Source organism: Streptomyces sp. NPDC086023, from assembly GCF_044540325.1.
In the GTDB taxonomy this organism is placed as follows: domain Bacteria; phylum Actinomycetota; class Actinomycetes; order Streptomycetales; family Streptomycetaceae; genus Streptomyces.
In genome coordinates, this window is sequence record NZ_JBITRX010000012.1 from 228,021 (window position 1) to 281,935 (window position 53,915).

Consider the following 53,915-nt stretch of genomic DNA (forward strand, 5'->3'; position numbering starts at 1 on the left):
CCGCCGCGGCCGCCGCCCTGCTCGTACGTACCACCAGGTCCCGGCGCGCGGAGGCGCCGCGGGACGGGGTGCGGGCCGGACGGCCCGTACCGGAAGCCGAGTTGACGGGAGCGGTCAGGTGAGCGGCAACCTCGGGTACGGGTCTGCGGCCCGGCGTGCGCTGGCGGGAGCGGCCGCGCTGGTCGCCGTACTGGCACTGCTCTGCGCCACGGCACCGGCGGCCGGCGCGGTGCCCGCGGAGGGGAAGCCGGCCGTCGAGCTCTCCCTCCCCGAGGTGGCGAAGGGCACGGAGATCACGGTCGCCGGCACCGGCTGGCGGCCCCGGACCCTGCTGATGCTGCTGGTCTGCGGCCAGAACATGATCGGCGGCACCAACACCTGCGCCAACGCCGACGGCCGGGCCGTCACCACGGACGACGCCGGGCGCTTCGGCAAGCAGCTTCCCGTGGTCGCACCGCCCAAGCCCTGCCCCTGCGTGGTGCACGTGGCCACGGTGACCGGGGACCAGGCCGCCGTCGACGCCGCAGTGAAGATCACCGACCACCCGGTGGCCGCGCTGCCGTCCGCGAGCGGCAGTGCCCGGCTCGCGGTGCTGGCGGCGGCCCGGCTGGAGGGCGACGACGGGATCCTCACCTGGTTCGGCGCCCCGCCGAGCCGCAGGCTGGTCGTCACGGTCGGCAACCTCGGCTCCGCCCCGGTGAAGGACCCGCTCTTCCAGATCGGCACCTCCCACGGGGTGTTCGCCCCGGTGTGGGAGGAGCGCCAGTGGAAGGGCACGGTCGGGCCCGGTCAGAAGGCGCGGGTCGCGCTGGAGGTGACGCTCGGCGCGGGCGCGTACGGCGACCACACCGTCCACCTCAAGTACGGGGAGAAGACGCTGGTCACCCAGCCCTGGGGGGTGGACCGCCCGTACGGCGTGACGCTCTTCTGGATCCTGCTCTGCCTGGTCGTCCCCGCCGGGGTCTTCCGCATCGGCATGGCGGTCGTCGACCGGGTCCGGCCCGGTGGCCCGGCCGCCGGCGGCCGGCACCGGGGGAGCGCCCGGCTGCCCGAGGCGGCGGCCGCGGTCACCGCGAAGCTGCCGCGGATCCCGGCGGGCGGGCAGAAGCCCGGCCACGGTGGCGGTGCGCCGCCGGGCGCGGCGGCCGCTCCGGGCGGCGCGGCCCCCGACCCCACGACCACCACGGCGGTCCTGCCGTGGTTCGCCCCGGACACCGCGCCGGGCGCACCGGCCCCGGAGCCGGCAGCACCCGGGCCGGCGGCACCCGGGCCGGCGGCACCCGGGCCGGCGGCACCTGCCCAAGCCGTACCGGAGCCGGCCCCACCCCACGGATCCGCCCCCCACGGGTCCGTCCCACAGACATCCGCACCGTCTGAGAACCGTCCGACAACGAAGGGACAGTCGTGAAGACCCAACGGAGGGTAGGCGCGGCCGTGGCCGCGCTCGTGCTCGGCGGCGCGGGCATCGTCATGGTGGCCTCGCCCGCCCAGGCCGCCGAGGTCACGTTCAAGGTCAGGTGTGTGCCGCCCGCGGGCGGCGGTGACCCGGTCGAGGGCGAGACCACCGCGAAGATCACGGCACCCGCCTCGGCCAAGGTGGGCGACGAGGTGGACGTGAGCTGGGAGACCGTCAAGCCCGCGTCCAACAACACCGACCTGATGGACATCCCCGAGGACTCGGTCAAGCCCACGGGCTGGATCGCCCTGGGCGGCGGGGGCGAGCTGAAGGTGGAGGGGGAGAAGAAGAACCCCCCGATCCCCAAGAAGGCCCCGATGCAGATGTCCGTGATGAAGGGCAAGCTGAAGCTCACGAAGGCCGGCAAGGTCACGCTGACGCCGGGCAAGTACGACGTGGCCGTCACGTTCTCCTTCGGCACCTTCGTGACGAAGTGCGCGCCCACGGGCTCGGTGGGCGTGGGTGCCACCATCAACGTGTCCGAAGGCTCCAGCGGCGGCACGACCTCGGGAACCACCTCGGGATCCACCTCGGGCACGACGTCCGGTACGACCTCGGGGACGACGTCCGGCACGACGTCCGGAACGACCTCGGGCACCACGTCCGGCACCACATCAGGGACCACCTCCGGCACCACGTCCGGGACCACGTCCGGGACCACCTCCGGCACCACCGCGGGCACCACCTCCGGCGGCGGTGACGGCGGCAGGACCGACTTCCCGGGCAAGCCCGTCCAGGTCGCGTACGACTGCGGCGCGGTCGTGCCCGGCGGCATCAAGACCCCGGTGACCGTCAACGCCAAGAAGAACGGCGGCAGCTACGACCTCACGGTCAAGACCGCCAAGGGCGCCATGGCCAGCCCGATGGACCTCCCCGCGGGCGCGCTCAAGCCGCTGATGGACATCAAGCTGGGCGGCGCCGACACCGGCTCGGTCCGGGTCTCCGGCCCCGCCAACTCCGCGCCCATCCCCAAGGGCAGCCCCGTCTCCCTCTCCGACATGACCGGCACCTACAAGCCCGGCAAGAGCGGCAAGGTGACGCTCAGCCCGGACACGCTCACCATCGAGGTCCGCATGGCGGCGGGTGCGACGCCCATCACCGTGCCCTGCAAGGCGGCCAGCTCCGGCATCTCCCTGGAACTGGACACCGCGGCCCAGCCGGGCGGCTCCGCCGGCACCACCGGCGACAAGTCCGGCGGCACCACCGCCGGCCCGCCGCTGGCCGAGACCGGCGCCGAGGACGACGCGGCGCTCAGGGCGCTCGGCCTGGTGGCCGGCACCGTGATCCTGCTCGGCGGTGCGGTCTTCGCCTTCACCCCGTGGCGCCGCCTGCGCGGCACCCGCTAGCCGCACCCGCGGCAGGACGCGCGAAGGCCCCCGGCACACCAGGTGTGCCGGGGGCCTTCGCGTACGCGTGCCGCCCTCGGGGGTCAGGGCGTGACGTCAGGTCAGTGCACGTCGCCCATCAGGGCCTGGACCTTCTTGCGGTACATGAAGACCGCCAGACCCGCGACCACCGCGAGCGAGGCCTGGAGGGCGATGATGCCGATGCCGTTCAGGTCCACGCCGGCCGTGGAGAGCAGACCGGTGGTGCAGTCACCGGCGGTGACGGCCAGGAACCAGACGCCCATCATCTGGGAGGCGTACTTCTGCGGCGCCATCTTGGTGGTCACGGACAGACCCACCGGGGACAGGCACAGCTCACCGATGGTCTGGATCATGTAGATCGAGACGAGCCACATCGGGGAGACGGTGGTGCCGTCGCCCGCCATGTTCATCGGGACGATGAAGACGAAGAAGGAGGCGCCGACCAGGACCAGACCCATCGCGAACTTCACGATGGTGTTCGGCTCCTGGTTCTTGCGGGCCAGCCACAGCCACAGCCAGGCGAAGACCGGGGCCAGCGCCATCACGAACAGCGGGTTAAGCGACTGGTACCAGGTGGCGGAGAAGCCGAGGCCGAAGACGGTGTCGGCGGTCTTGGAGTCCGCGAACAGCGACAGCGTGGAGCCACCCTGGTCGTAGATCATCCAGAAGACGGCGGCGGCGACGAAGAACCAGATGTAGCCGGTCATCTTCGACTGCTCGGTGGTGCTCAGGTCCTTGTCGCGCTTGATCTTCGTCAGGACCGCGATCGGGATGAGCAGGCCGGCCAGCATCAGCGGGACCATGGCCCAGTTCAGGGTGTACATGCCCAGGGCGACGACACCGGCGTAGAACACGGCGATGACCAGGGCGCCCAGGCCCACGCGGGTCAGGACGGTCCGGCGCTCCTCGTCGGAGAGCGGGTTCGGGACCACGGAGCTCTTCGGGCTCAGGTGGCGGGTGCCGAACAGGAACTGGGCCAGACCCAGCGCCATGCCGAGCGCGGCGAGCGCGAAGCCCAGGTGCCAGTTGTACTCCTTGCCGACCGTGCCGATGACGAACGGAGCGACGAAGGCACCCAGGTTGATGCCGATGTAGAAGAGGGTGAAGCCACCGTCACGGCGCGGGTCCTCGGGGCCGTCGTACAGGTGGCCGACCATCGTGGAGATGTTGGCCTTCAGCAGACCGGAGCCGATCGCGACCAGGATCAGGCCGGCGAAGAACGCCGCCTGGCCCGGCAGGGCCAGCGCCAGGTGACCACCCATGATCACGAAGCCGGCGATGGTGACGGTCTTGCGGGCGCCCCAGACGCGGTCGCCGAACCAGCCGCCCGGCAGGGCCATCAGGTAGACCATCGACACGTACACGGAGTAGATCGCCGTGGCCGTGGCCGCGGTCATCGCCAGGCCGCCGCCCTGGCTGCCCTTCGCCATGTCCGCACCGCCGGAGACGATGTAGTACACGAGGAGGGCGCGCATGCCGTAGTAGGAGAAGCGCTCCCACATCTCGGTCATGAACAGAGTGGCCAGGCCGCGGGGGTGGCCGAAGAAGGTCTTCTCGCCGGGGGTGCCGGCGCGGTCCTTCGTCAGGCTTGACGCCATGGTCGTTCCTTGCTTGCTCGGGACGCGTCTCGCTTTGTGGGCGGTGTCGCGCCTCGTGAGGTACGGCCGACAGGGAGCGTCGTCGCTCCCGATGGTCCGGTCCGCAGTTCTTTGCGCTGCACAGAAATAGAGACCTTCAGCGAGCAATTACGCATAAAGGTCCATCGTTAGTGCATCAGATGTCTCGCCACCATACGACACGACAGTGCCGGATATGGAAGGACTTGAGATATGGATCACAGGATTCCAGGGAACCGTTCGGCCACATTCGAAGGAGTTCAAGGGCCATAAGGCCAGATACCCAGGCCTGCGCGATCACACTCCAGGGGGTGCCGCCGTCGGACTACCATCACCCACATGACGCGTGTACTGCTCGCCGAGGACGACGCATCCATCTCGGAACCCCTGGCCCGCGCCCTGCGCAGGGAGGGCTACGAGGTCGAGGTCCGCGAGGACGGCCCCACCGCCCTCGACGCCGGACTGCAGGGCTCCGTCGATCTGGTCGTGCTCGACCTCGGCCTGCCGGGGATGGACGGGCTGGAAGTGGCCCGCCGCCTGCGTGCTGAAGGTCACGGCTTCCCGATCCTCGTGCTGACCGCGCGCGCGGACGAGGTGGACACGGTGGTCGGCCTGGACGCGGGCGCCGACGACTACGTCACCAAGCCGTTCCGCCTCGCCGAGCTGCTCGCCCGGGTACGGGCCCTCCTCCGGCGCGGCGCCACGGAGCCCGCGCAGCCCCCGGCCACGCACGGCGTGCGCATCGACGTCGAGTCGCACCGGGCCTGGATGGGCGAGGAGGAGCTCCAGCTCACCGCCAAGGAGTTCGACCTGCTGCGCGTCCTGGTCCGCGACGCCGGCCGCGTCGTCACCCGGGACCAGCTGATGCGCGAGGTCTGGGACACCACCTGGTGGTCCTCCACCAAGACGCTCGACATGCACATCTCGTGGCTGCGCAAGAAGCTGGGCGACGACGCGGCCAACCCGCGGTACATCGCCACCGTCCGTGGCGTCGGCTTCCGCTTCGAGAAGAGCTGAACCGGCCCGCCGCACCCCTTGAACCCCGCTGAACCACCCACGATGAGGTCATGCGCCGCCGTCTGATCAATTCCACGCTCGCCGTGGTCCTCGTGGTGATCGCGGTCTTCGGGGTCTCCCTGGTGATCGTCGAGACCCGGACGATCACCAACAGCGCCCACGACAGCGTCGAGTCCGAGGCGCAGAGCCTGCTCGGCACCGTCGAGACCAAGGTGCTGGAGAAGGAGGCCCTGGACCCGGCGGCCCTCGCCGACCAGCTCGACGCGGGCCGGCACGCCCTCGTCGTCGTCCCCGGCAGCCCCGACCTGGAGATCGGCCCGCCGCCCGAGGGCGGCGCCATCAGGGCCACCGCCCGGGGCGACCGGGGCGTGGCCGTCACCGTCGCGGAATCCCGCTCGATCGTCACCCGCGAGGTCGGGCGCACCCTCCTCGTGGTGGGGGCCGTGGCGCTGCTGGCCGTCGTGGCCGCCGTACTCCTCGCCGTACGCCAGGCCAACAAGCTGGCCTCGCCCCTGACCGACCTGGCCGAGACCGCCGAGCGGCTCGGCTCGGGCGACCCGCGGCCGCGCCACAAGCGGTACGGCGTGCCCGAACTCGACCGGGTCGCGGACGTGCTGGACGCCAGCGCCGAGCGGATCGGCCGGATGCTGACCGCCGAGCGGAGACTGGCCGCCGACGCCTCCCACCAGCTGCGCACGCCGCTGACCGCGCTCTCGATGCGGCTGGAGGAGATCACCGTCACCCACGACCTGGAGACGGTGCGCGAGGAGGCCTCGATCGCGCTGAACCAGGTCGAGCGCCTCACCGACGTGGTCCAGCGGCTGCTGACGAACTCGCGCGACCCCAGGACCGGCTCCGCCGTCCCCTTCGACGTGGACGAGGTCGTCAAGCAGCAGGTGGAGGAGTGGCGCCCGGCCTACCGCAGCGCGGGCCGCGCCATCGTCCGCTCGGGCAAGCAGGGCATGCGGGCCGTCGGCACCCCCGGCGCGGTGGCCCAGGTGCTCGCGGCGCTGATCGAGAACTCGCTCATGCACGGCGGCGGCACCGTCGCCCTGCGCACCCGGGTCACCGGCAACCAGGCCGTCATCGAGGTCACCGACGAGGGCCCCGGCGTCCCCGCCGACCTGGGCAACCGGATCTTCGAGCGGGCCATCAGCGGCCGGAACTCCACGGGCATCGGCCTCGCCGTCGCCCGGGACCTCGCCGAGGCCGACGGCGGCCGGCTGGAGCTGATCCAGGCGCAGCCGCCGGTCTTCGCGCTGTTCCTCAGCCGCACGGCGCCCGACCGCCCCGCCGACCGGGAGCCGACGGTCCGCTAGGGGGTGTCCGTCCGCCGGTCCGGTCCCTCGGCCGGTCCGCCGGTCCGGTCCCTCGGCCGGTCCGCCGGTCCGGTCCGCCGGCCCAGTGGGCTCGGGCCGGTGCGCTCGGCCTAGCGCCCCGCCCGGACCTTCGGCCGGTGCCCCGAGCGCGCCGAGGTGCGGGCCGCGGGGCCCGGCGTACCGGCGGCCGGGGACCCGGCGTCCGGCGCGGGAGCGGTGGCCGGCTGCGGCACCGGGATGGCCCGGAACACCCAGGTCCGGTAGGACCAGAAGCGGAAGGCCGTGGCCACGGCGATGCCCAGGAACTTGAAGATGTTGCTCTGCAGCGGGCTGTCCCAGCCCAGGCCGTAGGTCGCCGCGTACAGCAGACCGTTCTCGATCACCAGACCGACCGCGCTGAACAGCAGGAACAGCGTCATCTCGCGGGTCCGGCCGCTCTTGTCGCGGTCCCGGTACGTGAAGTAGCGGAAGCCCACGTAGTTGAACGCGATGGCGACGACCGTCGCGATCACGCTCGTGCGCACGACCTGGAGGTCGGTGGTGTGCCGGAGGAGGTTGAACACGCCCAGGTTGACCAGCACACCCAGGCCGCCGACCGCTCCGAACTTGGCGATCTCCCGCGCGAGCCCGCGTGCCCGCCCGATGAGGTCCGCCCGCTTGGAGGCGCTCATGGTGATCGTTCAGCCCCTGTCGGTCGATGGCGTCGACTCGAATGCGTCAACCCCGTCATGTTAAGCGTCGACCCGCGGGTACGCCCGTGGCTCACGGAACCCGTGGGGCGAGCTGCGTGACCGCCTGTTCACACTGCGCTGACCTGGGTGGCCGGGTCTCGGGGCCGTCCCGAACGGCGGATACCCTGGAGGAGTGACGTTCCCGGTAGTCGGCATGGTCGGCGGCGGTCAGCTCGCCCGCATGACCCACGAGGCGGGTATCCCCCTCGGCATCAGATTCAAGATCCTCAGTGACACCCCGCAGGACTCGGCGGCCCAGGTGGTGAGCGACGTCGTCATCGGCGACTATCGCGACCTGGACACCCTCCGTGCCTTCGCGCGCGGCTGTGACGTGGTCACCTTCGACCACGAGCACGTACCCACGGAGCACCTGCGGGCCCTGGAAGCGGACGGAATCCCCGTCCGCCCGGGGCCCGACGCATTGGTGCACGCCCAGGACAAGGGGGTGATGCGCGCCAGGCTCGACGAGATCGGCGCGCCCAGCCCCCGCCACCGGATCGTGGCCGATCCGGCGGACGTGGCGGCCTTCGCGGACGAGGTCGGCGGCTTCCCCGTCATCCTCAAGACCGTGCGCGGCGGCTACGACGGCAAGGGCGTGTGGTTCGTGCGCACCGCCGAGGACGCGGAGGCCCCCTTCAAGGCGGGTGTCCCGGTCCTCGCGGAGGAGAAGGTGGACTACGTCCGCGAGCTCGCGGCCAACATCGTCCGCTCCCCGCACGGGCAGGCCGTGGCCTATCCCGTCGTCGAGTCCGTCCAGGTGGACGGCGTCTGCGACACGGTGATCGCCCCGGCGCCCGACCTCCCCGAGGCCCTCGCGGGCGAGGCCCAGTCGCTGGCCCTGCGCATCGCCTCCGAACTCGGCGTCGTCGGCCACCTCGCGGTCGAGCTCTTCGAGACCACCGACGGCCGGATCCTCGTCAACGAGCTGGCCATGCGCCCCCACAACTCGGGCCACTGGACCATGGACGGCGCGGTCACCTCGCAGTTCGCCAACCACGTGCGGGCGGTCCTCGACCTGCCGCTGGGCGACCCGCGCCCGCGGGCCCCCTGGACCGTGATGGCCAACGTGCTCGGCGGGGACTACCCGGACATGTACCAGGCGTACCTGCACTGCATGGCCCGCGACCCGCAGCTCAAGATCCACATGTACGGCAAGGACGTGAAGCCCGGCCGCAAGGTCGGGCACGTGAACACCTACGGCGACGACCTGGACGACGTGCTGGAGCGCGCCCGTCACGCTGCCGGCTACCTCAGGGGAACAATCACCGAATGAGCACCTCTCCTCTTATCGGCATCGTGATGGGCTCCGACTCGGACTGGCCCGTCATGGAGGCCGCCGCACAGGCGCTGGACGAGTTCGAGATCCCCTACGAGGTCGACGTCGTGTCGGCCCACCGCATGCCGCGCGAGATGATCGCGTACGGCGAGCAGGCCGCCGGCCGCGGCCTCAAGGCGGTCATCGCGGGCGCCGGCGGCGCCGCCCACCTCCCGGGCATGCTCGCCTCGGTGACCCCGCTGCCCGTCATCGGCGTCCCCGTACCGCTCAAGTACCTCGACGGCATGGACTCGCTGCTGTCGATCGTGCAGATGCCGGCGGGCGTGCCCGTCGCCACCGTCTCGGTCGGCGGCGCGCGCAACGCCGGCCTGCTGGCCGCCCGCATCCTCGCCACCCAGGACGCGGACCTGCTGGCCCGGATGAAGGAGTTCCAGCAGGAGCTCAACGACCAGGCCACGGAGAAGGGCAAGCGGCTGCGCAACAAGGTGGCCGGCCAGGAGTCGTTCGGATTCGGCAAGTGAGCGCGGCCGCGCGGCTCGCGGAGGCCCGCGAGCTGCTCGCCGAGCACCCGGTCGTCGACGGCCACAACGACCTGCCCTGGGCCCTGCGCGAGCAGGTCCGCTACGACCTCGGGCAGCGGGACATCGCCGGCGACCAGTCCGGACACCTGCACACCGACATCCCCCGCCTGCGGGCGGGCGGCGTCGGCGCGCAGTTCTGGTCGGTCTACGTGCGCTCGGACTTCGCGGGCGACACGGCGGTCAGCGCCACCCTGGAGCAGATCGACGCCGTGAACCAGCTGATCGACCGTTACCCGGGCGATCTGACACGGGCGCTGACGGCCGACGACATGGAGAAGGCCCGCAAGGAGGGCCGGATCGCCTCCCTGATGGGCGCCGAGGGCGGCCACTCCATCAACAACTCGCTGGCCACGCTGCGCGCGCTGCACCGGCTCGGGGTCCGCTACATGACCCTGACGCACAACGACACCATCGACTGGGCGGACTCGGCCACCGACGAGCCCCGGCACGGCGGCCTCACCGACTTCGGCCGCGAGGTCGTCCGGGAGATGAACCGCGTCGGCATGCTCGTGGACCTCTCCCACGTGGCCGCCACCACGATGCGGGACGCCATCGCGACCTCCACGGCGCCGGTGATCTTCTCGCACTCCTCGTCCCGGGCGGTCTGCGACCACCCGCGCAACATCCCCGACGACGTGCTGGCGCTGCTGCCGGCCAACGGCGGCGTGGCGATGGCGACCTTCGTGCCGAAGTTCATCCTCCCCGAGGCGGTGGCCTGGACGGCCGCGGCCGACGAGAACATGCGCGCCCACGGCATGCACCACCTGGACACCACCGCCCCGGCGATGGAGGTCCACCGGGCCTTCGAGGCGGCCAACCCCCGCCCCGTGGCCACGGCCGCCACGGTCGCGGACCACCTCGACCACATGCGCGAGGTGGCCGGCATCGACCACATCGGCATCGGCGGCGACTACGACGGCACCGCCTTCACCCCGTCCGGCCTCGACGACGTGGCGGGCTACCCGAACCTGGTCGCGGAGCTGCTGCACCGCGGCTGGTCGCGCGCCGACCTCGCGAAGCTGACCTGGTCGAACGCGGTACGCGTGCTGCGGGACGCCGAGTCGGTGGCCGCCGCGCAGGCCCACGTACCGCCGTCGAACGCGGTGCTGCCGGCCACCGCTCCGTAGCAGCGGCGAGGTGTGCGGGGAGGCGCTCGGGACCACCCGCACACCGCGCCCGCGGCGGGTGTGGCGTTCGGACGTTGACCCGAACGCCACACCCGCCGCGAACGCGCGCGTCCCTCGTGTCACGGTGGCAACAACGCCCTGCTGCCGCCGAGACCGGAGCGAACGCCATGGCCGACCTGCAGGATGAAACCCACGAGGGCCCCGGGGCCGCCGGGGCGGTCGCGCCCCCGCCCGGCACCCCCGAGCCGGCGGCCCAGCCCGCCCCCGAGCCGGAAGCCGGCCCCGCCCCGTCGCGGCCCGTGCCGGAGCGCGTGGCGGCGCTGCTCGCCGCGCACCCCGTCGTGGACGGGTGCAACGACCTCCTGTGGACGCTGCGGCAGAGCCCCCTCCACGACCTCGCGACGGTCGAGAGCACCGTCGACACCGACCTTCCCCGGCTGCGGGCCGGGGGCGTCGGCGGCCTGTTCTGGTCCCTGCTCGTGCCCGGGGAGACCGCGGACGGGACCGGGCCCGGGGTCCCGGACGACCGCGTGGTGGCCGGAACCCTGGAGCAGATCGACTTCGCCCGCCAGATGTTCCGGCGCTACCCCGACAGCCTGTGCACGGCCTACGGCCCCGACGAACTGGTCGACGCCCGCAACCGCGGCCGCATCGCCTCCTTCATGGGCCCCGTCTCGGGCCGCGCCATCGACGCCTCCCTCGGCCCGCTCCGCGCCTTCCACGCCCTCGGCGTGCGCAGCCTGGCCCCCGCGGGGGCGGCCTGGGCGGAGCGCGGGCTCAGCGCGTTCGGCCACGAGGTGGTACGGGAGATGAACCGGCTCGCGATGGTGCTGGACCTCGCGGGCTGCGGGCCCGAGACCGCACGCACCCTCATCGCGGCCTCGAAGGCAGCGGTGCTCTTCTCGCACGCCGGGGCCGCGGCCCTGCACCCGCACCCCGGCAACGTCCCGGACGACGTGCTGGAGGCGCTGGGCGCGGCGAACGGCCTGTGCATGGTGACCTGCGCCGCGGACCGGCTGGCCCCGGCCGGAGCGCCGGTCACCCCGGCGACGGTGGCGGACCACCTGGACCACGTACGGAAGGTGGCCGGCCCCCACGCCGTGGGCCTGGGCGGCGCCTTCGGCACGGGACCGGCGGCCCCCCGCCCCGAGGGGCTCACGGACCCCTCCGGCTACCCCCGGCTGATCGCCGAACTCCTCGACCGCGGCTGGCCGGAGCCGGACATCGCCCTGCTGACCTGGGGCAACGCCCAGCGCGTGCTCCGGGAAGCCGAGTTCACCTCCCGGGCTGCCCAGTACCGCCGCTCGGCCTGAGGGCCCCCGTCCGCAGTGGGGGTCCCGCCGTCAGCAGGCGCAGAGGCAGAAGGGGTGCCCGGCCGGGTCGGCGTACACCCGCCAGGTCCGGCCCTCGGGGCCCGGGTCCAGCAGCTTGGCGCCCAGCGCGAGGGCCTGGCCCTCCGCGGCGTCCAGGTCCTCCACCGTCAGGTCCAGGTGGAACTGCTGCGACGCCTCGGGGGAGGGCCAGGCCGGCGCGACGTGCCCCGGTGCCTTCTGGAAGGCGAGGGCCGAGCCCCCGTGGCCCTCCAGGTCCGCCCAGGTGCCGTCCTCGTCGAGCGCCGGCGTGCCGCCGAGGAGGGCGGCGTAGAACTCCGCGAGCGCGAGCGGGTCGGGACAGTCCAGGACGACGGTCCCGAGCTTGGCGATGGCCATCTTTCCTCCAGAGAACGTACCGGGGTTACCGGAACAAGCCGTTAACCGGTAACCCCCAGGGTAGGCGTTACCGCTTGCCTTCGCCAGGAGGTAACGTCGACGACATGACGGAGAGAGCGCCCGCCCCCGGAGGCCTCGCGCTCGTCGAGGCGCTGGTCAACACACTGAGCGTGGACACGGGAGACGACCGCCTGGCGGCGGAGTTCGGCCTGTCCGGCGACGCCCTCGACCGGGCCGTGGCACTCCGCGAGGCCCTGCGCGCCGCGTGCCTCGCGCACGCCGGCCACGACATCCCGCCCGGCCGCCTGTCGGAACTGAACGCACTCCTGGCCGAGGCCCCGCTGACGGTCACCCTGGACCACGAGGGCGCGGCCGCACTGGCCCCCGCCGGAGAACCCGGCCTCACCGCCCGCGTCGCCGCCGCCATCGCCGAGGCGGTCGCCGCCGGCACCTGGAGCCGCCTCAAGGCCTGCGCCGCCGACGACTGCCGCTGGGCCTACTACGACCGCAGCCCGGCCGGCCGCAGCCGCTGGTGCACCATGTCGGTCTGCGGCAGCCGGGCGAAGATGCGCACCTACCGCGCGAAGCGCGGCTGAACGGGGCGGGGACCACGCCGGCCCTCTGAAGCCTCAGGCCCGCGGGCGGCCCATCGCGCGGTACGTCCAGCCCGCCGCGCGCCACAGGGTGGCGTCCAGTGCGTTGCGGCCGTCCAGGATCAGCGGGGTCGCCACCTGCGCCGCCAGGGCCACCGGGTCCAGCTCGCGGAACTCGCGCCACTCCGTCAGGTGCAGCACCACGTCCGCACCCGCCACCGCCGCCGCCGCGGTCTCCGCGTACGCCAGGGTCGGGAAGACCCCCCGCGCGTTCGCCATGCCCTTCGGGTCGTACACCGTGACCTGGCCGCCCTGCAGGTGGATCTGGCCCGCCACGTTCAGCGCCGGCGAGTCCCGCACGTCGTCCGAGTCCGGCTTGAACGTCGCGCCCAGCACCGCCACCCGCTTGCCCAGGAACGAGCCGCCCACGGCCTCCCGCGCCAGCTCCACCATGTGACCGCGCCGCCGCATGTTGATCGAGTCGACCTCGCGCAGGAAGGTCAGCGCCTGATCCGCGCCCAGCTCGCCCGCCCGCGCCATGAAGGCCCGGATGTCCTTCGGCAGGCAGCCGCCGCCGAAGCCGATGCCGGCCCGCAGGAACTTCGCGCCGATCCGCTCGTCGTGCCCGATGGCCTCGGCCAGCTTCACCACGTCGCCCCCGGCCGCCTCGCAGACCTCCGCCATCGCGTTGATGAACGAGATCTTCGTCGCCAGGAAGGAGTTCGCGGCCGTCTTCACCAGCTCCGCCGTCGGGAAGTCCGTCACCACCATCGGCGACCCCTCCGCGACCGGCGTCGCGTACACCTCCCGCAGCAGCTTCTCCGCGTGCGCGCTCCGCACGCCCACCACGATCCGGTCCGGGTGCAGCGTGTCCTGCACGGCGAAGCCCTCGCGCAGGAACTCCGGGTTCCACGCCAGCTCCACCCGGTCGCCCGCCGGCGCCAGCTCCGCCAGCCGCCCCGCGATCCGGTCCGCCGAACCCACCGGCACCGTCGACTTGCCGACCACCAGGGCCGGCCGGGTCAGGTGCGGGGCCAGCGACTCGACCGCGGCGTCGACGTACGACATGTCGCACGCGTACTCGCCGTGCTTCTGCGGGGTGTTCACGCAGACGAAGTGGACGTCGCCGAAGGCGGCCGCCTCCTCGTACGAGGTGGTGAAGCGCAGCCGGCCCGAGGACCCCTCGATCCCCGCGACGTGCGCGCCCAGCAGCTCCTCCAGCCCCGGCTCGTACATCGGGACCCGCCCCTGGGACAGCATCTCGATCTTCTCCGGGACCACGTCCAGACCCAGCACCTCGAAGCCCAGCTCGGCCATCGCGGCAGCGTGCGTGGCGCCGAGGTAGCCGGTGCCGATCACGGTGATCTTGAGGGCCATGCGGGAACTCCTGAGGGAGGGGGAGAACGACGGCAACCGAGCATAGTCGGGCCCGATCGGGGGACGTTTCCCCCAGGTACGACCCGTTGTCACGCAGCTCACGCCCCGCACTCGTATCCCTACGGGTGAGTAGCGGACTAGGCTTGGGTTACTTAACGGTAGTTAGCGTCACCTTGGGGAGTGAGACACCTTGGCGGGTTCCGACTTCGACCTGTACCGCCCGGCCGAAGAGCACGACATGCTCCGCGAGTCCGTCCGCGCGCTCTGCGAGGCCAAGATCGCGCCGTTCGCCGCGGCCGTCGACGAGGAGGCCCGCTTCCCGCAGGAGGCCCACGACGCCCTCGTCGCCAACGACCTGCACGCGGTCCACGTCCCCGAGAACTACGGCGGCGCCGGCGCCGACGCCCTCGCCACGGTCATCGTGATCGAGGAGGTGGCCCGCGTCTGCGCGTCCTCCTCCCTCATCCCCGCCGTGAACAAGCTCGGCTCCCTCCCGGTCATCCTCTCCGGCTCCGAGGAACTGAAGAAGAAGTACATGACCCCGCTCGCCAAGGGCGACGGCATGTTCTCCTACTGCCTCTCCGAGCCCGACGCCGGCTCCGACGCGGCCGGCATGAAGACCCGCGCGGTCCGCGACGGCGACTTCTGGGTCCTCAACGGCGTCAAGCGCTGGATCACCAACGCGGGCGTCTCCGAGTACTACACGGTCATGGCCGTCACCGACCCGGAGAAGCGCTCCAAGGGCATCTCGGCCTTCGTCGTCGAGAAGGGCGACGAGGGCGTCTCCTTCGGCGCCCCGGAGAAGAAGCTCGGCATCAAGGGCTCCCCGACCCGCGAGGTCTACCTCGACAACGTCCGCATCCCCGCCGACCGCATGATCGGCGAAGAGGGCACCGGCTTCGCGACCGCCATGAAGACCCTGGACCACACCCGCATCACCATCGCGGCCCAGGCCCTCGGCATCGCGCAGGGCGCCCTCGACTACGCCAAGGGCTACGTCCAGGAGCGCAAGCAGTTCGGCAAGCCGATCGCCGACTTCCAGGGCGTCCAGTTCATGCTCGCGGACATGGCGATGAAGATCTCCGCCGCCCGCGCCCTGACCTACCAGGCCGCCGCCGCCTCCGAGCGCGGCGACGCCGACCTGACGTACCTCGGCGCCGCGGCCAAGTGCTTCGCCTCCGACATCGCCATGGAGGTCACCACGGACGCCGTCCAGCTCCTCGGCGGCTACGGCTACACCCGTGACTACCCGGTCGAGCGCATGATGCGCGACGCGAAGATCACCCAGATTTATGAAGGCACGAACCAGGTCCAGCGGATCGTCATGGCCCGCAACCTGCCGTAAGGCCCGCAGCCTGCCGTGGCCCCCGGGTCGCGGCGCGTGGACCAGGCGCCTCCCCCGTCCGGGAGGCGCCTTTCGCGTGTCAGTACGCGACCACCAGCTCGTAGCCGCCGCTGTGCATGTCGTCGCAGAGCGCCCGGCACGCGCCGAAGGCCTCGGCGAACTCGGGTCTGCCCTGCCACTCCTTCATGGCCGCCGGGTCGCGCCAGGCGGAGAAGGAGACGAAGTGGTTCGGCTCGTTCAGGTCGCGGACGAGCCGGGCCCCCAGGAAGCCGTCGTTGGCCTCCTTGGTCCAGCTGAGGAAGGCCTTCCAGCGCTCGATGAACTCGTCGGCGCTGCCGTCGGAGACCTGCCAGTTCCCCGAAGCCCAGTACCTGCTGTCCTCGGTCATGGCGCACCGCCTGGATGGAGGATCCCCCTCCATCCAGGCTAGGTCCCTACCCGCGGGTCAGTTGCCGCGGACCGTGACCTTCTCGTCGTTCTGGATCTGCTGGACCAGCTGCTTGACCTTGGCCTTGTCCCAGACGAGGTTGCCGCCGCGGGAGCCGTTGATCGGCATGTTCATCGACACGCCGTCGCCGCCCGTGATGCCCTTCATCGCGAAGAACATCTCGCCCAGGTCGAACAGCGACATGTCCTCGTCCACGATCAGCGTGTCCAGGCCCGCGCCCATCACCGGGTAGAGCTGGAACGGGTTCAGGATCGTGCCCGGCGTCGCCGCCTGGCTCGCCAGCGCCGACAGGAACTTCTGCTGGTTCTTCGTACGCGCCAGGTCCGACTCCGCGAAGGCGTACCGGGTACGGACGAAGGCCAGCGCCTGCTCGCCGTTGAGGGTCTGCTTCCCGGCCTTGAAGTCGGCGCCCGACTTCTTGTCCTTGAAGCCCTTCTCGATGTTCATCTCGACGCCGCCGAGCGCGTCGACGATGTTGGCGAAGCCCGCGAAGCCGATCTCCGCGTAGTGGTCGATGCGCAGGCCGGTGTTGTACTCGACCGTGCGCACCAGGAGTTCGGGGCCGTCCATCGCGTAGGCGGCGTTGAGCTTGGTGCGGACGCCCCGGCCCGCGTACTTCTTGCCGGATTCGGAGCCGACGAAGGACGGGATCTCCACGTCCGAGTCGCGCGGCAGCGAGATCATCGTGTTCCCGCTGGAGCAGGCCGCCAGCACCATCATCGAGTCGGTGCGCTTGCCCTCGGCGGAGCCGGTGTGGAGCTTCTTCTTCTCCTCGGCCGACATGCCCTCGCGGCTGTCGGAGCCGACGATCAGGTACGTGGTGCAGTCGCCCTCGTCCGGCCGCTCGATGACCTTGGACAGGTCCACCTCGCGCCGCATCTTGGAGTCGGCCCAGAAGTACGTGCCGACGGAGACCACGGCGAGCGTGGAGACCAGCACGATGGAACCGATCTTCAGCCGGCGGCCCCAGTCCACCGGCCCCTGCGGCCGGCCGCCGCCCTGGGGGGCACCGGTGCGGCCCTGGCCGCCGCCCGGACCGCCGCCCGAGGGACTGCCGTAGACCTGGCCGGTGTTGTAGCCGCTGTCGTAGCCGCCGTACGTGTCGTGCTGCGGCCCCTGCTGCGACGGCACGCCGTAGCCCTGCGGGGCCGGCGGCTGCTGGTACCCCTGGCGCGGCGGCCGGGGCGGCTGCGCGGGCGGGTACGGGGGCTGCTGACGGGGCTGCTGCGGCCCCTGGGAACCCCGCTGGACGTGGCGCATGACCCGGGCGCCCTCCGGCTGTGCGCTGGAGCTGCCGCGGCCTTGGCGCTCGTCGCGGTTGTCGGTCCACCCCTCGGGCCACTCATTCATGCGGACAAGGATGCCTGGCCCGGCGTGTCGTCCGACAGGCCGGGGCGCACTTCGTGCCGGGTCTGTTGCACAGCCGGTGCATCCGTCACGCATTTAAGGTGGGTGCATGACAGATGTTTCGGGCGATCTTCCCGGTAAGCCCACCTCGGCGTCCCGCACCACCCTCAGCCACATCATGACGGCGAACGACACGAACCTGCTGGGCACGGTGCACGGTGGCGTGATCATGAAGCTGGTGGACGACGCGGCGGGCGCGGTCGCCGGCCGGCACTCGGGGGGCCCGGCCGTGACGGCCTCCATGGACGAGATGGTCTTCCTCGCGCCGGTGCGGGTGGGTGACCTGGTCCACGTACGCGCGCAGTGCAACTGGACCGGCCGCAGTTCGATGGAGATCGGCGTGCGCGTGCTCGCCGAGCGGTGGAACGAGTCCACCCCGCCCACCCAGGTCGGCAGCGCGTACCTCGTCTTCGCGGCCGTGGACGCGGACGGCAAGCCGCGCACGGTGCCGCCCGTCCTGCCCGAGACCGAGCAGGACAAGCGGCGCTACCAGGAGGCGCAGATCCGCCGCACCCACCGGCTCGCCCGGCGCCGCGCGATCATGGAGCTGCGCGAGCGCCGCGCGGCCGAGGGCCTGGACGACGACTGACACGCGGGGCCGGGTGGAGCCGGGCTCCCGGCGGCCCCGGCCCCCTCACGTGGTCCGGCAGGCCACCTGGTCGCCGGTGACCACCCCGAACTCGCCCTGGTGCGGGTCCTCGGCGCGCACCGGCGTCACCCGGCGGTAGTCGGTCCCCGCGGTCACCCGCAGCACGGGGCCGAGCCCCGGCACCGCCCGGGTCACCGCGCCGGACAGGGCGGTGGCCAGGGTCTTGGCGGAGCGGTCCCAGCGGGGGTCGTACGAGACCACCGTGCGCGTGACGTTCCGCGCGGACCCTCCCGTGGGCGCCTGGTCGGTGGCGAAGCCGGTGGCGCGCAGGGCCCGGTCCACCCGTCCCCCGAGCCCGTCGATCCGCGTGCCGTTCTCGACGTGCACCCGGATCTGCTGCGGGGCCACGTCGACCGGCACCGCGGTGTCCTTGCGCCGGGGCTTCGCCGGGGCCAGCGGCTTGTCGTCGCGCAGGGCCTGGAAGAGCCGGGCGGCCTTGGGCTCGTCCCAGCGCACCACCGAGCCCAGCAGCCGCACCGGCGGCGACTGGGCGAGGATCGGCACCGAGGCGAACTCCGAGGAGGCGGGGGTGAAGTCCCGCATGGCCTGCCCGAGGTCCAGCATCTCCTGCGAGCCGAAGCCCGGGTCGGCCCGCACGGAGCCCAGCAGTTCCGAGCTGACCTGCTTGAACTTCACCGGGTTCAGCAGCATCCCGCTCCGGGTGGCCTGGGAGATCAGCGCGGCGACGAACCGCTGCTGGCGCTGCATGCGCGCGAGGTCCGCGGCGCCGTCGAGGTGGCGGGCGCGTACGTACTGCAGGGCCTGGCCGCCGGTCAGCCGGTGCGTGCCCGGGGGCAGGTCGAGGCCCGAGTAGCGGTCCTTCAGCGGCTTGGCGGTGCAGATCTCCACGCCGCCCATCGCGTCCACCGTCCGCATGAAGCCGGTGAAGTCGACCTCCAGGTAGTGGTCGATCTTCACGCGGGTCATGTTCTCGACGGTGCGTACGGTGAGGTTCGGCCCGCCCTCGGAGTACGCCGCGTTCAGCTTCACCGGGTGCGGGGAGTGCGGCTTGCCGGTCAGCGCGTCGGTGTGGGCGGGCAGTTCGGCGTACGTGTCCCGCGGGAGGCTGATCACGCTGGCCCGCTCCCGGTCGGCGGAGACGTGCACCAGCATGATCGTGTCGGTGCAGTTGCAGGAGGTGCCGCCCAGGCGGTACTCGCGCCGGTCCTCCTTGGCGATCCTCTCGCGGCCGTCGGTGCCGACGATGAGGAAGTTCACGCCGTGTCCCGCCTGCGGGCGGTTCTTCATGTCCTTGAAGGGGTCGACGCGGCTGATGCCGGTGTCGAGCCCCGTCATCACCGCGTGCCCGATGGCGCCGGAGCCGAGGACGGCCACGGAGAGTGCCGTGGCCAGCCGTACGCCCCACCGGGGCCGCCGCACCGGGCGCCGCCGCGCACCCCCGCGCCGGGGAGCCTGCGGCGGCCGGGGACGGGGGTAGCGCTGCGGCTGGGGCACGGGGGACACCTCCGTGGAGGAACTGGTCACAGGCGGCCTCAGAACAGTAGGCCCATACGATCAGTCGCTGTCCGTGCCGGTCGTCCGGCACGCCCCGATTCCCCCGTACGCGGTAACGCGAGCGCCTGTCGCGCCGCCTCCCGTGCCTCCGGCCGCCCGCGCACTCAGAAGGTGAAGCCCTTCTGGATCTCCATGCAGGCGCCCTCGTCGTCGCCGTTGAGCGGGCGGGCCGAGTCGGGGGCCTTGGCGGGCGCGGCCGGGGGCGCGGTGGGCTTGTCGCCCTCGCGCCAGTCCTGGCCGACGAACAGGGTCACGCCGGTGACCTGCGTGGACCGCTGCACGGCGGTGGGCGGCAGGCCGAGCGCGGTGGCGACCGCGGCGGCGTCGCCGGCCTGGTCGAGCCCGGCGTACCGGACGACCGTGGTGTCCTCGGCGGCGGTCTGGCGGTCGGCCATGGCCTTGGCGAAGCCCTTGGCGGCCAGCAGCGCGACCACGTCGGCGGCCCGTCCGCGGACCCGGGTCGCGGTGTGCTCCTTGCCGCCGGTGGCGTTGCGGACCATGACCGGGATCTCGGCGGCGGGTGCGGCCGGGTCGGTGACCGGGGTGGCGGTGGCCGCGGGCTTCGGCTTGTCCGGGGCCTTGCCGTCCAGCGGGATGTCCTCGCGGACCATCCGGAAGAGCTTCTCGGCGTCGGCCGCGGGCTCGACCTTGCCCCTCCAGCGCGTGCTCTCGACCCAGGGCATGGTCGTCATGGTGATCCGGCTCGTGGGGACCCGCTTGAGCTCCATGCTCAGGTCGAAGAGCCGGTCGATCCGGTTGAGGCCCTCGTCGACGATCATGGCATCGATGGCCGCCTGGGCCAGGCTGTTGAGCTTGAGCGGGTTGCTCAGCTTGGCGTTCTTGCGGAACTCGCGGGCCATCGAGTTCATGTACATGTGCTGGCCGTGGGCGCGCGCGAGGTCGCTGCCGTCCTCGAAGCCGTAGCGGGTGCGCAGCCACTGGAGGGCCTGGACGCCCTTGATGGGGTGCGTGCCCTTCGTCAGGCGCAGACCGGAGCCCTCGCCCTTGTAGTTGCGGGAGTGGACGTTCTGCTTGACGCAGACGGGCACGCCGCCGATCGCGTCGGCCATCGACACGACGCCCTTGAAGTCGATCATCATGAAGTGGTCGACCGGTATGCCCGTCCGCTCCTGCCAGGTGGCGACGGTGCAGCCGGGGCCGCCCCGGCCGAGCGACTCGTTGATCGGCCGGACGCCCTGGGTGGCCTGGTAGACCTTGCCGTCCGTGTCGGTGCACTTGGGCAGCTTGAGCAGCGTGTCGCGCGGCATGCTGATCACCGACATGTTGCTGCGGTCCGCGGACAGGTGCAGCAGCATCTGGACGTCGGCGAGCGGGGTGCCGTTGAAGGTCTCCTTGGCGCCGCCGAGTTCCTGGTTCTCCTCGCCGTCGCGCGCGTCGGAGCCGATGAGCAGGATGTTCAGCGGCGTCTGGCCGAAGGCGTTGGGCTTGTGCCGCGGGACCTTGTTGTCGCCGAGGTTCAACGCGTCCGTCTGGATGGAGTCGTTGAGGTGCCGGTAGTACAGGTAGCCGGCGCCGGCGGTGCCCAGGATCAGCAGCGAGAGCGCGATGGCGATGTACCGCAGGACGCGCCGCCTGCCCTGGCGGCGGGGGCGTACGCCCTTCCGGCCGCCGGCGCCGCGCCGGCCGGCCGCACGGGGCCCGCCGTCGCCGTCGTGTGACCCTCCGTCACGGGGGCCGGGCGGGGTGCCGGGCGCGTCTGGTCCCGCGCCCGGTATGCCACCGGGCTCCGCGTCCGGTATGCCACCGGGCGCGTGGGCCGGCGCCCCCTCCCCTCGCACGCTGCTGTGCCTCACCCGTATCCCCCCATTGGTCCTGCTGTGTCAGGTGTGTATTACTCGGCGCAGGTGGCCTTGTCGGCCTCGACGCGCTGAATGCCCTCGGGCGCCTTCTTGGGCGCCGTGATCGGGATGCCCGCTCCCTTGAAGTCCGCGCCCAGGGTGAGCTTCATCGGGGTGCGGTCGGGTGCGTCGGTGGTGCCGGGCTTCAGGGCCGCGGCGGGCAGGCCCATCATGTCCGCGAGCGCGCGGGCCTGATCGGCCTGGTTGGGCGCGTACTCCAGGGTCGTCTTCGCCAGCTTCTCGGGCGCGTTGCCGTTGTTGCTGGACTTGGAGACGTCCTGGTCGTTCTGCAGCCAGTTCAGGGTGGTCTGGGCGGAGCCGGTGGGGCCGCCGCCGTTGTAGACCTCGACCCGGATGTCCGAGGCAGGTGCGCGGGTGCCCTGGAGCAGGGCGTTCTGCGCGTTCTGGGCCGCTTCCTTCTGCTTCTTGACCTCGGTGAGGGAGGTGTCCTCGCGGATCATCGCGAGCAGCGGCTCGGCCTGGGACTCCTTGACGACCACGGTCGCCTTCACCCGCTCCGCCGGGTTGTCGTCCACGGGGAGGGTGGTGAAGGTGATGTTCTTCGGATTGACGTCCTTCAGCTCCTTGGCCAGGCGCGTCAGTTCGGGGATGCCCCCTATGCCCGTGTCGACGGTGAGGGCCTTCGTGGCCGCCTCCGCCAGGGAGAAGAGCTTGGTCGGGCTGGTGAGCGTCTCACTGGACTTCATCTGCCGGATCATCGAACTCAGGAAGGCCTGCTGGGTCTTGATGCGGTCCAGGTCGCTCTCGTTGCCGAAGGCGTGCCGGGTGCGGACGAAGGCCAGGGCCTGCTCGCCCTGGAGAAGGTGCTCGCCCTTGGTCAGCCTGAGCTTGGAGTCCTTGTCGTTGACGTCCTTGTTCACGCAGACGGGGACGCCGCCGACGGCGGTGCTCAGCGTCTTGACCGCGTTGAAGTCGGCCATCATGAAGTGGTCCACGGGGATGCCGGTCAGCTTCTTGACCGTGCGCATCGTGCAGCCGGGGTCCCGGCCACCCTGGCCCAGGCTGGTGTTGAAGCGGACCCCGCTCTGGCCCGGCACCGTCTTGATCGAGCCGTCGGGCTGCTTGGTCGGGCAGTCCGGGATGTCCGTGATCAGGTCGCGGGGGATGGAGAGCGCCGTCGCGTTCGTCCGGTCCTTGGAGACGTGGAAGAGGATCGTGGTGTCCGCGTGGCCGGGGCTGTTCTTGTCGCCGTAGCCCGTGTTGCCGGAACCGGTCCGCTTGTCCGTGCCGATCACCAGGATGTTGATGGCCTGGTCGGTCTTGAAGCCGCCGCTGCCCGCGTCGCCGATGTCGGTGGTGCTGATGTTGTTGTTCAGGTGGCGGTAGTAGAGGTAGCCGCCCACCGAGCCGGCGACGAGGACGAACGCCATCGAGCCGCCGGTGATGAGCAGGACCTTCTTCTTGCGGTCGCCGCCGCCCGGGCGTTTGCGGCCGCCGCGCCGGCCGCCGCCCGGCGGGGTGCCGCCGCCGCGCCGGGGCGCGGGGACGCCGGGAGCCGTGCGTACGGGGGGACCCGACGGGCTCGCGACGGGGGAGGGGGCGGCGGGAGCCGCGTGTGCGGATCTACGGGGACGGGAGACCGGCCGCTGCCCTGCGGAGCTGTCCAGTCGCAGTTCGTAGTTGCCAGTGCTGGGGTTGAGTACCCACTGGTCTGCGGGGTCGATTTCGTTCGCCCGCCCACGGCCTTGCGCATCCACGGTTGTCTGAATCCTCCGTCGGTGCCACACGAAGCGCCTCCCCCCAGGCGCCTGGTCGTCGATCCGGCAGTGCACGGCCTGGTCGTTGGTCTGGCCTGGGCACCGGATCGCTCACACTATCCGCCCAGTTCGGCTGCAAACCATGCTGGTGACAAATTCCACTCCCCTTATAACCGGGCAATCCGCACATCCCGCACGGTCGGTCGCCCGGCTTTTTGGATTGCTTTACCGGCAGGTTGCCGTGTCGGCCGTCGTGCCGGTGAAAGTGGGGGCCGGGGTGGCGCTCCCCGTCACCTGCGAGGACGCGTTCCCGGTGGCCTCTCCGGGCTGCTTCGGGTCGGCCGCGGCCTGGGCCGGCTGGGCGGGGGAGACGGTCACCGGACGGTCCAGCCGCAGCTGCTGGAACAGGCGTGAGGCGTCCGGTTCGAGGAGTTCATCCCGGTTCGGGTTCGCCGCGTAGGGCTTGCGGGGAACCGTCAGGAACTGGGTGCGGTCGATCGGGATGTCCCGCATGCCGCGCACGAGTTCGTACAGCCCGCGCAGCGAGGCGAGCCCGGGGTCCGTGGTGACCGAGGAGGTGGCCGCGTCGAGCAGCGGGTAGAGCTTGGCCGGATTCAGCAGGACGCCGTTGCTCTGCACCTTCTTCACGAGGGCCCCGAGGAACTGCTGCTGGCGGGACATGCGTTCGGTGTCGCTGCCGTTGCCCAGGCTGTAGCGGGCGCGCACGAAGCCCAGCGCCTGCTCGCCGCGCAGGGTCTGGCGCCCGGCGGGCAGCTTCAGCTTCGCCTCGGTGTCGTCGATGGGCCGCTTCAGGCAGATCTCGACGCCGCCGACGGCGTCGATCATCTTCTTGAAGCCGCCGAAGTCGACGACCATGTGGTGGTCGATGCGGATCCCGCTCAGCCTCTCGACCGTGCGGATGGTGCAGGCCGCACCGCCGAACTGGAAGGCCCAGTTGAACTGGGCGAACTGCTCGGTGGTCCGGGTGCCGTCGGCCTTGCGGCAGCTCGGGACCTCCGTCATGAGGTCGCGGGGTATCGACACCGCGGTGGCACTCTTCCGGTCCGCCGCCACGTGCAGCAGGATCGTGGTGTCCGACCGCTGGGTGCCGCCGTCCTGGCCGTAGCGGCCGTTCTCCTTGCCGGCCCGCGAGTCCGAGCCGATGAGCAGGATGTTCTGGGCGCCCCGGACCGCCTGGGTGGGGCGCTCCTTCTCGTACCGCTCCAGCTCGGCGGCGGCCGAGGTGTCCGGCGTGATGTTCGCGTCGAGCTTGCGGTACAGCCACCACGTGGCGCCCGCCCCGACCAGCACCATCAGGGCGATGGCCAGCCCGACCCAGCGGAGCGCGCGTCGCCTGCGCCCGGACGGGGGCTTGCTGCCGCCTCCGTCCGGACCGTTCACGCCCGGCATGCCCGCTGCATCGGTCACGTCTGCGTCCATCCTCACGGCGGTCGGCGGCGGCCGCTGGGTCCGGGCGCTTTTGGGGTGGAGCGTCCGGTATGCGGCCTTCCGTCGATCATCCCACCGACGCGGCGGAAAGAGCCCTGGTGCGGGGCCCTGTGTTCCGCCATGTGGGTGACAAATCCGGTGGCCCCGCCCTTGGGCGGTATGGGTGAACGGGGCCCCGGCAGAGAGGGTGACCTGCGATTACGCGATCCGGGTGACCCCCGGGTCCGGGAGGGGAGGTCTCCCTCTACACGGTATGGGTGACCCGCTCGCTCTCGATCCGCTGCGCCAGGGCCTCGGCCCCAAGCCGGTCCAGGTTCCGGCAGAGCACCACGGAGCCCCCGGCCGCCAGGGGCGCGTACAGCCCCGCGGACAGCCCCTCCCAGGTGTCGTAGCCCAGCCCCGAAAGCACCCGCGACCCGGGCCCGAACCCGAGCTTCCCGGCGTCCTGCCGCGCCTGGTCGACCAGCTCCGCGTACGAGAACTCCGCCCCCTGCACCGCCAGCCCCTCCCCGTCGGCGTCCACCGGTACGAAGGGGGCGAACCGGTCGCCCTGGCCCGGCACCTCCACCGCGTAGTCCGCGAAGCCCGCCGGCGGCTGCGGGAAGCGCCCGCCCAGCGGCCGCAGCGCGAGGGCCACCCGCTCGCCGGAGCAGGCCCGCGCCTCCTCCAGGGTGTCGGGGCCGCTCACCACCAGGTCCGCGTCGGCCGGGTCCCCGCCCACCTCGGCCACCACGCCCACCGAGGCGCAGGCCAGCAGCCAGACGGCGGTCTGCCAGTGCGCGGGCAGCAGCAGCGCGAGCCGGTCGCCCGGCTCCGCGCCGAGGTCGCCCTGGAGGAGGTTGGCGGTCTTGGCCACCCAATTGGCGAAGGTGGCCACGGACAATTCCACGCGCTCGCCCGTGGCGTCGTCGTAGAAGGTGACCAGGGGGCGGCCGGGATCGGCGGCGAGCGCGGATCGCAGCAGGTCGGCAGGGGTGCGGTCGTTGGCGTTCACGCGGCAAGCGTACGTGGGGGCGGCGGGCCGCCCTCGCCCGTACGGGGGCGGGCCCGTCGCCCGTACGGGGGCCGCCCGCTCGCCCGTACGGGGGAACGGCGCCGGTCCGGGATCCGATGGTCCGTCAGGTCTCGGCTGGCGGGCCGTCAGCGGTGTGCTCAGCATCGGCTGCATGCGTGGATTCCTGTGTTCCTCGATCGGCGTCGCGACGGCGGCCGCACTGGCCCTCCCGCTCGCGCTGACCTCTCCGTCCCTGGCGGCGGGACCGGGCGCACCGCCCGCCCCGGCCGGTGCCCCGGCCGCCCGGCCGGGCGCAGTACCGGCCGGCGGGCCGGGTGCAGTACCGGCCGCCGGGCCCGCCGCCGGGGCCGAACCGGCCGTGCCCGGCTCGACCCAGTCGCTCCCCCTGACCCCCCTCACCCCCGCTTCCAGGAGGGCCTTCCCCGGCATGTCCGCCCGGCTGCCGGACACCGCCGCCGCAGGGCTCGCCGCCCGCGAGACCGGCACCTTCTCGATGGTCGGCGTCGTCTGGGACGACGCGCGTACGGAACTCCACGGCCGCGTCCAGGTCCGTACCCGGTCCGCCCACACGGGCACCTGGACCGCATGGCAGGACGTGGAGATCCACAACCGTGAGCACGCGGCCGACCCCGGTACCGCCGAGGGCGCCTCCCGCCGGGTGAAGGGCAGCACCGCGCCCCTGTGGGTCGGCGAGTCGGACGGCATCGAGGTGCGGGTGCAGGCGGAACCGGGCGAGGCCCCCGGTGCACCCGTGGCGCCGGAGGCCGGGGAGGCCTCCGACGCCGCGGGCCACCGGACGGCGGAGCCGGAGGCCCTCGCCCTGCCCACCGGGATGCGGATCGAACTGGTCGACCCGGGCAGGACGCCGGCGCCGGGGGAGGAGGCAGCGCCCCTCCCCGCCCCCGAGGGGAACCGCTCGGGCCGCCACGGCGCCTCCCCGGCCGTCCTGGCAGGCCTCGCCGGCTCCACCGCCCTCGCCGGCTCCGACGGACCCGGCCCCGACGAGAAGGCCGAGGCGGCCGGAGCCGCGGAGACGTCCGACGCCGCGCAGGCGACGGTCCTCCCGGCCATGAGCCAGGCCACCATCGAGACCTCCGCCGCCAACCTCGGCCTCGCCCCGCTCGGCGCGGACGCCATCGAGGCACGGGACAAGGCGGGCTCCGCGGCCGACGTGCTCATCGCCTCCGACGGCAAGATCGGCGTCGCGGCCCGCCCGTACATCGGCCCCCGCCCGCGCATCGTCACCCGCAAGGGCTGGGGCGCCAACGAGTCCCTGCGCGAGAAGGGCTTCGTCTACACCGGCAGCGTCAAGGCGGCCTTCGTCCACCACAGCGCCTCCGGCAACAACTACAAGTGCTCCGAGGCACCGGCCGTCCTGCGCAGCCTGTACCGCTACCACGTCGTCAGCAGCGGCTGGCGCGACTTCGGCTACAACTTCGCCGTCGACAAGTGCGGCACCGTCTACGAGGGCCGCGCGGGCGGTGTGGCCAAGGCCGTCCTGGGCGCCCACACCATGGGGTTCAACACCAACAGCATGGGCGTGGCCGTCATCGGCACCTTCACCTCCAGCGCGCCGCCGGCCGCCGCGGTCAAGGCCATCGCGCAGCTCACGGCGTGGAAGCTCGGCCTGTACGGGGCCAACCCGCTCGGCAAGGCCACGCTCAAGTCCGGTGGCGGGAACCTGTATCCGAAGGGAAAGCAGGTCAAACTGAACGTGATCTCCGGGCACCGCGACGGATTCGCCACCGAGTGCCCCGGCAAGAAGCTCTACGGCAAGCTCGGTACGGCCCGGTCGACATCGGCGCGATTGCAGGGCAGGTGAGGAAAACCTCTGCATAAACTGGCCGCCCGCCCCGGCCCTGCCGCGGCTCCGTCCCAGGCCAGACCCAGCAGGAAGCAGAGCGAAGTTGACTGAAGCGATCCTCCTGGTGGGCGGCAAGGGAACGCGGCTGCGCCCGCTGACGGTGCACACGCCGAAGCCGATGGTCCCGGCGGCGGGCGTCCCGTTCCTCACCCACCAGCTGGCACGGGCGCGGGCGGCCGGCGTCGAGCACGTCGTGCTCGCCACCTCCTACCTCGCGGAGGTCTTCGAGCCGTACTTCGGCGACGGGTCCTCCCTCGGACTGCACCTGGAGTACGTCACCGAGGTCGAGCCGCTCGGCACCGGGGGCGCCATCCGGAACGTCGCCTCCCGCCTGCACTCGGGCCCCGACGACCCGGTCCTCATCTTCAACGGCGACATCCTCACGGGCCTCGACATACCCGCCCTCCTGGACACCCACCGGACCTCGGGGGCGGACGTCTCCCTCCACCTCACCCGGGTCGAGGACCCGCGCGCCTTCGGCCTGGTCCCGACGGACGGGACCGGCCGGGTCACGGCCTTCCTGGAGAAGCCGCAGACCCCCGAGGAGATCGTCACCGACCAGATCAACGCGGGCGCGTACGTCTTCCGGCGCTCCGTCATCGACACCGTCCCGGCCGGCCGCCCGGTCTCCGTGGAGCGCGAGACCTTCCCGGACCTGCTCGCCTCCGGCGCACACCTCCAGGGCATGGTCGACTCGACGTACTGGCTGGACCTGGGCACCCCCCAGGCCTTCGTACGCGGCTCCGCCGACCTCGTCCTGGGCCGCGCCCCCTCCCCCGCGGTCCCCGGCCGCACGGGCGAGTCGCTGGTGCTGCCCGGCGCGGTGGTGGCCCCGGACGCCAAGCTCTCGGGCGGCACGGTGATCGCCGAGGGCGCGGAGGTCGGCGCCGGCACCACGGTCCACGGCAGCGCGGTGCTGGCGGGCGCGGTGGTCGAGCCCGGCGCGGTGATCACGGACTCCCTGATCGGCGCGGGCGCCCGCGTCGGAGCCCGCACCCACCTGACGGGCGCGGTGGTCGGCGACGCGGCCGTGGTGGGCGCGGACAACGAACTCCGCGAGGGCACGAGAATCTGGTGCGAAGCCACCCTCCCGCCCGCCACGATCCGCTTCTCGTCAGACCGGTAAGGCCCTCCGATCCGGCCCCGAACACCCCCGGGCCGAAGCGTGGCCGGTGTCGGGCGGAGTGCTCGTCTCCCAGCCCAAGCCCGGCCCGCGGTCGAAGCCGCACCCCTGTCCGACCTTGGCCCTCTGCCCGACGGTGGCCCCTGCACCGGGTACTGCCCCAGGCCGGGCCCTGGTACTACCTGGGGCAGCAGCCCTGGCCGGGCGTTCGTCAGGGCCGCGGCGCCGGCTCGCCCTCGGCTACCGCTGGGAAGTGCCCCACCCCACCCTTCTCCCGTTCACCGGAGCTTCGCCCCGGCCCGCACCCCGGGCCCCGTACGGACCCGCGGGTCCGCACCCGGTGGCCCGTACCCGACGGCATCGTCGGCCGGGCCGCACCCACAGGAGCCCCGCGGCCCCGAGGTACGGCGGGGCGTGCCGAACGCCACCCTTCGGACCGCCCAGGGCACCGCCCCGCCGGGACTACGCTCAGAAGGTGGCCGGCAGATTCGATCCCCTCACCCGCACCACCGTGCGCGGCGGTGCGACCCGCGTACCTGCACCGCTGCCCGCCACCGGCACCAGCGGCACCGAGACGGCTCCCGCCACCGGCAGCGCCGACGCAAGGAGCGGCACCGGAGCCGGCACCGGCACCAAAACCGGCACCGGCACCGCCCCCGCCACCACCGACGGGAAGGCCGCCACCGGCACGGGCCCCCGCACCCGCCACTACGCACCCCCCGGCCCCCTCACCCTCGGCCTGGTCCTCGGCCCGCTCCGCAGGGGCCCGCACGACCCCACCTTCCGCGTCACCCCCGACGGCGCGGTCTGGCGGGCCAGCCAGACCCCGGCCGGCGCCGGCACGCTCCGGGTGACCGCCCGCGCAGCGGACGGCACCGTCACCGGCGAGGCCTGGGGCCCCGGCGCGGACTGGCTCCTCGACCGCCTCCCCGCACTCCTCGGAGCCGAGGACGACCCCGCCGCCTTCGTCCCCCGGCACCGCCTCGTGCACGCCAGCCACCGCAGCCGCCCGGGGCTCCGCCTGACCCGTACCGGCCTGGTCCTGGAGTCGCTGATCCCCTCGGTCCTGGAGCAGAAGGTCACGTCCGACGAGGCCTACCGCGCCTGGCGCATCCTGGTCCGCCAGTACGGCACCCCGGCTCCCGGTCCCGCCCCGGACCGGATGTACGCGATGCCGGACGCCCGTACCTGGTGCCGCATCCCCTCCTGGGACTGGCACAAGGCGGGCGTGGACAGCAAGCGCTCCGGCACCATCCTCCGCGCGGCCCGCGTCGCCCCCCGCCTCGAAGAGGCCGCCGGCATGGACCTCCCGGAGGCCACCGCCCGCCTGGAACTCGTGCCCGGCATCGGCCCCTGGACCTCCGCCGAAACCCTCCAGCGCAGCAACGGCCACCCGGACGCGGTCACCGTGGGCGACCTCCACCTCCCCGGCATCATCGGCTTCGCCCTGGCCGGCGACCGCACTACCGACGACGCGGCCATGCTGGAACTCCTCGCCCCGTACGAGGGCCAGCGCCACCGAGCGGCCCGCCTGATCCTCCTGGCGGGCCACACCCCGCCCCGCCGCAAACCCCGCATGCCCCGCACGGACATCGGCCGCCTCTGACCGGGCCCGCCCGTACGTGGGCAGCACCCGGCGAGGCTTCGTGCGCCCGAAGGGAAGGCATGGATGGAGGAGTTGGAGGACCGCTGGGTCCTTGCCCTGCGGGACGTCCCCGTCGTCGACGTCGCCTTCCGAGGCGCCACGGTCGTCAACGCCGCCCCGCCGGTCGTCAACGCCGCCCCGCCGGGCGTGCCCGCCCGGCCGCGCGTCCCGGACGCCGACGTGCCCGTCGTCGGTGCCACCCCGCACCAGGAGCCTCCCGCCCTGGCCGTGGCACTGGCCGACGGCACCCGGATCGAGGTCCGCGGGCCCTGGCTGCTCACCCGCGGATCGGCGGCCGCGCCCGGCGCCGTAGCCCTCCCTCCGGAGGACCTGCGGCGGCGGTGGGTTCCACCGTCGCGTCGGCGGTCCTGTTCACCTGGGGCGGCATGCGGTTCGTGTTCCGCCCGGGCCTGCACCTGACCGTCCGCGGCCGGGGCGCGGGAACCGAGGCGCGCGTGTGGAAATCAGGCGCCTACGAGTGGCGCCCCCGCTCCGGGCGGTGCGCGATGACGGTCAACGGGTAGCCGGCCCGAGACGACGGCCGGCCCGAGACGCTGGCCGGCCCGAGACGCCGCCCGGCCCGAGGCCGGGCGGGGCGGCGCAATTCCCGCCCTGCCCGGCACCGGCACCGGCCCACCCCGGAACCCGCTACCGCACCTCGACGAACGCCTCCGCGTCCCGGTCCGGGCGGGGGCCCGGGAGAGTGGTCGGGTGGCCGATCGCCACCGCGCCCATGGGCTCCCAGTCGTCCGGGAGGCCCAGTACCTTGCGGACCACGTCGCGGCAGAACATCGTCGACGAGACCCACGCCGAGCCCAGGCGTTCCGCGGCCAGGGCGACCAGGAAGTTCTGGACGCCCGCGCCCGTGGCGACCACGAACATCTCGCGCTCCGCCGCGTCCCGGCGGGCGTGCCCGTAGTGGTGGGCGCCGTCCATGACCATGCACGGGACGGCGAGGTACGGGGCGTTGCGCAGGACGTCGCCCCGCCGCACCCGCTTCGCGATGGATTCCGGGGACTTCCCGTCCCGTTCCAGGTCCGCGATCCACGCGTCCCGCATCGCGTCCAGCAGTTCCACCCGCGCGGTCGCGGACTCCAGGAGGACGAACCGCCACGGCGTCGTGTGGTGCGGGGCGGGGGCGGTGACGGCGGCGGCCACGGCCCGCCGTACCGCGCCCGGGTCCACCGGCTCGTCGGTGAAGGAGCGGACCGTGCGCCGCTGCGTCACGGCCTCCCGGATCGCCTCCGAGGTGCCCAGCCGGAACATGTCGTCGGCGGCGGACCGGATCAGCTCGGCCGCCGTGCCCTCGCCGAGCACGTCACGGCCGAGGCCCCGCACCACCGCCACCGGCAGCCCGCCGGCCTTGCCCTTGACCAGGTCGCCGGCGGCGGCCAGTTCGTCGGCGGTGGCGACCACGGTGGCGCTCAGCGGGTTGCCGTACGCGTCGGTGCCGCCGCGCAGGTCGTCGAGGACCCGTACGCCGGCCGCGCCGATGGCCACGTCGGTCAGCCCGGCGCGCCAGGGGCGGCCGAAGGTGTCCGTCACGATCACGCCGACCGTGACGCCGAGCCGCTCCCGCAGCCCCTCGCGGATGGCCCGCGCCGAGGCGTCGGGGTCCTCGGGGAGCAGCAGGACGGTGCCCGGCCCGGTGTTGGACGCGTCGACCCCGGCGGCGGCCATCACCAGCCCCTGGCGGTTCTCCACTATGCGCAGGGCGCCGCGGCGCGCGACCACCCGTACCGTCTCGGCGTCGATCGCCGCCTCGCGCGAGTCGGCGGTGACGATCCGGCCCTCGGCCTTGGAGACGATCTTCGAGGTGACGAGCAGGACGTCCCCGTCGAGCAGGTCGGGGGCGGCGGCCGCGATCAGCGCGGCGAGGTCGTCGCCGGGCCGTACCTCGCCGATGCCGGGTACGGCCCAGACGCGGATGGCCGGTGCGGTCACCGGGTCTCCTCGGCCAGCTCCAGGGCCTCGCGGGCCATCACGGCGGTGGCCTCCAGGTCGGTCATCATCAGCGGCACCGCGCGGCAGCGGATGCCGGCCGCCTCGACCTCGGCCACGGCGTCCGCGTCGCTGCTGTCGACCAGCCAGCCGTCCAGCAGGCCGGTGCCGTAGTGCTTCGCCACCGCCGCGGCCGTGGACTCGACGCCCACCGCGGCCAGCACCTTGTCGGCCATGCCGCGCACGGGTGCGCCGCCGACGATGGGGGAGAGGCCGACCACGGGCGCGGCCGCGGCGGCCACGGCCTCGCGGATGCCCGGCACGGCGAGGATGGTGCCCACCGACACCACCGGGTTCGACGGCGGGAAGAGGATCACGTCGGCCGCCTCGATCGCCTCCAGCACGCCGGGTGCCGGCTTGGCATGGTCGGCGCCGACGGGTACGACGGCCTGGGCGTCCACCGAGGCCCGCAGCCGCACCCAGTACTCCTGGAAGTGGATGACGCGCCGCTCGCCGCCGTCCTCGACCGCGACATGGGTCTCGACCCGGTCGTCGGACATGGGCAGCAGCCGGACGCCCGGCCGCCAGCGGTCGCACAGGGCCTCGGTGACGGCGCTGAGCGGGTAGCCGGCGGACAGCATCTGGGTCCGCACGATGTGGGTGGCGAAGTCGCGGTCGCCGAGGCCGAACCAGGTGGGGCCGACGCCGTACGCGGCGAGCTCCTCCTTGACGGTGAAGGACTCGTCGGTGCGGCCCCAGCCCTGCTCCTCGTTGATGCCGCCGCCGAGGGTGTACATCACCGTGTCGAGGTCGGGGCAGACCTTCAGACCGAACAGGTGAATGTCGTCACCGGTGTTGCCGATGACCGTGATGTCCGCGTCGGGCGCGGCCGACTTCAGTCCGCGGAGGAAACGTGCCCCGCCGATACCGCCTGCCAGAACAACAATGCGCATGCCCCGCAGTCTGTCAGGCGCGGACGGTGTCCAGTGTGGCCGGGGAGCACTGAGAGGCACCCGTGCCGCCCTCGTGCATCGGCATCTCGGTCAGGCCCGGGAAGTAGACGTGCAGGCTGACGGCGGGTTCGAGGGAGTCGTTGACGACCTCGTGGACGTACCCGGGGGCGAACACGCGCTGGGCGCCGGCCGCGAGCGTGCGGCGGCCGCGCTCGGTGCGCTCGGTCAGCCCGCCCTGAAGGACGGTCAGCACGCCGGACGAGCCGCCGTGGTCGTGCAGTCCGCTGCCCTGTCCCGGCACCCAGCTGAGCAGCCACACCTCGTAGCCCGGGCCTGTGGTCAGGCGGTGGTACCAGCGGCTGGTGGCGTCGTACTCGACCAGGTGCTCCCACTGCGCGCGGTCGCCGGCGATCGAGCGGGCCAGGCCGACGAAGTCGGCGACGGTGGCCGGGTGCTCCCTGGCGGGCTGGAGGAGGTGCTGGACGGCGAGGATGTCGCCCGCGATCTGGAGGTCGCTGTCCATCCGGAGGTCCAGCTGGGGGGCTGTCTGGAGGGTGTTGCTGCTGCTGTTCATGTGCGGGGGTTCCTCGGCAGGAGTACGGGCTGTCGGGGTGTCGCAAGGACGGCTCTTCAACGAGCCAGTGCGGCTCGTACGCGAGCCAGGGGGAGAAAGCCGGACGCTCTACGGCATCAACAGCTGCAACAGCAACAGCGGACCAGGGCAGCGCTCAGGAGCCCACGAAGGGGGGTCCGGGAGTGCGCTGCGGTCGCTGACATGAAAACAAGGAGAGCGGGTTTGGGGAGCGACTGTCAACCCAATGTCCGGTTTGAGGGAAAAGTTTCACCTCATCCGGTTACTGTGTGCGGAGAAAGGTTTGTGCAGACACGCCCAGGGCAAGTGCGGCTGCAACCCGGGCGCGTCGTGACGCGTCCGTTATGGGTGACGCTGCGGACGCCGGTGACGCATGTGGCATGTGTCACGATTTTTGGCGATATGAACACTTTCTGTATACGCTTGGTTCCGCAGAGTGAATAAGGGGCCCAATAGCAGATCTCGGCTTGACTGCCCCGGATACGCACACTTGTAATTTCACTCGTGTCGTTCGGCCGGAAATCGGCGGCGGCAACATCACGGGGACGCGAAGACAGACGAGGGGCGCACATGACCGAGCTGTTTCAGGAACTGCTGGTCGAGGAGGCGGACGAGGAGCTCGGATGGCAAGAGCGCGCCCTGTGCGCCCAGACCGATCCCGAATCCTTTTTCCCCGAGAAGGGCGGCTCGACCCGCGAGGCCAAGAAGGTCTGCCTCGCCTGTGAGGTCCGCTCCGAGTGCCTCGAATACGCCCTCGCGAACGACGAGCGCTTCGGCATCTGGGGCGGTCTGTCCGAGCGTGAGCGCCGTCGCCTGAAGAAGGCCGCCGTCTGACCGGAAACCGAAGCTTCCGCCACGCGCCCTGTCCCGCGTGACGGCGCATCGTACGAACCGAGATCCGTACAAGCCTCACAAACGCCACGAGCCGCCAGCGGCACCGGCCATACAGACCAGCGGTCCGCCTCCTGCCCCTTCCCCGCAGGAGGCGGACCGCTTTGTGCGCAGCCGTTAGTGTGGGGCGCTGTCCAGCAGCCTCCCGGGGCCCAGCCCCCCGGACCCTCCCCGGCCCCGCCCGGGGACCCCCCAGCCCGGAGGGCCCGTACCGCGATGTCCGTGCACAGCCACTCGACGGCCCCCCATACGGCGGCCGCCGCCCCCGAGTTCCCGAGGCATGTCGTCACCGCGGTCCTGGTCGCGCACGACGGCGCCCGCTGGCTGCCCCAGGCGCTCGCCGGCCTCCAGGGCCAGGAGCGGCCCGTCCAGAACCACGTCGCCGCCGACACCGGCAGTGCCGACGACTCCGCCCGCCTCCTCGCCGACGCCTTCGGCGACGACCGGGTGCTCCACCTGGCCCGCCGCACCGGCTTCGGTGCCGCCGTCGACGAGGCCGTGCGCACCGCCGGCGTCCTCACCCCCGAGGACCTCCCGTACCTGAAGCGCCCCAGCGGCTGGGACCCCGTCAGCCGCACCTGGCGCGACGATGCGTACGACCTCCCCGAACTGCCCCACGGCGAGCCCGTCCAGTGGCTCTGGCTGCTGCACGACGACTGCGCGCCCGAGCCGGACGCGCTCACCGAACTGCTCCGCGTGGCCGAGGAGAACCCCGAGGCCGCCGTCATCGGCCCCAAGCTGCGCGGCTGGTACGACCGCAAGCAGCTGCTGGAGGCCGGCGTCAGCATCGCCCGCAGCGGCCGCCGCTGGACCGGCCTCGACCGCCGCGAACAGGACCAGGGCCAGCACGACGGCGTCCGTCCCGTCCTCTCCGTCTCCACCGCCGGCATGCTGATCCGCCGCGACGTCTACGAGGAGCTCGGCGGCTTCGACCGCCGCCTGCCCCTCATGCGCGACGACGTCGACCTGTGCTGGCGCGCCCACGCCGCCGGACACGGCGTCCTGGTCGCCCCCGACGCCGTCATGCGGCACGCCGAGGCCGCCGCCCGCGAACGCCGTCCCATCGACTGCGCCGGCCGCTCGGTCGCCAGCCCCCACCGGGTCGACAAGTCCGGCGCCGTCTACACGATGCTGGTCAACTCCCGCGCCGCCGCGCTCCCCTACGTACTGCTGCGCCTCGTGCTCGGCACCCTCGTGCGCACCCTCGCCTACCTCGTGGGCAAGGCCCCCGGCCAGGCCGTCGACGAGGTGCGCGGCCTCCTGCGCACCCTCCTCGTGCCCGGCCGCATCCTCGGCGCGCGCCGCCGGCGCGGCCGGTCCACGGTCCCCGCGGGCGAACTGCGGCCCCTGTTCCCGCCGCCCGGAGCCACCCTCCGCGCCACGGTCGAGCAGGTCGCCGGGTACCTCGGCAGCGGCTCCGACGACGCCTCCGGAGGAGCGGGCCGCCACGGCGGTGCCGTCGAGTCCGGCCCCGGCGGCGACGACGCGGACTTCCTGGAGATCGAGCAGTTCGCACGCCTGAAGCGGATCGCCCGCAAGCCGGCGCCCGTCCTCTTCGCCCTGCTGCTCGTGCTCTCCCTCGCCGCCTGCCGCGAACTCCTCAGCGGGGGCTCGCTGATGGGCGGCGCGCTGCTGCCCGCGCCCCCCGGCGCCTCCGGGCTCTGGAGCTCGTACCTCGACGCCTGGCACCCCGTCGGCACCGGCGGCACCGCCACCGCGCCGCCCTACCTCGCGGTGCTCGCCGCGCTCTCCGGACTGCTCCTCGGCAGCACCCAGCTCGCGCTCACCGTGCTGCTGGTCTGCTCCGTGCCGCTGGCCGGCCTCACCGCGTACTTCGCCTCCCGGCCGCTCGTCGAGTCCCGGCTGCTGCGCGCCTGGGGCGCCGTCGCGTACGCCTTCCTGCCCGCCGTCACCGGAGCCCTCGCCGGCGGCCGCCTCGGCACCGCCGTGCTCGCCGTGCTGCTGCCGCTGCTCGCCCGGTCCGCCGTGGCCGCGTACGGCTTCGGCGGCTCCGACGGCGCCCGGGGCAGCTGGCGCGCGGTGTGGACGTACACCCTGCTCCTCACCCTCGCCACCGCCTTCACCCCCGTCGCCTGGCTGTTCGCGGCGGTCCTCGGGGTCGCCGCCCTCGTCGTCAACCGCTCGGCGCTCAAGACCCACGCGCCCCGCCTGCTCGCGAACCTGGCCGTCCCCCTCCTCGTCCTCGCCCCCTGGTCCCTGACCCTCCTCACCGACCCGGCCGCCCTCCTGCGCGAGGCCGGCCTGCCGTTCGGGACCGGCTCCGCGACCGCGCTCGACCTGCTCGGCATCAGCCCCGGCGGCCCCCGCACCGCCGGCGGCCTGCTGCTCGTCGGCGTCGTGCTCGCAGCCCTGGCCGCCCTGCTGCGCGAGGAGCGCGCCTTCACCGTCCGCGCCGCCTGGGCCGTAGCCCTGACCGGCCTGGCCGGAGCGGTGGTCCTCAACCGCGAGGGCTGGGCCGGACCCGCCACCCTCGTCTACGGCATCGCGCTGCTCACCGCCGCCGCCGTCGGCGCGGAGGGTGTACGCACGCGGGTCGCGGCCCAGAGCTTCGGCTGGCGCCAGCCCCTCGCCGCCCTCATCGCCCTCGCCGCCGCGGCCGGACCGCTGCTCGGCGCCGCGGGCTGGGTGATCAGCGGTGCCGCGGGCCCCGTCGAGCGCCGGGACCCGGTCCAGGTGCCCGCCTTCGTGGCCGAGGAGAGCCGCACCCGGGACCAGGCCCGCACCCTCGTCCTCGGCGGCGACTCGCCCGCCAAGGTCGCCTACACCCTCGTCCGGGGCTCCGGCGGACAGCTCGGCGACGCCGAGATCGCCGCGGCCACCGGCGGCGACGCCCGCCTCGACAAGGTCGTCTCCAACCTCGTCGCCGGCTCCGGCGCCGACCAGACCGACCAGCTCGGCGCCTTCGCCATCCGCTACGTGCTCGTCCGCGACGGCGCCCCCAAGCAGGTGGGCCGGGTCCTCGACGCCACCCCCGGCCTGAGCCGCCTCAGCCAGCTCGACGGCAGCGCCCTGTGGCGGGTGGACCGCCAGGTCGCCCGCGCCGTGATCATCTCCGGAAAGTCCGGCGACGACCCCATCCCGGTCGCCTCCGGACCGGTCGAGGCGCACACCGAGATCCCGGCCGGGCCCGCGGGCCGCGTGCTGCGCATCGCCGACACCGCCGCCCCCGGCTGGCACGCCACGCTCGACGGGCACGAGCTGACGGCCAGGCCCGTCGACGGCTGGGCCCAGGGCTTCGAGCTCCCCGGCGAGGGCGGCAGGCTCGACCTCGTGTACCGGGGCGACCTCGGCCACACCGCCTGGCACTGGGCCCAGGGCTCGCTCGCCGTGGTCCTGCTGGTGATGGCCCTGCCGGGCCGCCGCCGGGAGCTGGACGACGACCTGCCGGAGGAGCCGGAGGCCCCCGCCGAGGGCGCCGACGGCACCGGCCGCCGCGCCCGCCGGCTGCGCGCCGAGGCCCAGGAGGCCGCGCCGGAGGCCGCCGCGTACGGCGAGACGGCCGACCCGTACGCCGCGCAGCCCGCGACGGACGCCGCCGACGCCTTCGCGGGCGTCCCGCAGCAGCCGTCGTACGGCGAGTGGGACACCCCGGCCCCCGCGTACGCCGACCAGCCGGCCCAGGAGGCCGCCGGGTACGCGTACGGGCAGGGCGGATACGAGGACCCCTTCGCCGGCACCCCGTACGAGCAGGGCGGCCAAGGCGGCCAGGGCGGCTACCGGCAGGGCTACGAGGAGACCCCGTACCAGGGCGGCTACCAGCAGCCCGGCTACGCCGACGGCCGCCCCGCGGCCCAGTACGGCACCGACCCCCAGGGCTACCCGTACGGCGGCGGCACCGGCCGGGAAGACGCGTACGACGGGCAGACCGGCGACGGCGCGTACGACCCGCACGGCCAGGACGGCGGGTACGGCCAGGACGGCGGGTACGGCCAGGACGGTGCCTACAGCCAGAACGGCGAATACGGCCAGAACGGCGAGTACGGCCAGGACGGCGCGTACGGCCAGGACGGCGCCCCGTACGACCCCCACGGCCACGACCCCCACGGCCACGACCCCCACGGCCACGAGAACCGGCGTCCCGACGGGAGCACCCAGCAGTGAAGCGCGCACCCCTGACCCTCGCCGCCGTGGCCGCGGCCCTCGCGGCCGTCACCGGCATCGCCTCGTTCACCGCGCCCGGCGAGCCCGGCGGCACCACCGCGAAGGCCGCCGTGCGGATGCCGGTCGAGCGGTCGGCGCTGCTGTGCCCCGCGCCCAGCGGCTCGGACGTCGCGGAGACCGCCTACACCTCGGTCACTCCCGCGGGAGGCTCCGGCCAGGCGTCCCCCGGCGGCAGGCCGGGCGCCCAGCTGCTCACCGCGGGCAAGACCGTCAAGCCGCTGCTCACCCTCAAGGAGCCCGGCAAGCCGGTGGCCGCCAAGGCCTCGGGCGCCGAGGCCCCGGCCCTGGCCGGCGCGGCCGAGGGCGCGCTCGCCCCGGGCTGGGCCGCGCAGCAGACCACGGTGGTCCCGGTCGGCTCCGCCCGCGGGGTGCTCGGGGTGGGCTGCTCGGCGCCCGACACGGACTTCTGGTTCCCCGGCGCGAGCACCGCCAAGACCCGGCAGGACTACCTGCACGTCACCAACCCGGACGACAGCACCGCCGTCGTCGACATCGAGCTGTACGGGCCGGACGGCAGGCTGAAGTCCGACTCCGGCGCGGGTGAGGGCATCCCGGTGCCCGCCAAGTCCTCCGTTCCGGTGCTCCTCTCGACGCTCACGGCCACGCCGTTCGCGGACCTCACGGTGCACGTCACCACGCGCACCGGCCGGGTCGGCGCGGCCGTGCAGGTCCTGGAGGACGGCGTCGGGGCCGACTGGCTGCCCGCCTCCGCCGACCCCTCGGGCGCGCTGGTGCTGCCGGGCATCCCTGCCGACGCGACCTCCGTACGGCTGGTCGCCTTCGCCACCGGCGACGACGACGCGGACCTCACGGTGAAGCTGGCGGGACCGGGCGGCTCCATCTCCCCGGCCGGCCACGAGCAGCTGCACGTGAAGTCCGGCATGACGGCCGTGGCCGACCTCAAGGACCTCACCCGCGGCGAGGCCGGCTCGCTGGTGCTGGCCCCCGCCGACGCCGGGCGCGCGGCGCCCGTGGTGGCCGCGCTGCGGGTGGTCCGGGGGACGGGCGAGAAGCAGGAGCTGGCGTTCGTGCCGGCCACCGGGCCGGTCGGCGACCGGGCGACCGCGGCCGACAACCGGGCGACCGGAGGCACCCTCTCGCTGACCGCGCCGGGCGCGGAGGCCGTCGTCAAGGTCACCGCCTCCGCGGGCACCGAGGCAGGGGAGCCGGCCACGAAGACGTACACCGTGAAGGCGGGTGCGACGCTGGCAGTGCAGCCGCCCGTGCCGGCCGGGCTCAAGGGCTCGTACGCGCTCACCGTGGAGACCGTCTCGGGCGGCCCGGTGCACGCCGCGCGCACCCTGGCGCTGCCCGCCGACGGCATCCCGATGTTCACGGTCCAGACGCTGCCGGACGACCGGGGCACGGTGGCCGTGCCCGAGGCGGAGCAGGACCTCTCGGTCCTGGGCGGCTGACCGCGCGGGGTCCCGGGAGCGCGCTGCGCCGCGGGACCCGGTCAGTCCTGCCCGTACCGCGGGTCGACGGTCTCCGGGGACAGCCCGAGCAGCTCCGCGACCTGCTCGACGACGATCTCGTGCACCAGCAGGGCACGCTCGTCGCGGTTCTTGGTGCGGATCTCCACCGGCCGCCGGTAGACCACGATCCGCGCGGGACCTCCCGCGCGGGCCTGGAACACCGCACCCAGGGGCACCGCCTCGTCGTTCCAGCCGCTCTCCGGGCCGCCCGGCCGCGGCACCTCGGCCACCATGAACTCCACGTCGGCCAGCTGCGGCCAGCGGCGCTCCAGCCGCTCCACCGAGTCCTGGACCAGGTCGCCGAACAGCTCCGCGCGGCTCGCGGACAGCGGGACCTGCGGCGGCGCGACGGGCCCGCGCATCCCGCGGCCGTGGCGGTCGCGGCGGCGCGGACGGGGCTCGGAGGGGCGCTCGGCCGACGGGGGCGGTACGGAACTGTCCATCACCCACGCAGGGTAGCCCCGACACGCCCCCGGGGCCGGGTGATCCACGGCCCGCACCGCATGTCGGAGCTTGAACATTCCGGCCAAGCTTTCGATCGTTTCCGGAACCTCCCCTGACCAACGATCTCGCCCTGATTGATGGGATTCGTACCGAGTGGTGACCGTGATCCGCGCCGGAGGTCGCCTCCCGGCCACCGCACCGCGCAGGTCAGGCCAGTTGCCGCCGGAGCCGGTATGGCCGAGATCACGCCACGACACGGGGGAGTGAGCTGGGGGAGAGTCGTCGCGGCCCGGTCAAGAGTGCGGTACCGTCCAACGTCGTGAGCCCTGTACGTCGCTGTTCGCGCACCGCGTGCGGCCGCCCTGCCGTCGCAACACTGACGTACGTCTACGCCGATTCGACCGCAGTCCTCGGCCCGCTCGCCACGTACGCCGAACCCCACTGTTACGACCTGTGCGCCGAGCACTCCGAGCGGCTGACCGCGCCGCGCGGCTGGGAGGTCGTACGCCTCTCCGACGGTTCCGCGCCCTCCCGCCCCAGCGGCGACGACCTCGAAGCGCTCGCCAACGCCGTGCGCGAGGCGGCCCGTCCGCACGGGCGGGCGGCGGAGGCGGGTGGCGGTTCCGGCCAGGGCGTGGTCTCCGAGACCCGCCGCGGCCACCTGCGCGTCCTGCGCTCGCCCGACTCCTGACGCGGGCCGGCTCCGACGCCCGACCCGGCCGGGCTCCGCCTCCCGGGGGGATCGGCTCGAAACCGACGGGACTCCGACAGCCACCCCACCGTTCGCATTCATCTCCTGCGGGTAGGTTGGGGCGAACCACCCAGGAGCTCAGGAGGGCAGGCCGTGGCTGCTGATCTGTCGCAGATCGTCAAGGCGTACGACGTACGCGGGGTCGTCCCCGACCAGTGGGACGCATCGCTCGCCGAGCTGTTCGGCGCCGCGTTCGTCCGCGTCACCGGCGCCACGGCGATCGTCGTCGGCCACGACATGCGGCCCTCCTCGCCCGAACTGTCGGGCGCGTTCGCCCGCGGCGCGGCGGCCCAGGGCGCGGACGTCACCGAGATCGGCCTCTGCTCCACGGACCAGCTGTACTTCGCCTCGGGCCAACTGGACCTGCCCGGCGCGATGTTCACCGCCTCCCACAACCCCGCCCAGTACAACGGCATCAAGATGTGCCGGGCGGGCGCGGCCCCGGTCGGCCAGGACACCGGCCTGACCGAGATCCGCGAACTGGTCGAGGGCTGGCTGGACGCCGGTGCCCCCGAACCCGCCGCCACGACCGGCGGGATCACCCGCCGCGACACCCTCGACGACTACGCCGCGCACCTGAAGTCCCTGGTGGACCTCGGCTCCATCCGGCCCCTCAAGGTGGTCGTCGACGCGGGCAACGGCATGGGCGGCCACACCGTGCCGACCGTCTTCGCGGGCCTCCCGCTGGACGTCGTGCCGATGTACTTCGAGCTGGACGGCACCTTCCCCAACCACGAGGCCAACCCCCTCGACCCGAAGAACATCGTCGACCTCCAGGCGCGCGTCCTCGCCGAGGGCGCCGACCTCGGCCTCGCCTTCGACGGCGACGCCGACCGCTGCTTCGTCGTGGACGAGCGCGGCGAGGGCGTCTCCCCGTCAGCGATCACCGCGCTCGTCGCCGCCCGCGAACTGGCCCGCCACGGCGGCTCCGGCACGGTCATCCACAACCTGATCACCTCCTGGTCCGTCCCGGAGGTCGTGCGCGAGCACGGCGGCACCCCGGTCCGCACCCGGGTCGGCCACTCCTTCATCAAGGAGGAGATGGCGCGCACCGGCGCGATCTTCGGCGGCGAGCACTCGGCGCACTACTACTTCAAGGACTTCTGGAACGCCGACACGGGCATGCTCGCCGCGCTGCACGTGCTGGCCGCCCTCGGGGGCCAGGACGGGCCGCTGTCCGGCCTGGTGGCCGCGTACGACCGCTACGTCGGCTCCGGCGAGATCAACTCCACCGTCGCCGACCAGACGGCCCGCACGGCCGCCGTGAAGGCCGCCTTCGCGGACCTGCCGGACGCCACCGTGGACGAGCTGGACGGCCTGACGGTCGCCACCGCCGACTGGTGGTTCAACCTGCGCCCGTCCAACACCGAGCCGCTGCTCCGCCTGAACGTGGAGGCCCGGGACGCGGACACCCTCGCCCGGGTCCGCGACGAGGTACTGGCGCTCGTCCGCGCGTAACACCCTCCCCGGGGCCGGACACCACACGTGACCGGTCCCGGGCCGCAGCGCGCGTACGGCCGGCCCCGCGCCGCACCGCGTACGGCCGGCCCCGCGCCGCACCGCGTACGGCCTGCCCCGCGCCCGCACCGCGTACGGCCGGCCCCGCGGCGCCCCCGCCCGGACCCGCCGAGCCGCACCCGGCCGCGTCCGGCGGTACGCTGACCTGGCCCAAACCGCATGTTCGAAAGGGACACCCCATGCCGCTCGAAGCCGGCCTCCTGGAGATCCTCGCCTGCCCCGCGTGCCACGCGCCGCTGCGGGACGAGTCGGCCGCCGACACCCCCGAGCTGATCTGCACGGGCACGGACTGCGGCCTGGCCTACCCCGTACGCGACGGCATCCCCGTCCTGCTCGTGGACGAGGCCCGCCGCCCCGCCTGACCCCTGACCGGTGCCGTAGCCCTGACGGACGTGGGAGGCCCCCATGCTGGACGAGTCCCTGCTCGACGCCCCTGAGGCCCTCGGCAGGGCCGACCGCCGCGGACTGCTCCGCGGCGCCGCCGAAGCCGGGGCCCGGGTCCGCACCGCGGCCCGGCACGCCGCCGAGGCGGGCCTGGCCGACCTGCGGCCCGACGGCCGCCCCCGCGCGGTCCTCATCGCCGGCCCCGGCACCGCCGCCACGGGCGTCGCCGACCTGCTGAGCGCCCTCGCGGGCGCCTCCGCGCCCGTGACCCGCCTGCACCCCACCGGAGTGGCCCCGGCCGCGGGCGCGCTGCGCTGGACGCTGCCCGGCTGGGCCGGGTCGGTGGACCTGCTGCTCATCGCCACCACCGACGGCTCCGAGCCCGGCCTCTCCGTCCTCGCCGAGCAGGCCTACCGGCGCGGCTGCACCATCGTGGCCGTCGCCCCCGAGCGCTCGCCGCTCAGCGAGGCCGTCGCTGCCGCCCACGGGCTCGTCGTACCGATGGCCAAGGCCCCGTACCAGGAGTACGACGACAGCGCCTCCGCCAGCCCCGGCGCGCTCTGGGCCCTGCTGACCCCGCTGCTCGTCCTCCTCGACCGGGTCGGCCTGATCTCCGCCGCCCCCGAGGAGCTCCAGAAGGTCGCGGACCGCCTGGACCACACCGCGGAGCGCTGCGGGCCCGCCATCGCCACGTACTCCAACCCGGCCAAGACCCTGGCCGCCGAGCTGGCCGACTCCCTGCCGCTCATCTGGACCGAGGGCGCGGCCGCCGGCCCCGCGGGCCGCCGCTTCGCCGCCGTGCTCGCCGAACTCGCCGGGCGCCCGGCCCTGGTCGCCGAACTGCCCATGGCCCTCCCCGCGCACGGCGTGCTGCTCTCCGGAGCCTTCGCCGGGGGCGCGGACCCCGAAGACTTCTTCCGTGACCGGGTCGAGGAGCAACAGGCCCTGCACGCCCGGGTCGTCCTGCTGCGTGACCGGCCGGGCGGCGGACTCACCGCCGCACCCGCCGCACGCGAACTCGCCCTCAGCCACGACACGGCCGTGAGCGAGCTCGAACCGGAGGAGGGCGGCGAGCTGGAGACGCTCGCCGAGCTCCTCGCCGTCACGGACTTCGCCACCGCCTACCTGGCGCTGGCCTCAGGGGGACGTTCATGACGGACGCAGCCGTGCATGAGCGGACGTACCCGACCGGGGGACCGGCCTGACCGGATCCCGGCCCGCGAGGCCGGGCCCGGTGGCCCTCCCCGGCTCCTCCTCCCAGGAAGACGACCGATGGACCGCCTCTCGAACACCGTCCGCCCCTACGCCTGGGGTTCCCCGACAGCCATCCCGGAACTGCTCGGCGTCACGCCGACGGGAGAGCCCCAGGCCGAGCTGTGGATGGGCGCCCACCCCGGAGCCCCCTCACGGGTGGACCGCGGCCGGGGCGAGACGGCCCTCTCGGAGCTGATCGCCGCCGACCCCGAGCGGGAGCTCGGCGCGGAGGCCGTCGCCAGGTTCGGCCCCCGGCTGCCCTTCCTCTTCAAGGTCCTCGCCGCGGGCGCGCCCCTCTCCCTCCAGGTCCACCCCGACCTCACCCAGGCCCGCGAGGGGTTCGCGGAAGAGGAACGGCGCGGCGTCCCCCTCGACGCCCCGCACCGGAACTACAAGGACGCCAACCACAAGCCCGAACTCGTCTGCGCGCTCACGCCCTTCGACGGCCTGTGCGGCTTCCGCGACCCGCTCAGGACCGCCGACCTGTTCGCCGCGCTGGAGGTCGACTCGCTCAAGCCGTACGTCGACCTGCTCCACGCCCACCCCGAGGACGCCGCCCTGCGCGAGGTCCTCACCGCCGTCCTCACCGCGGACCGCGCCGAGATGGCCCACACCGTCGCCGAGGCGAGCGCCGCCGTGGAACGCCTGGGCGGCGAGTACGCCCCGTACGCCAAGCTCGCCCACCACTACCCGGGCGACCCGGGCGTCATCGCCGCCATGCTGCTCAACCACGTGCGGCTCCAGCCCGGCGAGGCGATGTTCCTCGGCGCCGGCATCCCGCACGCGTACCTCGACGGGATGGGCGTCGAGCTGATGGCCAACTCCGACAACGTGCTCCGCTGCGGGCTCACGCCCAAGCACGTCGACGTCCCCGAACTGCTGCGGGTCACGCGCTTCGAGGCCGGCGACCCGGCCGTCCTGCGCCCGGAGGGCAACGGCGAGGAGGTGTACGACACCCCCATCGACGAGTTCCGCCTCTCGCGCCTGGTCCTCGCACCCGGCTCCGCACCCCGCCAACTCCCGGCCGTCGCCCCGCAGATCCTGCTCTGCACGGCCGGCGCGCCCGTGGTCCGCGGGGAGTCGGCGCAGGAGGTGCTGAGCCCGGGCCACTCGGTCTTCGTACCGGCGGGCGAGAAGGCCGAATTGTCCGGTACGGGCACGGTCTTCCGGGCCACCGTGGTGGTCTGACGTGGCGTTCCTCCCGACTGCTGCAACAATGTGCGGCCGAATCACCGGTCGGAGAAGGGACACCCTGCACCCATGAGCGCGTCAGGCGGAACCAAGGCGATCGTGGCGGCCCTCGCCGCCAACCTCGCCATCGCCGCAGCCAAGTTCGTGGCATTCATCTTCAGCGGCTCGTCGTCGATGCTCGCGGAAAGCGTCCACTCGCTCGCCGACTCCGGCAACCAGGGCCTGCTGCTGCTCGGCGGCAAGAAGGCCCAGCGGGAAGCGACGCCGCAGCACCCCTTCGGCTACGGGCGCGAGCGCTACATCTACGCCTTCCTCGTCTCCATCGTGCTGTTCTCCGTCGGTGGCATGTTCGCCATCTACGAGGGCTACGAGAAGATCAAGGACCCGCACGAGATCGAGCAGTGGTACTGGCCGATCGGCGTGCTCGTCTTCGCGATCATCGCGGAGAGCTTCTCCTTCCGCACCGCGATCAAGGAGTCGAACGAGCTGCGCGGCGGCCTGACCTGGATCCAGTTCGTCCGCCGCGCCAAGGCGCCCGAGCTGCCCGTGGTCCTCCTGGAGGACCTCGGCGCCCTGGTCGGCCTGGTCCTCGCCCTCGGCGGCGTCGGCCTCGCGCTGCTCACCGGCAACGGCGTCTGGGACGGCATCGGCACGCTCTGCATCGGTGTCCTGCTGATCGTCATCGCGATCATCCTGGCCGCCGAGACCAAGTCGCTGCTGCTCGGCGAGGCCGCCGGAGTCGAGGACGTCGAGAAGATCAAGGCCGCGATGGTCGACGGCGACACCGTCACCCGCCTCATCCACATGCGCACGCTCCACCTCGGCCCGGAGGAGCTGCTGGTCGCCGCCAAGGTCGCCGTCAAGCACGACGACACCGCCGCCGAGGTCGCCAACGCGATCAACGCGGCGGAAGAGCGGATCCGGGCGGCCGTGCCGATCGCCCGCGTCATCTACCTGGAGCCGGACATCTACCAGGAGCAGGCCGCGGCCGCCGAGTAGCGTCCCGGCCCCGAAGCCCGATGCCGGAGGCCCCCGCGAGCAACCGCCCGCGGGGGCCTCCGGCGTTCCCCGGTGGCTCCGTGCGGCTACCGGATCTCGCGGAGCACGTCGAGGATCGCGGGCTCGTCCGGCGCCGTCCCGAGCCGCTCCCGGAAGTCCGCGTCCATCAGCTTGCGCGACAGCAGGGCCAGGATCCGCAGGTGCTCGTCCCCGGCGGCCGCCTCCGGTACGGAGATCATGAAGACCAGCCGGGCCCGCGTACCGTCCAGGGCACCCCACTCGATGCCCGCGGAGGACCGGGCGAAGCCCACCGTGGGCCGGCTCACCGCGTCGGTCTTGGCGTGCGGGATGGCGATGGACTCGCCCAGGCCCGTGGTGCCCTGGGCCTCGCGGGCCAGTGCCACCCGCACCAGCCCGTCGACGTCCCGGACGTTGCCCGTGGTCGCCAGCATCTCGGCCATCTCCCGGATCGCCGCCTCCTTGGAGTCCGCGACCAGCTCCGTCCTGACGGTCTGCTCCGTGAGGTAGCCGGAGAGCACCTCGGGCGCGGTGTTTACGGGTGCGCCGGTGGCGGTGGCTGCGACGGTCGCGGTGACCGTGCCGGCCCCGGCGGCCGAACCGGCCCCCACGCCCGCGCCGACCAGCGCCGGCTCGGGAGTGGCGGAGACGGCCGGGGCCGCGGCGGCCGCGCCCTCCCGGCGCCGCTTGAGGTCGATCAGCGCGTTGGTGGCCAGGGCGGTGACGGCCGTACCCGCGGCGATGGCGACGAAGAACATCACGACCCCGCCGACCGCGCCGAAGAGCGCGACGACCGGACCGCCGTGCGGCACGGAGTCCTCGACCCCGGCGAGGCCCGCGAGCGCGCCGGCCACCGCACCGCCGAGCATGTTCGCGGGGATCACCTGGGCCGGCCGCGCCGCGGCGAACGGGATGGCGCCCTCCGAGATGCCGAAGAAGCCCATGAACAAGGCCGCGATGCCGGTCTCGCGCTCCTGGTCCGAGTAGAGCCTGCGGCGCAGCAGCGTGGCCAGACCCTGGCCGAGCGGCATCACGGGGATCGCCGCGGCGGCCATGCCCATCACGGCGTTGTTGGTGCCGATGAGGCCCACCGCGACCAGGAAGGCCGTCTTGTTGACCGGGCCGCCCATGTCGAAGGAGATCATCAGGCCGATGACGGCGCCCAGCAGGATCGCGCTGGAGCCGGTCATGCCGTTGAGCCAGTCGGTCAGGTGCACGAACACCCAGGAGATGGGCCGGCCGATGACGTAGACGTAGAGCAGGCCCAGGGTCAGCGTCGACAGGATCGGGATCACGATGATCGGCATGATCGGCCGGACGAATCCGGGGACCTTGACCTTCTTGATCCAGATCACCAGGTGGCCGGCGAGGAAGCCGGTCGCGATGGCGCCGAGGAAGCCCGCGTTCGCCTCCGCACCGTAGATGCTCACGGCGTCGGCGGCCAGGAAGCCGCCGATCATGCCGGGCACGAGGGCGGGCCGGTCGCCGAGGGCGTACGCGATGTACCCCGAGAAGATCGGCAGCATCAGCTTGAAGCCGAGACCGCCGAGGGCGTTCACGTAGAACCAGAAGGAACCCTCGTCGAAGACGATCCCCTTCGACGTGGAGTGGCCGCCCAGCGCGATGGAGACCGCCAGCAGCAGACCGCCCACCACGACGAACGGGATCATGTGCGAGACGCCGTTCATCAGCGCCTTGTACGCGGCGCTGCGCTCCTTGCCGCCGGGCCCGCCGGCCCCGCCGCCCTCACCGGCCGGCGCGGCCCCGCCCTCCGACTGGACCGGCGCACTCTGCACCCGCTCGATCAGCTCCTCCGGCCTGTGGATGCCGTCGGCGACCCCGACCGACAGGACCCGCTTGCCGGCGAAGCGGTCGCGGTCCACCTCCTTGTCGGCGGCGATGATGATGCCCTCCGCCTGCTTGACATCGTTGTCAGAGAGCACGTTCTCGGCGCCGATGGAGCCCTGTGTCTCCACCTTCATGCCGACGCCCAGGCGGTCGGCGGCCTGCTGGAGCTTCTCCGCCGCCATGTACGTGTGGGCGATCCCGGTGGGGCACGCGGTGACGGCGAGCAGCTTCAGGCGCTTCTGCCCTGCCCCGTAAGGGCCGGCCGGACTGGTCACTGGAATCTCCTCACGCCGTGGGTGCTGCGCGATCGCGCGAGCGGCACGATCCACTCGGCATCCTCCCCCGCTCAAGAGGCGGATCAAAAGTCCGAAAGGCCTGGAACCGGCACGCCAGAAGGCCCGAAGTCGCACCGCGGCGGTCGCCCGGTCGGCTGGGGCACGCTGGGCCGATCGGTGTAGATTCGTAAGCGGTGTCAGACGTCGCTGCTGATGGCGGGTCGGGCGATCCTCGTGATCGGCCGAGGGGAGAGAGGGCCTCCGACGGACTGCGCTGGTGCGCCCCCGAGGTGCACGGCTCAGCCGTACCCACCCTCTCCAACCTGAGGAGCAGCACGCATGGACTTCAAGGTCGCCGACCTCTCCCTCGCGGCGTTCGGCCGCAAGGAGATCACGCTCGCCGAGCACGAGATGCCCGGCCTGATGTCGATCCGCAAGGAGTACGCCGCCGCGCAGCCCCTGGCGGGCGCCCGCATCACCGGCTCGCTGCACATGACCGTGCAGACCGCCGTCCTGATCGAGACCCTGGTCGCCCTCGGCGCCGAGGTCCGCTGGGCCTCCTGCAACATCTTCTCCACCCAGGACCACGCGGCCGCCGCCATCGCCGTCGGCCCCAACGGCACCCCGGACAACCCGCAGGGCGTCCCGGTCTTCGCCTGGAAGGGCGAGACGCTGGAGGAGTACTGGTGGTGCACGGAGCAGGCGCTGACCTGGCCGAACACCCCCACCGGCGGCCCGAACATGATCCTGGACGACGGCGGTGACGCCACCCTCCTGGTCCACAAGGGCGTCGAGTTCGAGAAGGCCGGCCAGGCCCCGGACCCGTCCACGGCGGACTCCGAGGAGTACGGCCACATCCTCACGCTGCTGAACCGCACCCTCGCGGAGTCCCCGCAGAAGTGGACGCAGCTGGCCTCCGAGATCCGCGGTGTCACCGAGGAGACCACCACGGGCGTCCACCGCCTGTACGAGATGATGGCCGAGGGCACCCTGCTCTTCCCGGCGATCAACGTGAACGACGCCGTCACCAAGTCGAAGTTCGACAACAAGTACGGCTGCCGCCACTCGCTCATCGACGGCATCAACCGCGCCACCGACGTCCTCATCGGCGGCAAGGTCGCGGTCGTCTGCGGCTACGGCGACGTCGGCAAGGGCTGCGCCGAGTCCCTCCGCGGCCAGGGCGCCCGCGTCGTCATCACCGAGATCGACCCGATCTGCGCGCTCCAGGCGGCGATGGACGGCTACCAGGTCACGACGCTGGACGAGGTCGTCGAGACGGCCGACATCTTCATCACGACCACGGGCAACAAGGACATCATCATGGCCTCGGACATGGCCAAGATGAAGCACCAGGCGATCGTGGGCAACATCGGCCACTTCGACAACGAGATCGACATGGCCGGTCTCGCCAAGATCGACGGCATCGTGAAGGACGAGGTCAAGCCGCAGGTCCACACCTGGACCTTCCCGGACGGCAAGGTCCTGATCGTCCTGTCCGAGGGCCGCCTCCTCAACCTGGGCAACGCCACCGGCCACCCGTCGTTCGTGATGTCGAACTCCTTCGCGGACCAGACCCTGGCCCAGATCGAGCTCTTCACCAAGCCGAACGAGTACCCGACCGACGTCTACGTGCTCCCGAAGCACCTCGACGAGAAGGTCGCCCGCCTGCACCTCGACGCCCTGGGCGTGAAGCTCACGACCCTCCGCCCGGAGCAGGCCGACTACATCGGCGTCAAGGTCGAGGGCCCGTACAAGCCGGACCACTACCGCTACTGAGCCGGCACCCGGTACCCCGTACCGGACCGGCCCCGCAGCACCCAGCACAACAGGCAGGCCCCCCGCACCCCGTGCCGGGGGCCTGCCCCGTATCCGGAGCCCCACCCCGAGAGTTCTGAGGCCCATCCATGCCCCGCGGCCGTTATTCACTGCACGACCCGCACGACCACACCCCCCTCGGCGAGGAGCACTTCCACTGCGCGCCCGGCTCCTCCGGCTGGCGCTACGTCTCCCAGCTCACCGGCCCTTCCGGGGACCACCGCGGCTCCGTCGACCTGACCATCGACGACCTCGGCCGCCCCATCCGCCTCGAACTCCACGCCGCGAGCTGGCAGGTCCGCGGCGCCGCCCTCGAAGGCGTCACCTGGGTACGCACCGACCCCACCGGCACCGAGGCGACCGAGGGCAACGTCCCCGCCCACGCCTTCACCGGCGCCTCCCCGGCGTTCCTCGTGGCCGCCGCCCGCCTGCTGCGCCTCGCCCCCGGCGACCCGGCGAAGCGCGTACGCCTCGTCGCCTTCACCGACCCCGTCCTGGCACCCCGCACGCTGGACCAGGCGTGGGCCCTGCTCCGCAGCGAGGCGCACCCCACCGACAGCGGGCCGCTCATGGTGGACGAGTACCAGGTCAGCGAGCTGGACACCGGCGAGCAGCACACCGTGCACATCGCCGGCGACGTGGTCCTCTCCGCGCCCGGCATCGAGCTGGAGGACCTCGAAACCCCGCCCTCGCAGTTCCGGCCGGACTAGCTAGGCCGGCGGCGCGAACCCGGTGGCGGGCCGGTCGGGCGCCGGCGTCTCGGCCGGGGGAGCGGCAGGCACGGCCGGAGCCTGCGGCGCGTATGAAGCGGGCGGGCCGGACGACGCGGGCGGTCCGTATGAAGCGGGCGGGCCGTACGCCGCGGGCGGCACCACCTGGCCCCCCGGCGCCGCGAACGGCCCCGGAGCCTGGGCGACCGGCGCCGCGTACGGCGCACCCGCCCCCGGCACGTGCGGGACCGGAGCCAGCGACCCCCCGCCCCCGCCCCCTTCCCCGAAGGCACGCCGCGCGTCCCGCTCCCGGCGCTCGTGCACCACGGCCGCCAGGTAGGCCGCCGCCGGCACCCCGGGAGGCGCGGGAGTACCCGTACACGCCACCAGGTCGTCACCCAGCCGCGCCGCCATCGAGGCGCTGACGTGCGGATCCAGCTGGTTCATCCGCGTGAGGTACTGGCGGATCGCCAGCCACAGCCCCTCCGGCACGGCCGACAGGTCCAGCTGAGTGAACCGCCCGGCCAGCCACGGCGGCGGAGGCGGTACGTACGCGGCCCGCGCACCCGGCACCCGCTCGCGCACCACCAGCGTCCCCGCGAACACGTCCCCGACCCGCCGGCCCCGCGCCGAGACCAGTGACGCGATGATCGCCACCACCCCGAAGGTCATCAGCAGCTCGACCACGCCCATCGCCCCGCGCACGAGCGCGTGCCGGAACCGGATCGGCCCGCCGTCGTCCCGCACCACCCGCAGCCCGCAGACCAGCTTCCCCAGGGACCGGCCCCGGCTCAGCGTCTCCACCGCGATCGGCACCCCGACCAGCACGAGCAGGAACAGCGCGATCGAGATCGCCATCTGCGCCGCCTCGTCGAGCGAGGAGGTCGCGGCCACCACGACCGTCGTCACGACCAGGAACACCGCCCACTGGACGGCCAGGTCGATCACGATGGCCAGAGCCCGGCTCGGCAGCCGCGCGGGCCGAAGACCGAGGACGACCGCGTCGCCCGTCACCAGATCGCTCACCGATGCCCACCCTCCAAGCCGTGCCCCTTGGTCGACAAGTCTGCCAAGCTGACGTTCGTACGGTCAGCACCCGGGGCGGTACGCGAAGAACAACGGACCGCAGCGGGGAGCAGCAGCCGGATGGACCTCGACGTCTTCGTCACCGCCCACCAGGCCGAATGGCAGCGTCTGGAGCAACTGCTCCGCCGCGGCCGGAAGCTGACCGGCGCCGAGGCCGACGAACTCATCGCGCTCTACCAGCGCACGGCCACCCACCTCTCCCTGATCCAGTCCAGCGCGCCGGACCCGATGCTCACCGGACGCCTGACCCAGCTCGTCGCGCGCGCCCGCGCCACGGTCACCGGCACCCGCCGGGCCACCTGGCGCGACGCCGCCCGCTTCTTCACCGAGGGCTTTCCGGCAGCCGTGTACCGCAGCCGCCGCTGGTGGGTGCCCACGGCGCTGCTCTCGATCGCCCTCGGCGCGCTGATCGGCTGGTGGATCGCGGCGCACCCCGAGGTGCAGGCCGCCATCGGCGCGCCGACGGAGCTGCGGGAGATGACCAGGCCGGGCGGCGCCTACGAGACCTACTACTCCAGTCACCCTGCGACCTCCTTCGCCGCCCAGGTGTGGACGAACAACGCCAGGGCCGCCGCCATGTGCCTGGTCCTGGGCGCCTTCCTGGGCCTGCCGGTGATCTGGATCCTCTTCCAGAACATGCTCAACCTCGGCGTCGCGATCGGCCTGATGGGTTCGGCCGGCCGCCTGGACACGCTCCTGGGCCTGCTCCTCCCGCACGGCCTGCTGGAGCTGACGGCCGTGTTCGTCGCCGCGGGTACGGGCCTCCGCCTCGGCTGGACGGTCATCGACCCGGGCCCCCGCACCCGGCGGGTGGCCCTGGCCGAGCAGGGCCGCGCGGCCCTGGGCATGGCCATGGGCCTCGCGGTGGTGCTGTTCCTGTCCGGGATCATCGAAGCCTTCGTCACCCCCTCCGGCCTGCCGACCTGGGCCCGCATCGGCATCGGCGTCCTGGCCGAGGCCCTGTTCCTGGTCTACGTGTGGGTGCTCGGCGGACGAGCCGCGAAGGCGGGCGCGACGGGCGACCTGCAGGCCGCTGACCAGAGCTCATCACTGCCCGTCGCGGCCTGATGTGCGTACGAGCCCGTTGAGCTGCTAGTCTCCTCGTCGTCCCGCAAAGACCGTTGACACGGTCCGCGTGGGGAGGTAGATTCGAACGGTTGCCTCGAACTGGACAGTTCGACCGCGACGGTCTAATATCTCTCTCGCTCCCGGATGGAATTCGAATTCCACGGTCGGAGCACACCCCGACTCCTTTATCGGATCGACAAGCCGGAAAAACCCGGTGGAAAAGATCTGATAGAGTCGGAAACGAAGGAAGCGCCCGGAGGGCCCGGAAACGGGAACAAAGGAAGCGACCGCACCTTGAGAACTCAACAGCGTGC

The 53,915-nt window shown here is 73.0% G+C and carries 45 protein-coding genes (1 of these 45 only partly in view); 28 read left to right on the top strand and 17 right to left on the bottom strand.

Annotated features, from left to right (window positions below; all coding sequences use genetic code 11):
- The 3 genes in view from ACIF6F_RS24220 to ACIF6F_RS24230 are tightly spaced (at most 26 nt apart) and all read left to right on the top strand, a layout consistent with a single transcriptional unit that may run on beyond the window.
- Positions 1-122 carry the 3' portion of a hypothetical protein gene (locus tag ACIF6F_RS24220; RefSeq protein WP_399950051.1) on the top strand. It extends 952 nt beyond the left edge of the window, so 122 of the gene's 1,074 nt are visible here — the last part of the coding sequence; the start codon falls outside the window, past its left edge; it ends in the stop codon at positions 120-122.
- The gene (locus tag ACIF6F_RS24225; protein ID WP_399950054.1) at positions 119-1,408 is read left to right on the top strand and encodes a hypothetical protein; all 1,290 of its coding nucleotides are present in this window, start codon (positions 119-121) and stop codon (positions 1,406-1,408) included. Before ACIF6F_RS24220 ends, ACIF6F_RS24225 begins: the two co-directional genes overlap by 4 nt.
- A gap of 26 nt (positions 1,409-1,434) precedes the next feature.
- Positions 1,435-2,802, top strand: a complete 1,368-nt coding sequence (locus tag ACIF6F_RS24230) for a hypothetical protein (RefSeq protein ID WP_399950057.1) — start codon at positions 1,435-1,437, stop codon at positions 2,800-2,802.
- A gap of 101 nt (positions 2,803-2,903) precedes the next feature.
- Here ACIF6F_RS24230 and ACIF6F_RS24235 read toward each other — a convergent pair whose 3' ends face one another.
- A complete protein-coding gene (locus ACIF6F_RS24235) occupies positions 2,904-4,421 on the bottom strand; it encodes a peptide MFS transporter (RefSeq protein WP_399950060.1) in 1,518 nt (505 codons plus the stop codon).
- Positions 4,422-4,778: 357 nt separating this feature from the next.
- On the opposite strand from ACIF6F_RS24235, the gene ACIF6F_RS24240 reads away from it, so the two are divergent.
- Both ACIF6F_RS24240 and ACIF6F_RS24245 read left to right on the top strand, forming a co-directional pair.
- The gene (locus tag ACIF6F_RS24240) at positions 4,779-5,456 is read left to right on the top strand and encodes a response regulator transcription factor (protein WP_399950063.1); all 678 of its coding nucleotides are present in this window, start codon (positions 4,779-4,781) and stop codon (positions 5,454-5,456) included.
- A 50-nt stretch (positions 5,457-5,506) separates the two neighbouring features.
- The gene (locus ACIF6F_RS24245) at positions 5,507-6,775 is read left to right on the top strand and encodes an ATP-binding protein (protein ID WP_399950066.1); all 1,269 of its coding nucleotides are present in this window, start codon (positions 5,507-5,509) and stop codon (positions 6,773-6,775) included.
- A 110-nt stretch (positions 6,776-6,885) separates the two neighbouring features.
- Here the strand turns inward: ACIF6F_RS24245 and ACIF6F_RS24250 are convergent, their stop codons facing one another.
- Entirely contained in the window at positions 6,886-7,446 is a 561-nt protein-coding gene (locus ACIF6F_RS24250) for a GtrA family protein (protein WP_399950069.1), read from the bottom strand.
- A 193-nt stretch (positions 7,447-7,639) separates the two neighbouring features.
- On the opposite strand from ACIF6F_RS24250, the gene ACIF6F_RS24255 reads away from it, so the two are divergent.
- From ACIF6F_RS24255 to ACIF6F_RS24270, 4 genes are all read left to right on the top strand, one after another.
- Positions 7,640-8,779: a 5-(carboxyamino)imidazole ribonucleotide synthase gene (locus ACIF6F_RS24255; RefSeq protein WP_399950072.1), complete on the top strand. Its 1,140-nt coding sequence runs from the start codon at positions 7,640-7,642 to the stop codon at positions 8,777-8,779.
- Positions 8,776-9,303, top strand: a complete 528-nt coding sequence (gene purE / locus ACIF6F_RS24260; protein WP_399950075.1) for a 5-(carboxyamino)imidazole ribonucleotide mutase — start codon at positions 8,776-8,778, stop codon at positions 9,301-9,303. The genes ACIF6F_RS24255 and purE overlap by 4 nt, the downstream gene beginning before the upstream one ends.
- A complete protein-coding gene (locus tag ACIF6F_RS24265; RefSeq protein ID WP_399950078.1) occupies positions 9,300-10,490 on the top strand; it encodes a dipeptidase in 1,191 nt (396 codons plus the stop codon). The genes purE and ACIF6F_RS24265 overlap by 4 nt, the downstream gene beginning before the upstream one ends.
- 167 nt (positions 10,491-10,657) lie before the next feature.
- A complete protein-coding gene (locus tag ACIF6F_RS24270) occupies positions 10,658-11,803 on the top strand; it encodes a membrane dipeptidase (protein WP_399950081.1) in 1,146 nt (381 codons plus the stop codon).
- Between the two features lie 30 nt (positions 11,804-11,833).
- Here ACIF6F_RS24270 and ACIF6F_RS24275 read toward each other — a convergent pair whose 3' ends face one another.
- Positions 11,834-12,199, bottom strand: a complete 366-nt coding sequence (locus tag ACIF6F_RS24275; protein WP_399950084.1) for a VOC family protein — start codon at positions 12,197-12,199, stop codon at positions 11,834-11,836.
- Positions 12,200-12,303: 104 nt separating this feature from the next.
- Here ACIF6F_RS24275 and ACIF6F_RS24280 point away from each other — a divergent pair, with 104 nt between their 5' ends.
- The gene (locus tag ACIF6F_RS24280; RefSeq protein WP_399950087.1) at positions 12,304-12,795 is read left to right on the top strand and encodes a CGNR zinc finger domain-containing protein; all 492 of its coding nucleotides are present in this window, start codon (positions 12,304-12,306) and stop codon (positions 12,793-12,795) included.
- 33 nt (positions 12,796-12,828) lie between these two features.
- On the opposite strand, the gene ACIF6F_RS24285 is transcribed toward ACIF6F_RS24280, so the two are convergent.
- The gene (locus ACIF6F_RS24285; RefSeq protein WP_399950090.1) at positions 12,829-14,169 is read right to left on the bottom strand and encodes a UDP-glucose dehydrogenase family protein; all 1,341 of its coding nucleotides are present in this window, start codon (positions 14,167-14,169) and stop codon (positions 12,829-12,831) included.
- A gap of 190 nt (positions 14,170-14,359) precedes the next feature.
- Here ACIF6F_RS24285 and ACIF6F_RS24290 point away from each other — a divergent pair, with 190 nt between their 5' ends.
- Positions 14,360-15,514: an acyl-CoA dehydrogenase family protein gene (locus ACIF6F_RS24290; RefSeq protein WP_399950093.1), complete on the top strand. Its 1,155-nt coding sequence runs from the start codon at positions 14,360-14,362 to the stop codon at positions 15,512-15,514.
- 79 nt (positions 15,515-15,593) lie between these two features.
- On the opposite strand, the gene ACIF6F_RS24295 is transcribed toward ACIF6F_RS24290, so the two are convergent.
- Both ACIF6F_RS24295 and ACIF6F_RS24300 read right to left on the bottom strand, forming a co-directional pair.
- Entirely contained in the window at positions 15,594-15,902 is a 309-nt protein-coding gene (locus tag ACIF6F_RS24295) for an antibiotic biosynthesis monooxygenase family protein (RefSeq protein ID WP_399950095.1), read from the bottom strand.
- 57 nt (positions 15,903-15,959) lie between these two features.
- The gene (locus ACIF6F_RS24300) at positions 15,960-17,312 is read right to left on the bottom strand and encodes an LCP family protein (protein WP_399950097.1); all 1,353 of its coding nucleotides are present in this window, start codon (positions 17,310-17,312) and stop codon (positions 15,960-15,962) included.
- 106 nt (positions 17,313-17,418) lie between these two features.
- On the opposite strand from ACIF6F_RS24300, the gene ACIF6F_RS24305 reads away from it, so the two are divergent.
- Positions 17,419-17,958, top strand: coding sequence for an acyl-CoA thioesterase (locus ACIF6F_RS24305; protein ID WP_399950099.1), 540 nt, complete (start codon positions 17,419-17,421; stop codon positions 17,956-17,958).
- A gap of 45 nt (positions 17,959-18,003) precedes the next feature.
- Here the strand turns inward: ACIF6F_RS24305 and ACIF6F_RS24310 are convergent, their stop codons facing one another.
- The 5 genes from ACIF6F_RS24310 to ACIF6F_RS24330 form a co-directional block, all read right to left on the bottom strand.
- Positions 18,004-19,473 (bottom strand): LCP family protein, encoded by a 1,470-nt coding sequence (locus ACIF6F_RS24310; RefSeq protein ID WP_399950102.1) that lies wholly within the window; start codon positions 19,471-19,473, stop codon positions 18,004-18,006.
- 164 nt (positions 19,474-19,637) lie between these two features.
- A complete protein-coding gene (locus tag ACIF6F_RS24315) occupies positions 19,638-21,347 on the bottom strand; it encodes an LCP family protein (protein ID WP_399950105.1) in 1,710 nt (569 codons plus the stop codon).
- Positions 21,348-21,385: 38 nt separating this feature from the next.
- On the bottom strand, positions 21,386-23,110 hold the full coding sequence (locus ACIF6F_RS24320) for an LCP family protein (RefSeq protein WP_399950108.1): 1,725 nt from the start codon (positions 23,108-23,110) through the stop codon (positions 21,386-21,388).
- A 225-nt stretch (positions 23,111-23,335) separates the two neighbouring features.
- Positions 23,336-24,520: an LCP family protein gene (locus tag ACIF6F_RS24325; protein ID WP_399950213.1), complete on the bottom strand. Its 1,185-nt coding sequence runs from the start codon at positions 24,518-24,520 to the stop codon at positions 23,336-23,338.
- Positions 24,521-24,803: 283 nt separating this feature from the next.
- Positions 24,804-25,553: a TIGR03089 family protein gene (locus ACIF6F_RS24330; protein WP_399950111.1), complete on the bottom strand. Its 750-nt coding sequence runs from the start codon at positions 25,551-25,553 to the stop codon at positions 24,804-24,806.
- A 172-nt stretch (positions 25,554-25,725) separates the two neighbouring features.
- On the opposite strand from ACIF6F_RS24330, the gene ACIF6F_RS24335 reads away from it, so the two are divergent.
- The 4 genes from ACIF6F_RS24335 (at position 25,726) to ACIF6F_RS24350 (ending at position 30,626) form a co-directional block, all read left to right on the top strand.
- On the top strand, positions 25,726-27,396 hold the full coding sequence (locus tag ACIF6F_RS24335) for an N-acetylmuramoyl-L-alanine amidase (protein ID WP_399950114.1): 1,671 nt from the start codon (positions 25,726-25,728) through the stop codon (positions 27,394-27,396).
- Between the two features lie 85 nt (positions 27,397-27,481).
- On the top strand, positions 27,482-28,564 hold the full coding sequence (locus ACIF6F_RS24340; protein ID WP_399950117.1) for a sugar phosphate nucleotidyltransferase: 1,083 nt from the start codon (positions 27,482-27,484) through the stop codon (positions 28,562-28,564).
- Between the two features lie 472 nt (positions 28,565-29,036).
- Positions 29,037-30,167 (top strand): DNA-3-methyladenine glycosylase family protein, encoded by a 1,131-nt coding sequence (locus ACIF6F_RS24345; RefSeq protein ID WP_399950120.1) that lies wholly within the window; start codon positions 29,037-29,039, stop codon positions 30,165-30,167.
- A gap of 63 nt (positions 30,168-30,230) precedes the next feature.
- Positions 30,231-30,626 (top strand): hypothetical protein, encoded by a 396-nt coding sequence (locus tag ACIF6F_RS24350; RefSeq protein ID WP_399950123.1) that lies wholly within the window; start codon positions 30,231-30,233, stop codon positions 30,624-30,626.
- 228 nt (positions 30,627-30,854) lie between these two features.
- Here ACIF6F_RS24350 and ACIF6F_RS24355 read toward each other — a convergent pair whose 3' ends face one another.
- From ACIF6F_RS24355 to ACIF6F_RS24365, 3 genes are read right to left on the bottom strand one after another with little or no spacing between them, the layout of a single operon-like run.
- The gene (locus ACIF6F_RS24355; RefSeq protein WP_399950126.1) at positions 30,855-32,150 is read right to left on the bottom strand and encodes a coenzyme F420-0:L-glutamate ligase; all 1,296 of its coding nucleotides are present in this window, start codon (positions 32,148-32,150) and stop codon (positions 30,855-30,857) included.
- Entirely contained in the window at positions 32,147-33,100 is a 954-nt protein-coding gene (gene cofD / locus ACIF6F_RS24360; protein ID WP_399950129.1) for a 2-phospho-L-lactate transferase, read from the bottom strand. The genes ACIF6F_RS24355 and cofD overlap by 4 nt, the downstream gene beginning before the upstream one ends.
- 13 nt (positions 33,101-33,113) lie before the next feature.
- Positions 33,114-33,674 carry a cysteine dioxygenase gene (locus tag ACIF6F_RS24365; RefSeq protein ID WP_399950132.1) on the bottom strand — a complete coding sequence of 187 codons (561 nt, stop codon included), beginning with the start codon at positions 33,672-33,674 and terminating at the stop codon, positions 33,114-33,116.
- 588 nt (positions 33,675-34,262) lie between these two features.
- Between ACIF6F_RS24365 and ACIF6F_RS24370 the strand changes: the two genes are divergently transcribed.
- The 3 genes from ACIF6F_RS24370 to ACIF6F_RS24380 all read left to right on the top strand — a co-directional run bounded on the left by ACIF6F_RS24370 (position 34,263) and on the right by ACIF6F_RS24380 (position 40,180).
- Positions 34,263-34,526: a WhiB family transcriptional regulator gene (locus ACIF6F_RS24370; RefSeq protein ID WP_003983763.1), complete on the top strand. Its 264-nt coding sequence runs from the start codon at positions 34,263-34,265 to the stop codon at positions 34,524-34,526.
- A 273-nt stretch (positions 34,527-34,799) separates the two neighbouring features.
- A complete protein-coding gene (locus ACIF6F_RS24375) occupies positions 34,800-38,705 on the top strand; it encodes a glycosyltransferase family 2 protein (protein WP_399950135.1) in 3,906 nt (1,301 codons plus the stop codon).
- The gene (locus ACIF6F_RS24380) at positions 38,702-40,180 is read left to right on the top strand and encodes a DUF5719 family protein (RefSeq protein WP_399950138.1); all 1,479 of its coding nucleotides are present in this window, start codon (positions 38,702-38,704) and stop codon (positions 40,178-40,180) included. Before ACIF6F_RS24375 ends, ACIF6F_RS24380 begins: the two co-directional genes overlap by 4 nt.
- 41 nt (positions 40,181-40,221) lie before the next feature.
- Here the strand turns inward: ACIF6F_RS24380 and ACIF6F_RS24385 are convergent, their stop codons facing one another.
- Positions 40,222-40,683: a metallopeptidase family protein gene (locus ACIF6F_RS24385; protein WP_399950216.1), complete on the bottom strand. Its 462-nt coding sequence runs from the start codon at positions 40,681-40,683 to the stop codon at positions 40,222-40,224.
- A 269-nt stretch (positions 40,684-40,952) separates the two neighbouring features.
- On the opposite strand from ACIF6F_RS24385, the gene ACIF6F_RS24390 reads away from it, so the two are divergent.
- The 6 genes from ACIF6F_RS24390 to ACIF6F_RS24415 all read left to right on the top strand — a co-directional run bounded on the left by ACIF6F_RS24390 (position 40,953) and on the right by ACIF6F_RS24415 (position 46,781).
- Positions 40,953-41,375 (top strand): DUF3499 domain-containing protein, encoded by a 423-nt coding sequence (locus ACIF6F_RS24390; protein ID WP_399950219.1) that lies wholly within the window; start codon positions 40,953-40,955, stop codon positions 41,373-41,375.
- Between the two features lie 153 nt (positions 41,376-41,528).
- Positions 41,529-42,893: a phosphomannomutase/phosphoglucomutase gene (locus ACIF6F_RS24395; RefSeq protein ID WP_399950142.1), complete on the top strand. Its 1,365-nt coding sequence runs from the start codon at positions 41,529-41,531 to the stop codon at positions 42,891-42,893.
- 239 nt (positions 42,894-43,132) lie between these two features.
- Entirely contained in the window at positions 43,133-43,315 is a 183-nt protein-coding gene (locus tag ACIF6F_RS24400) for a Trm112 family protein (protein WP_399950145.1), read from the top strand.
- A gap of 43 nt (positions 43,316-43,358) precedes the next feature.
- Complete coding sequence (locus ACIF6F_RS24405) at positions 43,359-44,492, top strand: SIS domain-containing protein (RefSeq protein ID WP_399950148.1); 1,134 nt, start codon at positions 43,359-43,361, stop codon at positions 44,490-44,492.
- A gap of 117 nt (positions 44,493-44,609) precedes the next feature.
- Positions 44,610-45,779 (top strand): mannose-6-phosphate isomerase, class I, encoded by a 1,170-nt coding sequence (gene manA, locus ACIF6F_RS24410; protein WP_399950151.1) that lies wholly within the window; start codon positions 44,610-44,612, stop codon positions 45,777-45,779.
- 72 nt (positions 45,780-45,851) lie between these two features.
- Positions 45,852-46,781, top strand: a complete 930-nt coding sequence (locus ACIF6F_RS24415; RefSeq protein WP_399950154.1) for a cation diffusion facilitator family transporter — start codon at positions 45,852-45,854, stop codon at positions 46,779-46,781.
- Positions 46,782-46,867: 86 nt separating this feature from the next.
- On the opposite strand, the gene ACIF6F_RS24420 is transcribed toward ACIF6F_RS24415, so the two are convergent.
- On the bottom strand, positions 46,868-48,922 hold the full coding sequence (locus tag ACIF6F_RS24420) for a fructose-specific PTS transporter subunit EIIC (protein WP_399950157.1): 2,055 nt from the start codon (positions 48,920-48,922) through the stop codon (positions 46,868-46,870).
- Positions 48,923-49,261: 339 nt separating this feature from the next.
- On the opposite strand from ACIF6F_RS24420, the gene ahcY reads away from it, so the two are divergent.
- Both ahcY and ACIF6F_RS24430 read left to right on the top strand, forming a co-directional pair.
- A complete protein-coding gene (gene ahcY, locus ACIF6F_RS24425) occupies positions 49,262-50,698 on the top strand; it encodes an adenosylhomocysteinase (protein ID WP_399950160.1) in 1,437 nt (478 codons plus the stop codon).
- Between the two features lie 128 nt (positions 50,699-50,826).
- The gene (locus ACIF6F_RS24430) at positions 50,827-51,447 is read left to right on the top strand and encodes a hypothetical protein (protein WP_399950163.1); all 621 of its coding nucleotides are present in this window, start codon (positions 50,827-50,829) and stop codon (positions 51,445-51,447) included.
- Here ACIF6F_RS24430 and ACIF6F_RS24435 read toward each other — a convergent pair whose 3' ends face one another.
- Positions 51,448-52,473, bottom strand: a complete 1,026-nt coding sequence (locus ACIF6F_RS24435) for an RDD family protein (RefSeq protein ID WP_399950166.1) — start codon at positions 52,471-52,473, stop codon at positions 51,448-51,450.
- A gap of 120 nt (positions 52,474-52,593) precedes the next feature.
- Between ACIF6F_RS24435 and ACIF6F_RS24440 the strand changes: the two genes are divergently transcribed.
- The gene (locus ACIF6F_RS24440) at positions 52,594-53,601 is read left to right on the top strand and encodes a stage II sporulation protein M (RefSeq protein WP_399950169.1); all 1,008 of its coding nucleotides are present in this window, start codon (positions 52,594-52,596) and stop codon (positions 53,599-53,601) included.
- The last annotated feature ends 314 nt before the right edge of the window (positions 53,602-53,915 follow it).

Bases quoted from the DNA above. Each gene is read 5' to 3' on its own strand.
- ACIF6F_RS24235 (WP_399950060.1), bottom strand. From the start codon at position 4,421: ATGGCGTCAAGCCTGACGAAGGACCGCGCCGGCACCCCCGGCGAGAAG.
- ACIF6F_RS24240 (WP_399950063.1), top strand. From the start codon at position 4,779: ATGACGCGTGTACTGCTCGCCGAGGACGACGCATCCATCTCGGAACCC.
- ACIF6F_RS24245 (WP_399950066.1), top strand. From the start codon at position 5,507: ATGCGCCGCCGTCTGATCAATTCCACGCTCGCCGTGGTCCTCGTGGTG.
- ACIF6F_RS24250 (WP_399950069.1), bottom strand. From the start codon at position 7,446: ATGAGCGCCTCCAAGCGGGCGGACCTCATCGGGCGGGCACGCGGGCTC.
- purE (WP_399950075.1), top strand. From the start codon at position 8,776: ATGAGCACCTCTCCTCTTATCGGCATCGTGATGGGCTCCGACTCGGAC.
- ACIF6F_RS24270 (WP_399950081.1), top strand. From the start codon at position 10,658: ATGGCCGACCTGCAGGATGAAACCCACGAGGGCCCCGGGGCCGCCGGG.
- ACIF6F_RS24275 (WP_399950084.1), bottom strand. From the start codon at position 12,199: ATGGCCATCGCCAAGCTCGGGACCGTCGTCCTGGACTGTCCCGACCCG.
- ACIF6F_RS24280 (WP_399950087.1), top strand. From the start codon at position 12,304: ATGACGGAGAGAGCGCCCGCCCCCGGAGGCCTCGCGCTCGTCGAGGCG.
- ACIF6F_RS24285 (WP_399950090.1), bottom strand. From the start codon at position 14,169: ATGGCCCTCAAGATCACCGTGATCGGCACCGGCTACCTCGGCGCCACG.
- ACIF6F_RS24295 (WP_399950095.1), bottom strand. From the start codon at position 15,902: ATGACCGAGGACAGCAGGTACTGGGCTTCGGGGAACTGGCAGGTCTCC.
- ACIF6F_RS24300 (WP_399950097.1), bottom strand. From the start codon at position 17,312: ATGAATGAGTGGCCCGAGGGGTGGACCGACAACCGCGACGAGCGCCAA.
- ACIF6F_RS24305 (WP_399950099.1), top strand. From the start codon at position 17,419: ATGACAGATGTTTCGGGCGATCTTCCCGGTAAGCCCACCTCGGCGTCC.
- ACIF6F_RS24325 (WP_399950213.1), bottom strand. From the start codon at position 24,520: ATGCCGGGCGTGAACGGTCCGGACGGAGGCGGCAGCAAGCCCCCGTCC.
- ACIF6F_RS24335 (WP_399950114.1), top strand. From the start codon at position 25,726: ATGCGTGGATTCCTGTGTTCCTCGATCGGCGTCGCGACGGCGGCCGCA.
- ACIF6F_RS24350 (WP_399950123.1), top strand. From the start codon at position 30,231: ATGGAGGAGTTGGAGGACCGCTGGGTCCTTGCCCTGCGGGACGTCCCC.
- cofD (WP_399950129.1), bottom strand. From the start codon at position 33,100: ATGCGCATTGTTGTTCTGGCAGGCGGTATCGGCGGGGCACGTTTCCTC.
- ACIF6F_RS24365 (WP_399950132.1), bottom strand. From the start codon at position 33,674: ATGAACAGCAGCAGCAACACCCTCCAGACAGCCCCCCAGCTGGACCTC.
- ACIF6F_RS24370 (WP_003983763.1), top strand. From the start codon at position 34,263: ATGACCGAGCTGTTTCAGGAACTGCTGGTCGAGGAGGCGGACGAGGAG.
- ACIF6F_RS24375 (WP_399950135.1), top strand. From the start codon at position 34,800: ATGTCCGTGCACAGCCACTCGACGGCCCCCCATACGGCGGCCGCCGCC.
- ACIF6F_RS24385 (WP_399950216.1), bottom strand. From the start codon at position 40,683: ATGGACAGTTCCGTACCGCCCCCGTCGGCCGAGCGCCCCTCCGAGCCC.
- ACIF6F_RS24400 (WP_399950145.1), top strand. From the start codon at position 43,133: ATGCCGCTCGAAGCCGGCCTCCTGGAGATCCTCGCCTGCCCCGCGTGC.
- ACIF6F_RS24405 (WP_399950148.1), top strand. From the start codon at position 43,359: ATGCTGGACGAGTCCCTGCTCGACGCCCCTGAGGCCCTCGGCAGGGCC.
- manA (WP_399950151.1), top strand. From the start codon at position 44,610: ATGGACCGCCTCTCGAACACCGTCCGCCCCTACGCCTGGGGTTCCCCG.
- ACIF6F_RS24415 (WP_399950154.1), top strand. From the start codon at position 45,852: ATGAGCGCGTCAGGCGGAACCAAGGCGATCGTGGCGGCCCTCGCCGCC.
- ahcY (WP_399950160.1), top strand. From the start codon at position 49,262: ATGGACTTCAAGGTCGCCGACCTCTCCCTCGCGGCGTTCGGCCGCAAG.
- ACIF6F_RS24430 (WP_399950163.1), top strand. From the start codon at position 50,827: ATGCCCCGCGGCCGTTATTCACTGCACGACCCGCACGACCACACCCCC.
- ACIF6F_RS24440 (WP_399950169.1), top strand. From the start codon at position 52,594: ATGGACCTCGACGTCTTCGTCACCGCCCACCAGGCCGAATGGCAGCGT.